46 protein-coding genes, 1 tRNA gene and 1 riboswitch (1 of these 48 only partly in view) are annotated in these 56,121 nt (G+C 74.9%); of the genes, 23 read left to right on the forward strand and 24 right to left on the reverse strand.

Annotated features, from left to right (window positions below):
* Positions 1–9 precede the first annotated feature (9 nt).
* The 3 genes from AB0P35_RS09335 to AB0P35_RS09345 all read left to right on the forward strand — a co-directional run bounded on the left by AB0P35_RS09335 (position 10) and on the right by AB0P35_RS09345 (position 2,268).
* Positions 10–97: transfer RNA gene (locus tag AB0P35_RS09335), tRNA-His, on the forward strand.
* Positions 98–337: 240 nt separating this feature from the next.
* The gene (locus tag AB0P35_RS09340) at positions 338–1,477 is read left to right on the forward strand and encodes an acyl-CoA dehydrogenase family protein (protein ID WP_095872091.1); all 1,140 of its coding nucleotides are present in this window, start codon (positions 338–340) and stop codon (positions 1,475–1,477) included.
* A gap of 29 nt (positions 1,478–1,506) precedes the next feature.
* A complete protein-coding gene (locus AB0P35_RS09345) occupies positions 1,507–2,268 on the forward strand; it encodes an SDR family NAD(P)-dependent oxidoreductase (protein ID WP_363508604.1) in 762 nt (253 codons plus the stop codon).
* Positions 2,269–2,335: 67 nt separating this feature from the next.
* Here the strand turns inward: AB0P35_RS09345 and AB0P35_RS09350 are convergent, their stop codons facing one another.
* Positions 2,336–4,021, reverse strand: a complete 1,686-nt coding sequence (locus AB0P35_RS09350) for an AMP-binding protein (protein WP_363508607.1) — start codon at positions 4,019–4,021, stop codon at positions 2,336–2,338.
* 151 nt (positions 4,022–4,172) lie between these two features.
* The gene (locus tag AB0P35_RS09355) at positions 4,173–5,051 is read right to left on the reverse strand and encodes a cysteine/serine endopeptidase inhibitor (protein ID WP_363508610.1); all 879 of its coding nucleotides are present in this window, start codon (positions 5,049–5,051) and stop codon (positions 4,173–4,175) included.
* A gap of 209 nt (positions 5,052–5,260) precedes the next feature.
* Between AB0P35_RS09355 and AB0P35_RS09360 the strand changes: the two genes are divergently transcribed.
* On the forward strand, positions 5,261–8,257 hold the full coding sequence (locus tag AB0P35_RS09360; protein ID WP_363508613.1) for a BTAD domain-containing putative transcriptional regulator: 2,997 nt from the start codon (positions 5,261–5,263) through the stop codon (positions 8,255–8,257).
* A 13-nt stretch (positions 8,258–8,270) separates the two neighbouring features.
* On the opposite strand, the gene AB0P35_RS09365 is transcribed toward AB0P35_RS09360, so the two are convergent.
* Entirely contained in the window at positions 8,271–9,050 is a 780-nt protein-coding gene (locus tag AB0P35_RS09365) for a hypothetical protein (RefSeq protein ID WP_363508616.1), read from the reverse strand.
* 246 nt (positions 9,051–9,296) lie between these two features.
* Between AB0P35_RS09365 and AB0P35_RS09370 the strand changes: the two genes are divergently transcribed.
* The 3 genes from AB0P35_RS09370 to AB0P35_RS09380 all read left to right on the forward strand — a co-directional run bounded on the left by AB0P35_RS09370 (position 9,297) and on the right by AB0P35_RS09380 (position 13,159).
* Complete coding sequence (locus AB0P35_RS09370) at positions 9,297–10,649, forward strand: DUF2252 domain-containing protein (RefSeq protein WP_095872096.1); 1,353 nt, start codon at positions 9,297–9,299, stop codon at positions 10,647–10,649.
* Positions 10,650–10,991: 342 nt separating this feature from the next.
* Positions 10,992–12,053: a right-handed parallel beta-helix repeat-containing protein gene (locus AB0P35_RS09375; RefSeq protein ID WP_257018941.1), complete on the forward strand. Its 1,062-nt coding sequence runs from the start codon at positions 10,992–10,994 to the stop codon at positions 12,051–12,053.
* 68 nt (positions 12,054–12,121) lie between these two features.
* A complete protein-coding gene (locus AB0P35_RS09380) occupies positions 12,122–13,159 on the forward strand; it encodes a methyltransferase (protein ID WP_257018942.1) in 1,038 nt (345 codons plus the stop codon).
* Positions 13,160–13,351: 192 nt separating this feature from the next.
* Here the strand turns inward: AB0P35_RS09380 and AB0P35_RS09385 are convergent, their stop codons facing one another.
* From AB0P35_RS09385 to AB0P35_RS09415, 7 genes are all read right to left on the reverse strand, one after another.
* A complete protein-coding gene (locus AB0P35_RS09385) occupies positions 13,352–13,690 on the reverse strand; it encodes a TcmI family type II polyketide cyclase (RefSeq protein WP_095872098.1) in 339 nt (112 codons plus the stop codon).
* Positions 13,687–14,142 carry an SRPBCC family protein gene (locus AB0P35_RS09390; RefSeq protein WP_095872099.1) on the reverse strand — a complete coding sequence of 152 codons (456 nt, stop codon included), beginning with the start codon at positions 14,140–14,142 and terminating at the stop codon, positions 13,687–13,689. The genes AB0P35_RS09385 and AB0P35_RS09390 overlap by 4 nt, the downstream gene beginning before the upstream one ends.
* Before the next feature lie 3 nt (positions 14,143–14,145).
* Complete coding sequence (locus tag AB0P35_RS09395) at positions 14,146–14,400, reverse strand: acyl carrier protein (RefSeq protein ID WP_363508622.1); 255 nt, start codon at positions 14,398–14,400, stop codon at positions 14,146–14,148.
* A 31-nt stretch (positions 14,401–14,431) separates the two neighbouring features.
* Positions 14,432–15,679: a beta-ketoacyl synthase N-terminal-like domain-containing protein gene (locus AB0P35_RS09400; protein ID WP_363508625.1), complete on the reverse strand. Its 1,248-nt coding sequence runs from the start codon at positions 15,677–15,679 to the stop codon at positions 14,432–14,434.
* Entirely contained in the window at positions 15,676–16,941 is a 1,266-nt protein-coding gene (locus AB0P35_RS09405) for a beta-ketoacyl-[acyl-carrier-protein] synthase family protein (protein ID WP_363508628.1), read from the reverse strand. The genes AB0P35_RS09400 and AB0P35_RS09405 overlap by 4 nt, the downstream gene beginning before the upstream one ends.
* Positions 16,938–17,357 (reverse strand): cupin domain-containing protein, encoded by a 420-nt coding sequence (locus AB0P35_RS09410; RefSeq protein ID WP_095872103.1) that lies wholly within the window; start codon positions 17,355–17,357, stop codon positions 16,938–16,940. The genes AB0P35_RS09405 and AB0P35_RS09410 overlap by 4 nt, the downstream gene beginning before the upstream one ends.
* A 72-nt stretch (positions 17,358–17,429) precedes the next feature.
* Complete coding sequence (locus tag AB0P35_RS09415) at positions 17,430–18,527, reverse strand: SchA/CurD-like domain-containing protein (RefSeq protein ID WP_095872104.1); 1,098 nt, start codon at positions 18,525–18,527, stop codon at positions 17,430–17,432.
* 326 nt (positions 18,528–18,853) lie between these two features.
* Here AB0P35_RS09415 and AB0P35_RS09420 point away from each other — a divergent pair, with 326 nt between their 5' ends.
* Positions 18,854–20,476: an FAD-dependent monooxygenase gene (locus AB0P35_RS09420; RefSeq protein WP_363508631.1), complete on the forward strand. Its 1,623-nt coding sequence runs from the start codon at positions 18,854–18,856 to the stop codon at positions 20,474–20,476.
* 111 nt (positions 20,477–20,587) lie between these two features.
* Here AB0P35_RS09420 and AB0P35_RS09425 read toward each other — a convergent pair whose 3' ends face one another.
* Positions 20,588–22,711 carry an MMPL family transporter gene (locus AB0P35_RS09425; protein WP_363508634.1) on the reverse strand — a complete coding sequence of 708 codons (2,124 nt, stop codon included), beginning with the start codon at positions 22,709–22,711 and terminating at the stop codon, positions 20,588–20,590.
* A gap of 168 nt (positions 22,712–22,879) precedes the next feature.
* Between AB0P35_RS09425 and lpdA the strand changes: the two genes are divergently transcribed.
* Positions 22,880–24,286: a dihydrolipoyl dehydrogenase gene (lpdA, locus tag AB0P35_RS09430; protein ID WP_095872107.1), complete on the forward strand. Its 1,407-nt coding sequence runs from the start codon at positions 22,880–22,882 to the stop codon at positions 24,284–24,286.
* Between the two features lie 128 nt (positions 24,287–24,414).
* On the forward strand, positions 24,415–25,899 hold the full coding sequence (locus AB0P35_RS09435; protein ID WP_363508637.1) for a carboxyl transferase domain-containing protein: 1,485 nt from the start codon (positions 24,415–24,417) through the stop codon (positions 25,897–25,899).
* Between the two features lie 122 nt (positions 25,900–26,021).
* On the opposite strand, the gene AB0P35_RS09440 is transcribed toward AB0P35_RS09435, so the two are convergent.
* The 5 genes from AB0P35_RS09440 to AB0P35_RS09460 form a co-directional block, all read right to left on the reverse strand.
* The gene (locus tag AB0P35_RS09440) at positions 26,022–26,291 is read right to left on the reverse strand and encodes a hypothetical protein (RefSeq protein WP_363508640.1); all 270 of its coding nucleotides are present in this window, start codon (positions 26,289–26,291) and stop codon (positions 26,022–26,024) included.
* Positions 26,292–26,334: 43 nt separating this feature from the next.
* Positions 26,335–26,991, reverse strand: coding sequence for an ATP-binding cassette domain-containing protein (locus tag AB0P35_RS09445; protein WP_363508643.1), 657 nt, complete (start codon positions 26,989–26,991; stop codon positions 26,335–26,337).
* The gene (locus AB0P35_RS09450) at positions 26,988–27,770 is read right to left on the reverse strand and encodes an ABC transporter ATP-binding protein (protein WP_363508646.1); all 783 of its coding nucleotides are present in this window, start codon (positions 27,768–27,770) and stop codon (positions 26,988–26,990) included. The genes AB0P35_RS09445 and AB0P35_RS09450 overlap by 4 nt, the downstream gene beginning before the upstream one ends.
* A 166-nt stretch (positions 27,771–27,936) precedes the next feature.
* Entirely contained in the window at positions 27,937–29,850 is a 1,914-nt protein-coding gene (locus AB0P35_RS09455; protein ID WP_363508648.1) for an ABC transporter permease, read from the reverse strand.
* Positions 29,847–30,365: a hypothetical protein gene (locus AB0P35_RS09460; protein WP_363508651.1), complete on the reverse strand. Its 519-nt coding sequence runs from the start codon at positions 30,363–30,365 to the stop codon at positions 29,847–29,849. Before AB0P35_RS09460 ends, AB0P35_RS09455 begins: the two co-directional genes overlap by 4 nt.
* 214 nt (positions 30,366–30,579) lie before the next feature.
* Here AB0P35_RS09460 and AB0P35_RS09465 point away from each other — a divergent pair, with 214 nt between their 5' ends.
* The 4 genes from AB0P35_RS09465 to cobM all read left to right on the forward strand — a co-directional run bounded on the left by AB0P35_RS09465 (position 30,580) and on the right by cobM (position 34,687).
* Positions 30,580–31,188, forward strand: a complete 609-nt coding sequence (locus tag AB0P35_RS09465) for a hypothetical protein (protein WP_257018945.1) — start codon at positions 30,580–30,582, stop codon at positions 31,186–31,188.
* Positions 31,179–32,549: an ABC transporter substrate-binding protein gene (locus AB0P35_RS09470; protein WP_363508654.1), complete on the forward strand. Its 1,371-nt coding sequence runs from the start codon at positions 31,179–31,181 to the stop codon at positions 32,547–32,549. The genes AB0P35_RS09465 and AB0P35_RS09470 overlap by 10 nt, the downstream gene beginning before the upstream one ends.
* Positions 32,550–32,669: 120 nt before the next feature.
* Entirely contained in the window at positions 32,670–33,929 is a 1,260-nt protein-coding gene (cbiE, locus tag AB0P35_RS09475; protein WP_363508657.1) for a precorrin-6y C5,15-methyltransferase (decarboxylating) subunit CbiE, read from the forward strand.
* Complete coding sequence (cobM, locus tag AB0P35_RS09480; RefSeq protein WP_095872113.1) at positions 33,926–34,687, forward strand: precorrin-4 C(11)-methyltransferase; 762 nt, start codon at positions 33,926–33,928, stop codon at positions 34,685–34,687. The genes cbiE and cobM overlap by 4 nt, the downstream gene beginning before the upstream one ends.
* On the opposite strand, the gene eda is transcribed toward cobM, so the two are convergent.
* Positions 34,642–35,337: a bifunctional 4-hydroxy-2-oxoglutarate aldolase/2-dehydro-3-deoxy-phosphogluconate aldolase gene (gene eda, locus AB0P35_RS09485; RefSeq protein WP_363508660.1), complete on the reverse strand. Its 696-nt coding sequence runs from the start codon at positions 35,335–35,337 to the stop codon at positions 34,642–34,644. The genes cobM and eda overlap by 46 nt on opposite strands.
* A gap of 67 nt (positions 35,338–35,404) precedes the next feature.
* Complete coding sequence (locus AB0P35_RS09490) at positions 35,405–37,015, reverse strand: D-aminoacylase (protein ID WP_363508663.1); 1,611 nt, start codon at positions 37,013–37,015, stop codon at positions 35,405–35,407.
* Positions 37,016–37,165: 150 nt separating this feature from the next.
* On the opposite strand from AB0P35_RS09490, the gene AB0P35_RS09495 reads away from it, so the two are divergent.
* Genes AB0P35_RS09495 through AB0P35_RS09505 form a run of 3 tightly spaced genes read left to right on the forward strand, consistent with a single transcriptional unit; the run spans position 37,166 to position 39,428 of the window.
* The gene (locus AB0P35_RS09495; RefSeq protein ID WP_363508665.1) at positions 37,166–38,239 is read left to right on the forward strand and encodes a sugar kinase; all 1,074 of its coding nucleotides are present in this window, start codon (positions 37,166–37,168) and stop codon (positions 38,237–38,239) included.
* A complete protein-coding gene (locus tag AB0P35_RS09500; protein WP_363508668.1) occupies positions 38,236–38,979 on the forward strand; it encodes an IclR family transcriptional regulator in 744 nt (247 codons plus the stop codon). Before AB0P35_RS09495 ends, AB0P35_RS09500 begins: the two co-directional genes overlap by 4 nt.
* Positions 38,980–39,011: 32 nt before the next feature.
* The gene (locus AB0P35_RS09505; RefSeq protein ID WP_095872118.1) at positions 39,012–39,428 is read left to right on the forward strand and encodes a RidA family protein; all 417 of its coding nucleotides are present in this window, start codon (positions 39,012–39,014) and stop codon (positions 39,426–39,428) included.
* 15 nt (positions 39,429–39,443) lie between these two features.
* Here AB0P35_RS09505 and AB0P35_RS09510 read toward each other — a convergent pair whose 3' ends face one another.
* The gene (locus tag AB0P35_RS09510) at positions 39,444–40,574 is read right to left on the reverse strand and encodes a cobalt-precorrin-5B (C(1))-methyltransferase (protein WP_363508672.1); all 1,131 of its coding nucleotides are present in this window, start codon (positions 40,572–40,574) and stop codon (positions 39,444–39,446) included.
* A 20-nt stretch (positions 40,575–40,594) separates the two neighbouring features.
* Between AB0P35_RS09510 and AB0P35_RS09515 the strand changes: the two genes are divergently transcribed.
* Complete coding sequence (locus AB0P35_RS09515; protein ID WP_363508675.1) at positions 40,595–41,347, forward strand: cobalt-precorrin-6A reductase; 753 nt, start codon at positions 40,595–40,597, stop codon at positions 41,345–41,347.
* A 203-nt stretch (positions 41,348–41,550) separates the two neighbouring features.
* Here AB0P35_RS09515 and polX read toward each other — a convergent pair whose 3' ends face one another.
* On the reverse strand, positions 41,551–43,275 hold the full coding sequence (gene polX, locus AB0P35_RS09520) for a DNA polymerase/3'-5' exonuclease PolX (RefSeq protein WP_363508678.1): 1,725 nt from the start codon (positions 43,273–43,275) through the stop codon (positions 41,551–41,553).
* Positions 43,276–43,332: 57 nt separating this feature from the next.
* Here polX and AB0P35_RS09525 point away from each other — a divergent pair, with 57 nt between their 5' ends.
* From AB0P35_RS09525 to thrS, 3 genes are all read left to right on the forward strand, one after another.
* Positions 43,333–43,926, forward strand: a complete 594-nt coding sequence (locus tag AB0P35_RS09525; RefSeq protein ID WP_363508681.1) for a TetR/AcrR family transcriptional regulator — start codon at positions 43,333–43,335, stop codon at positions 43,924–43,926.
* 44 nt (positions 43,927–43,970) lie between these two features.
* Positions 43,971–44,810: an SDR family NAD(P)-dependent oxidoreductase gene (locus AB0P35_RS09530; RefSeq protein WP_363508684.1), complete on the forward strand. Its 840-nt coding sequence runs from the start codon at positions 43,971–43,973 to the stop codon at positions 44,808–44,810.
* A 212-nt stretch (positions 44,811–45,022) separates the two neighbouring features.
* Positions 45,023–46,249, forward strand: a complete 1,227-nt coding sequence (gene thrS / locus AB0P35_RS09535; RefSeq protein ID WP_363508687.1) for a threonine--tRNA ligase — start codon at positions 45,023–45,025, stop codon at positions 46,247–46,249.
* Between the two features lie 60 nt (positions 46,250–46,309).
* Here thrS and AB0P35_RS09540 read toward each other — a convergent pair whose 3' ends face one another.
* From AB0P35_RS09540 to AB0P35_RS09550, 3 genes are read right to left on the reverse strand one after another with little or no spacing between them, the layout of a single operon-like run.
* Positions 46,310–47,815, reverse strand: coding sequence for a precorrin-2 C(20)-methyltransferase (locus AB0P35_RS09540; protein WP_363508689.1), 1,506 nt, complete (start codon positions 47,813–47,815; stop codon positions 46,310–46,312).
* Positions 47,812–48,438 carry a precorrin-8X methylmutase gene (locus tag AB0P35_RS09545; RefSeq protein ID WP_363508692.1) on the reverse strand — a complete coding sequence of 209 codons (627 nt, stop codon included), beginning with the start codon at positions 48,436–48,438 and terminating at the stop codon, positions 47,812–47,814. Before AB0P35_RS09545 ends, AB0P35_RS09540 begins: the two co-directional genes overlap by 4 nt.
* A complete protein-coding gene (locus AB0P35_RS09550) occupies positions 48,435–49,652 on the reverse strand; it encodes a cobalamin biosynthesis protein CobG (protein WP_363508695.1) in 1,218 nt (405 codons plus the stop codon). Before AB0P35_RS09550 ends, AB0P35_RS09545 begins: the two co-directional genes overlap by 4 nt.
* Before the next feature lie 84 nt (positions 49,653–49,736).
* Positions 49,737–49,885: riboswitch (cobalamin riboswitch) on the forward strand.
* A gap of 230 nt (positions 49,886–50,115) precedes the next feature.
* On the opposite strand from AB0P35_RS09550, the gene cobN reads away from it, so the two are divergent.
* Positions 50,116–53,856, forward strand: coding sequence for a cobaltochelatase subunit CobN (gene cobN, locus AB0P35_RS09555; RefSeq protein ID WP_363508698.1), 3,741 nt, complete (start codon positions 50,116–50,118; stop codon positions 53,854–53,856).
* Positions 53,857–53,951: 95 nt separating this feature from the next.
* On the forward strand, positions 53,952–55,511 hold the full coding sequence (gene lnt, locus AB0P35_RS09560; protein WP_363508700.1) for an apolipoprotein N-acyltransferase: 1,560 nt from the start codon (positions 53,952–53,954) through the stop codon (positions 55,509–55,511).
* A gap of 1 nt (position 55,512) precedes the next feature.
* Here the strand turns inward: lnt and AB0P35_RS09565 are convergent, their stop codons facing one another.
* A protein-coding gene (locus tag AB0P35_RS09565) for a VOC family protein (protein ID WP_095872131.1) crosses the window boundary here: on the reverse strand, positions 55,513–56,121 show its 3' portion. Its footprint extends 174 nt past the window's final position; 609 of the gene's 783 nt are visible here — the last part of the coding sequence; its start codon lies beyond the right edge, outside the window; it ends in the stop codon at positions 55,513–55,515.

The raw sequence follows: 56,121 nt of genomic DNA on the forward strand, positions 1-56,121 counted from the left end.
CCACACCCCGTCCGGGTGTCGTATTGGATGACGCGCTTGTTTGTGGTGCTAGTGCCCTTTATCGGGCGTGGGGGTTCAAGTCCCCCCTCGGACACCACACAGAAGGTGCCCGACCAGATCTCTGGTCGGGCACCTTCTGCTTTTCCCGCCGGCATCCGTGGGCCCGCCCCGATCGCCGTGCCGCCGCGCCACCCGCGCCGTCGCATCCCTGCCCCGTTCCCGGAACCCCGGACGTCGCCCGGCAGCCCCGCCGCGCCTGCCCGGTACCCCGTGCCGCCCTCGTGGTTTACGCTATGCGGTACTGACGTACCGCTTCGAGTACCACTTGGAGTCCGCCATGGCCGTCGACCGGCTTCTCCCCACCCAGGAGGCCGAGGACCTGATCTCGCTGACCCGCGAGATCGCCGACCGGGAACTGGCGTCGCGTGTCGACCGGCACGAGACCGACGAGACCTACCCCGAGGGCCTGTTCGCGCTGCTCGGCAAGGCCGGCCTGCTGGGCCTGGCCTACCCGGAGGAGTACGGCGGCGGCGGGCAGCCGTACGAGGTGTACCTCCAGGTGCTCGAGGAGCTCGCCGCCCGCTGGGCCGCCGTCGCGGTGGCCACCAGCGTCCACACCCTGGCCTGCCACCCGCTGTACGCCTTCGGCACCGAGGAGCAGAAGGGCCGCTGGCTGCCGGACATGCTGGCCGGCGCCGCGGTCGGCGGCTACAGCCTCTCCGAGCCCCAGGCGGGCTCCGACGCGGCCTCGCTGAACTGCAAGGCCGAGGCGGTCGAGGGCGGCTACCGGATCACCGGCACCAAGGCCTGGATCACCCACGGCGGCAAGGCGGACTTCTACGCGCTGTTCGCCCGCACCGCCCCCGGCGGCAGGGGCGTCTCCTGCTTCCTCGCGCCCGGCGCGGTCGAGGGCCTCACCTTCGGCAAGCCCGAGCGCAAGATGGGCCTGCAGGCCGTGCCCACCACCTCCGCCCACTGGGACGGCGCGGTGCTCGACGCGGACCGGCTGATCGGCGCCGAGGGCCAGGGCCTGCAGATCGCCTTCAGCGCCCTCGACAACGGCCGGCTCGGCATCGCGGCCTGCGCCACCGGCCTCGCCCAGGCCGCGCTGGACGCCGCCGTCGACTACGCCAACGAGCGGACGACCTTCGGCCGGAAGATCATCGACCACCAGGGCCTGGGCTTCCTGCTCGCCGACATGGCCGCCGCGGTCGACTCCGCCCGCGCCACCTACCTGGACGCGGCCCGCCGCCGTGACGCCGGCCGCCCGTTCAGCCGGCAGGCCAGCGTCGCCAAGCTGATCGCCACCGACGCCGCCATGAAGGTGACCACCGACGCCGTGCAGGTGCTCGGCGGGTACGGGTACACCCGCGACTTCCCGGTCGAGCGGTACATGCGCGAGGCGAAGATCATGCAGATCTTCGAGGGCACCAACCAGATCCAGCGCCTCGTCATCAGCCGCGGCCTCGCCCGCTGACCCGTCCCTACGCCACCGAGGAGACTTCCATGGACATCGCCGGTTCCGCCGCCCTGGTCACCGGCGCCGCCTCGGGCCTGGGTGCGGCCACCGCCGCCGCCCTCGCCGCGCGCGGCGCCACCGTCTACGGCCTGGACCTGGACAAGGCCGTCGCCGCCGCCGGTCCGCAGCCGGACGGGGTGACCCTGCTCGCCGCCGACGTCACCGAGGAGGCGCCGGTCCGGGAGGCGCTGGCGCGGATCGACGCCGACGGCGCCGAGCTGCGGCTGGCCGTCAACTGCGCCGGCATCGCCCCCTCCGCGCGCATCCTGGGCCGCAAGGGCCCGCACGACCTGGACCTGTTCCGCGCGGTCCTCAACGTGAACCTGCTCGGCACCTTCAACGTGATGCGCCTCGCCGCCGAGGCGATCGCCCGACACGGGGCCGACGAGCACGGCCAGCGCGGCCTGATCGTCAACACCGCCTCCATCGCGGCCTTCGAGGGCCAGGTCGGCCAGATCGCCTACGCCGCCTCCAAGGCCGGTGTGGCCGGCATGACGATCACCGCCGCCCGCGACCTCGCCCAGTTCGGCATCCGCGTGGTCACCATCGCCCCCGGCATCGTGGACACCCCGATGATGGCCGGCTTCGGCGACGACGTCCGGGCCGGGCTGGCCGCGAGCGTGACCTTCCCGCAGCGGCTCGCGCAGCCCGAGGAGTACGCCCGCCTGGTCACCATGATCACCGAGCACGACTACCTCAACGGCGAGACCGTCCGGATGGACGGCGCGCTGCGGATGACCGCCCGCTGAGCCGGACACCGTCCACGTCCGGAGGGGCCCGCCGATCACCGCGATCGGCGGGCCCCTCCGCGTGTGCTCAGCCCTTCAGGGACGGGAAGTCGGACTCCCAGTACTCGTGCGGGTTGCGAGCCTCGCCGTGCTGCTCCTCGTGCTGCCGCAGCTCCACCCGGCGGATCTTGCCGGAGATCGTCTTCGGCAGGTCGGCGAACTCCAGCCGCCGGATCCGCTTGTAGGCGCTCAGCCGCTCGCGGGTGAACCGCAGGATGTCCTGGGCGAGTTCGGGGCCGGGCTGCCGCCCCTGTGCCAGGACGACGAAGGCCTTGGGCACCGCGAGCCGCACCGGGTCCGGCGAGGGCACCACGGCCGCCTCCGCCACCGCCGGGTGCTCGATCAGCACGCTCTCCAGCTCGAACGGCGAGATCCGGTAGTCACTCGCCTTGAACACGTCGTCGGCGCGCCCGACATAGGTGATGAAGCCGTCCGCGTCCCGCGCGGCCACGTCACCGGTGCGGTAGAAACCGCCCCGCATCGCCTCGGCGGTCTTCTCCGCGTCGCCGCGGTAGCCGCGCATCAGCCCGGCCGGCCGGTGCGCCAGGTCCAGACTCAGCTCGCCCTCCTCGGCGGGCCGGCCCTCGGCGTCCAGCAGGGCGATGCGGTAGCCCGGCAGCGGGCGGCCCATCGAACCGGGCCTCACCGGCTGCCCGGGGGTGTTGCCGACCTGCGCGGTCGTCTCCGTCTGCCCGAACCCGTCCCGGACGGTGAGCCCCCAGGCCTTGCGCACCTGCTCGACGACCTCGGGGTTGAGCGGCTCACCCGCGGCGACCAGCTCGCGCAGCGCGAGCCGGTGGGCCGTCAGGTCGGCCTGGATCAGCATCCGCCACACCGTCGGCGGCGCGCACAGCGTGGTGACCCGGCAGCGCTCCAACACCTCCAGCAGCCGGTTCGCGTCGAACCGCGCGTGGTTGAGGACCAGCACGGTCGCCTCGGCGTTCCAGGGCGCGAAGATGTTGCTCCACGCGTGCTTCGCCCAGCCCGGCGAGGAGATGTTGAGGTGGACGTCCCCCGGCTGCAGCCCGATCCAGTACATGGTCGACAGGTGGCCGACCGGGTACGAGGTGTGGGTGTGCTCGACCAGCTTCGGCCTGGACGTCGTGCCGGAGGTGAAGTACAGCAGCAGCGGGTCGTCCGCCGGGGTCTGTCCGTCCGGTTCGAAGGTGTCCGGGGCGCCGCCCGCTTCGGTGAACCGGCTCCAGCCCTCGGCCTCGCCGCCCACCGCGATCCGCAGGTCGGCGCCGGGCAGGCCGGCGAAGCGGTCCGCCACCCCGGCGTCGGCGATCACACCGCGGACCCGGCCACGTTCGACGCGGTCGCGCAGGTCGTCGGGGCTCAGCAGCAGGGTCGCCGGGATCACCACCACACCGAGCTTCATCGCCCCGAGCATGGCCTCCCACAGCTCGGGCACGTTGCCCACCATCACCAGCACCCGGTCACCGCGCCGCAGCCCCAGCTCCCGCAGGTGGTTGGCGACCTGGTTGGAGCGCCGGGACATCTCGCGGAACGTGCGAGTGTGCTCGGCGCCGTCCTCGTCGACCACCCGGAGCGCGCACCGGTCGTTGTCCTCGGCGATCCGGTCGAACCAGTCGAGCGCCCAGTTGAAGGCCTCCGGCCGCGGCCATCGGAACTCCCGGCAGGCGGCGTCGTAGTCGGTGCGGTGGCGCAGCAGGACGTCGCGGGCCGCGAGAAATTCGTCGACCGAGCCCATGGCCTGTCTCCTCGGTGGTGATCGGGACCGTCTCTCGCCCTCATCCTGCCGCCGGGCCGCCGACCGCCGCCGGAGATTCGCCGGGTGTCCGGTGTCCCGGGCACATCGCCCCCGGCCGCCCGAGGGGCGGGCGGCCGGGGGCGGTCGTCCGTCAGCAGGCGCCGTCGTCCCGCCAGACGGCCCAGGAGCCGGGGTCGTTCGGCACCGCGCCGGTGGAGTAGTACGTGGCGGTGTAGGCATGGCCGTTGTACGCGGCGCGGTCGCCGGGCACGTAGGACTTCGAGGCGGTCCACGCCACCGGGCAGGTGGTTCCGCCGCCCCCGCCGCCGGCCGTGGTCACGGTGAGGGCGCCGGACGGGGTGCCCGCCCTGCCGGCGGAGTCCACGGCGGCCACCGTGTAGCCGTATGCGGTGGCGGCGGCGAGCCCGGTGTCGGTGAAGGAGGCACCGGAGGGCGAGCCGACCTTGGTGCCACCGCGGTACACCGCGTACGAGGCGGCGCCGCCGACGCCGTTCCAGGAGAGCGAGACGGTGCTGCCGGTGGTGCCGGTGGCCTTCAGGCCGGTGGGAGCGGGCAGTGTCCCGGTGCCCCCGCCTCCGCCGCCGGAGTTCACGAATTTCCAGGTGATGCCGCTGACCGTGCCGAGGTCGAGGTCGGCCAGCCGCTGGAAGGCGGGCTTGCTGAGGTCGATGTGGTCGGCCGGGCAGGTCGGGCACTTGTCCTTGACCGGGACGGTGACGGTGCGGCCGTTGTAGCTGACCTCGACCGAAATGCCCTTGCAGAGGTCGTCGTTGTTCGGATTGGCGGCGGTCCACCACGAGGTGGAGACGGCGACCAGGTCCTCGGTCGCGGCGTTGATCGACGTGCCGCAGGCGCCGTAGCCCGCGTCGTCGTACCAGGTCATCTTGCCCGTCCGGGTCTGTCCGATCGGGATCGCGGCCATGGCGGCCCCGACCCCGAGGACGGTGAGGACCACGGCGCCGATCAGGGCGGCGACCCATCGACGTATGCGCTTGGGAGCGGCGTGCACTCGACCTCCTGGAAGAGATGGGGGTGCTGTTCTCGTCGCGTCAGTCCGTCCGCACAGCCGCGACTGACAGTTCATCATCAAAAGCGACGAGTCGTGCCGGGGTCAACGGCTCTGTGGTGCAGACCACTTGGGTCGACCGGCCCAGGCCGCCCCTTCCCTCCCGCACCCGCACGCCCTAGGCTGCGCTGAAAACCGGGGGATTCGAAGGGGTGAGCCGGCCGGCCGTGGCGCTGACCTACCAACTGCTGGGCCCTGTCCGCGTGTTCGGCGACGGCGCGGAGCTGGACGCCGGCCCGGCCAAGCAGCGGGCGGTGCTGGCCATGCTGCTCGCCGCCGAGGGCCGCCCCCTCTCCCGCCGCGAGATCGTGGACGGCGTGTGGGGCTGCGCCGCTCCCGCCACCGCGCCGCACCTGGTCGCCACCTACGTGGCCCGGCTGCGCAAGGCCGTCGACCCCGGCCGGGCGCACGGCACCGGCCCGTCCGTCCTGCTCTCGCACGGTGACGGCTATGCGCTGCCGACACCGCCCGAACACCTGGACATCGCCCTGTTCCAGCGGGCCCGGCAGGCCGCCCGGAGCCGCCACGGGGCCGGCGATCTCGCAGGCTGCACGGCCGAGTTGGAGCGAGCGCTGGGGTTCTGGCGGGGCGGCGCGCTGGAGGGCGTCCCCGGCCCGCACGCCGAGCGGCTGCGGCGCCGGCTGGAGGAGGCCCGTCTGTCCACCCGGGAGCAGCGGTTCGCCGTCCTGCTGGAGCGCGGGCGGCACCACGAGACCTTGCCCGAGCTGTCCGCCCTCGCCGCGGCCCACCCGTGCCGCGAGCGGCTCCGCGCCCTGCTGATGCTCGCGCTGTACCGCGCCGACCGCCGGGCGGAGGCCCTCGCCGTCTTCCAGGACACCTGGCGGACCCTGGTGGAGGAGGACGGGATCGAGCCCGGCGTCGAGCTGCGCAGCCTGCGGCGGCGCATCCTGGACGACGACCCGGCGCTCCGCCCGGCCGCAGCCGCCGCCCCGCCCCGGCAGCTCCCGGCCGTCTCCCGACTCCCGCCGGACACACCGGACTTCACCGGCCGGCGACACGAACTCGCCGCCCTGTCGCGGCTCGCCGCCCGACCGGGTGCCAAGGTGGCGGGCGGCCGCATCGCGGCTGCCGTCGCCGCACCTGCCGTCGCCGTGCTCACCGGCCCGAGCGGCATCGGCAAGACCGCGCTCGCGGTGCACGCCGCCCACCGGCTCGCCCACCGTTACCCCGACGGCCGGCTCCACGTGCATCTGCGCGGCAGTGGCGACCGCCCCGCCGCACCCGGCGACGTCCTGGCCGGCCTGCTGGAGGACCTGGGTGTCCCCCGCGGCCGGATCCCCGCCGACACCGAACGCCGCACCGCGCTCTACCGCACCACCACCGCCGGCCGCCGACTGCTGCTCCTGCTCGACGACGCCGCGGACGCCCGCCAGGTGGAGCCGCTTCTCCCGGCCTCCGCCGACTGCCTCGTCCTGGTCACCGGCCGCTCCCGGCCGGACGGTGCGGACGCCCGGACGGTGCTGCGCCTCGACGCCCTCGACCGTGGTGAGGCACGGGAGTTGCTGCGGCAGGTGGTCGGCGCGGAGCGGGTCGACGGCGAGACCGCGAGCGTCGACGGGATCCTCGACCGGTGCGCCGGCCATCCGCTCGCACTCCGGGTGGCGGCGGCCGTGGCATGGCCCGTCGCCACCACCCCGCCGACGGCCGGACGACTGCGCGACGCGGCATGCCGATCCGGTGAACTCCTGGCGGACGGGCCGACGGCGGCCGTCCTCCGAGCCGGCTACGAGGGCCTCGCCGACGCCGGGGCGGCCGCCGCGTTCCGGCTGCTCAGCGAACTGGCCGTCCCCGACTTCGGTGCCGCCGCGGCGGCCGCCGCCCTGGACCTCCCCGAGAATGTCGTCGAGGCGCGGCTGGAGGCGCTCGCCGACGCCCACCTCCTGGAGGTCTCCCGACCGCCGGACGGCGCACGCCGCCGCTTCCGCCACCACGACCTGTTACGAGTGTTCGGCCGTAGCCTCACCAGCCCGGACGAGCGGCAGGCCGAGCTCACCGCCATGCTCGGTCGGCTCACCCGGGCCCATCTCGCCGACGTCCGCGCCGCCGGTCCGCTGCTCCGGCCCGCCGACGGTGCAGGCGACGACCAGGGGCCGAACACCGGCCTGGGCGTGGGCTTCGACCGCGCCCAGGAGGCCGTGCACCGGCTGGCGGCCGAGCGCGAGACGGTGGTGGGTGCCGCCCTCCAGGCCGCGGCGGTCGGCGCGGTCCCGGCGGCCGCGCTCGCCGAACTCACGGGCCGGCTCGGGGTGTTACTGCGGCGGCGCGGGCACTGGCAGGACTGGGAGGAGCTCGCCCTCGCCGGCGTCCGGCTGGCCCGTGACGGCACGGCGCCGGACCTCGCGGCCGAGGCGGCCGGCCGGCTGGAGCTCGGCGTGCTGGCGGCGGCCCGGCGCCGGCACGACGAGGCGACACGCGAACTCCTCGCATCGATCAGCCTGTTCGGGCTCTGCGGCGACACCGCGGGGCAGGCCCGCGCCTACAGCGGCCTCGGTCTGGTCTACCTCGAACGCGGTCTGCACGGCCCGGCGACCGCCTGCCTGGCCCGGGCCCTGGCCGTTTACCGGGCCGCCGGCCGGCCGGTGGACGCAGCGACCGCGCTGGACAGGCTCGCCGTACTGCACGTGCGGCGCGGCGACCTGGAGTCGGCCGAGCGGTGCTGCACGGAGAGCATGGCGATCCATGCGGCCAACGGAACGACGGAGTTGGGATCCGCCGCGGTCAACTTCCTCGGCCTGATCCGCGGCCGGCAGCGGCGGCACGCCGAGGCGGTGGCGTGCCAGCGGCGCAGCCGCGAACTCGCCCGCGCCCGGGGCGACCTGCACCGCGAGGCGCGGGCCCTGCTCGACCTCGGCGCCGAGCACCGTGCGGCCGGCGAGCACGGCGAGGCCGTCGCGTGCGCGGAGGAAGGCCTCGCGCTGCGCCGACGCCTCGGCGATCCCCAGGGCGCCGCGGCCGCCTGGACCGAGCTCGCCGCAGCCCTGGAGGCCGCCGGCAACCCGGACCGCGCCACCGCCTGCCGCAGGAACGCCGCCGCCGAACTCGCCGGGCACGAACCCGCGGAGCACGACCTTGCGGGGCACGAACCCGCCGGGTCCGCACCACCCGACGAGCCCCGCGCCGGCCGCTGAGCGCCCGCTCCCCTCAGACCTGGGCCGCCGCGGCCGCCTGGCTCGCCCCCGCGCCCTCGACCAGCACCTGCAGCGCCTTGTCGGCGGCCGCGCGGTACACCTCGTCCGCCAACTGGGCGGAGGCGCCGCCCGCCTGGAAGTACCAGAAGGTGAGGACGGCCGGGCCGATCCGCTCGACGGCCAGGTAGCCGTTGAACAGGATTCCGTCGAGGATGCCGTCCAGCCGCGCTGCCGTGGTCGCCAGCCCGCCGAAGTGGATCGGGGTCAGCGTGAAGGTGACGGCGGTGGAGTCACCGGTGAAGGTGAGCGCCTCGCAGGAGCGCAGTGCCTCGGCCACCTTGGCGTGGTCGGCCGTCAACGCCTCCTGCTCCTCGGTGAGCAGCGACTCCCCGAGGTACGGGCTCGACTCGACGGTGGTGAACTCGGTCTGTTCGCGCACCGCTCCGGGCTTCGCCTCGCCCTGCCCGTTGAGGATGGCGGAGAGCAGCGGGCAGCCGGTGGTACCGGTGTCCTCGGCGCCGTCGGCCGGCAGGGTCTCGGCGAAGGCCGGGCCGAGGTCCTCCACCGTCAGCAGTGCGTTCCGCAGGTCCTCGGAGCTGGGCAGCGGCGCGGCGGGGGCGGAGCTGCCCGACGAGGCCGGCGCGGGCGCCGAGGGCGGGGTGCCGCTGGCGGAGCCGCCGCACGCGGCGGTGCCCGCGAGGGCCAGGGCGAGCAGCGGGGCGGTGAGGAGCCTCGCCCGTACGGGCCTGCTCCGGGAGCGGTACTGCCGGGCGGTCGCCCGCGAGGCATGCATCAGCGGCACCTTCCGAAGGTCGCGCCCCCGCTCCCGATGGTCGCACCGGCGGCCCGCCGCTGCCCTTCGGCCATCGGATCCACGCACGCGGCGCGAGCTCCCGGCCCAGCAGTCGCACGGCCGACGGCCGGTCGGCGGCCGGTGCGTACGGGTGTCCCCCGGTCGGACCTCCGCCGCTGCGCCGCGCCCCGCAGCGGCCGAGGCTGGGGTGATCGCCGATGCACGGCGGACCCACCGGAGGAAGCCATGACCGAGTCCGCCACCGCCGCCGAGCGCACCGAGCTGGGGCGGGCGGTGCGCAGCGTGGTGCCCCGTTCCTCGCACGGCGGGCTGTCTGCGCCCGAGGGCCGGGCCGACCCGGTCACGTTGCTGCAGCGGCAGGCGGTGACCCGGCTGCCCGACCTGGTGCCGATCCGGTACGGGCGGATGGCGGTGTCACCGTTCGCCTTCCTGCGCGGCGCGGCGGCGGTGATGGCGGCCGATCTCGCCGTGCAGCCGCACACCGGGCTGACCGTGCAGCTCTGCGGTGACGCGCATCTGCTGAACTTCGGGGTGTACGGCTCGCCGGAGCGTGCGCTGCTGTTCGACCTCAACGACTTCGACGAGACGCTGCCCGGCCCGTTCGAGTGGGACGTGAAGCGGCTGGCGGCGAGCCTGGCGGTCGCGGCGGGGTCGATCGGCGCCGGGAGGTCACAGGCCCGCGAGACCGCGCGGGCCGCCGTACAGGCGTACCGGGAGTCGATGCGCCGGCTCGCAGCGCTCGGCGAGCTCGCGGTCTGGTACGAGCGGATCGACACCACCGAGCTGCCGTCGCTGCTCCGCGGCGGGGACCGCCGCCGGGCGGAGGGCCGGCTGGCCGCGGCGCGCCGCCGGGACAGCCTGCACGCGGTGGCGAAGCTGACCGAGGTCCGCGGCGGCCGGCGGCGCATCGTGGCGCGGCCGCCGCTGATCACCCGCATTCCCATGCCGGACACCGAGACCGTCCACGCCATCCTGGACGGCTACCGGGAGACCCTCCCGGAGGAGCGCCGCGAGCTGCTGGACCGCTTCCGCTTCGTGGACGCCGCCGCCAAGGTGGTCGGCGTGGGCAGCGTCGGCACCCGGTGCTTCGTGGTGCTGCTGCAGGGCCGGGACGCCGACGACCTGCTGGTGCTCCAGCTGAAGGAGGCCGAGCGGTCCGTACTGGAGGAGCACCTCCCGTCGGGCCCGCACGACCACCACGGGCACCGCGTGGTGGCCGGGCAGAAGCTGATGCAGGCGGCGAGCGACATCTTCCTCGGCTGGACGAGCGGGCCCGCGGCGGAGGCCCGGCACTTCTACTGGCGGCAGCTGCGCGACATGAAGGGCTCGGCGGAGGTCGAGTCGATGACGCCGCGCATGCTGCAGCGCTACGGCACGCTGTGCGGCACCGCGCTGGCCCGGGCGCACGCCCGCTCGGGCGACCGGCTGGCGATCGCGGGCTACCTCGGCGGCGGCGCGGTCTTCGACGAGGCGGTGGCCGATTTCGCGCTGCGGTACGCGACCCGCACCGCCGCCGACCACGCGCGGCTGCGTGAGGCGATCGCGGCCGGACTGGTCGACGCCCGCTCCGGAATATGACGGGTCGCCACATACGCCACTCCGTCAGGTGAGTGATCGTCACCGAACCGACCACCCGAGTGGCGGGCGGTCAGGGGCGACCCTAGCTTCGGGTGGGGCGGAGGCTCCCTGCGTCTCCCACGCCCCGCGCCCGCCGCACCCGCGCCTCGCGCATCCAGCGCCCCGCGCTCCGTCACCGTGCCCCCGTTCCCTGTACCCCCGCTCCCTCCCCCTCCCCTTCCACCCCCACTCCCCCACTCCCCTTCCACCCCCACTCCCCCACTCCCCCACTCCCCCACACCGAGCGCGCCGATCCCGGTGCCCGCCCGACCCCCGTACAACCGGAAAGCAGGACCCAGTTCCATGCCCATGCGACGGACCCACTATCTCGCCGGCGGCCTCGCCGCCCTGGTCGCGAGCCTGGGGGCGGTCCCGCCCGCCCAGGCCGCAGGCTCGATGCGCACCGTCTTCCCCGGCGAGTCCATCCAGCAGGCGGTCGACGCGGCCGCCCCCGGCAGCACCGTCCAGCTGATGGCCGGCACCTACCACGAGAGCGTGCTGATCAACCGCTCGGACATCACCCTGCGCGGGGTCGGTCCGTCGACCGTCCTCGTGCCGGACCCGGCGCAGACCGGCAACGCCTGCGCCACGGCGGGCCACGGCATCTGCGTGACCGGCACGAACGAGCAGAAGGTGGACAACGTCCGCATCGGCTCGCTCACCGTGTCCGGCTACCGGATGAACGGCATCGACGCCTCCAACACCGACCACCTGCGGATCGTCGCCGTCGGCGCCTTCCACAACGGCTACCAGGGCATCAGCCAGGAGAAGTCGATCCGGGCCACGCTGCTCGGCAACGAGGCCGCCGACAACGCGCAGGCGGGCATCTTCCTGGCCAACTCGGTCGCCCACGAGGGCGGTGCCATCGACACCCAGGGCACCGTGATCCGCAGCAACCGGCTGTCCGGCAACCGGATCGGCGTGGTCGTCCGGCGCGCCCGGTCGCTGACGGTGGACGCCAACGACATCAGCGGCAACTGCGGCGGTGTCTTCGTGGTCGGCGACGAGGGCTCGCCCAAGCCGGGCGCGCTCACCGTCAGCCGCAACCACGTCCACGAGAACAACAAGTACTGCCCGCCGAACCCGCGGCTGGCCTTCATCCAGGGCACCGGCATCCTCTTCACCGGAGCGGAGGACTCCGTGGTGACGGGCAACCAGGTGGAGGGCAACCGCGGCGACTCGCCGATGTCCGGCGGCGTCGTGCTGTTCCCCAGCATGACCGGCACCCCGAACAACCGGATCACCGTCAGCGGCAACGTCCTGGCCGACAACGGCCCCTCGGACCTCGCCGACCGCGACAAGGGCACCGGCAACACCTTCACCCGCAACACCTGCGGCGTCTCCGAGCCGGCCGGCCGCTGCTGAGCCGTCGCCCGCACCGACCGCACACCCCACTCCCCCAGGGCCCCGGCCCCCGTACGAAAGGCGGTTCCATGTCCGCCAGCACCCAGTCCCCGTCCCCGCCCGCGGCGATGCGCCTGCGCGAGCTCGTCTTCGGCGCGGCCTGTGCCGCGGCGATCCGGGCCGCGGCCTCGCTCGGTGTCGCCGACGCGCTCGGCGACAGCCCGACCCCCGTCCGCGACCTGGCCGCGCAGCTGAAGGTGGAGCCGAAGCCGCTGCGCCGACTGATGCGCGCGCTCGCCAGCTACGGGATCTTCACCGAGACGGACAACGACCGCTTCGCGCACACCGACATGTCCCGGATGCTGCGCGAGGACGCCCCCAACAGCCTGCGCTACATCTCCCTCTGGTGCACCGAGCCGTGGACGTGGCAGGCCTGGCCCCGCCTGGACGAGGCCGTCCGCTCCGGCCGGAACATCTTCCCCGAGATGTTCGGCAAGGAGTTCTTCCAGTACCTGCACGACGACGCCGGCGAGTCGGCGAAGGTCTTCGACAAGGCGATGAGCAGCTCCAGCCGGCAGTCCGCGGCCGACCTGGTGGCCTTCATGGACGACCTCGGCGACGTCTCCACCGTGGTCGACATCGGCGGCGGCCAGGGCCTCGCGCTGGCCGGCCTGCTGGAGAAGCACCCGCACCTGCACGGCACGCTGCTCGACCTGCCGCAGGTGGTCGCGGACGCCGATCCGCGGCTGCGGCCGGGCGGCTCGCTGGCCGACCGGGCCCGTCTGGTGCCCGGTGACTGCCGGGTGGACATCCCGGTGAAGGCCGATCTCTACCTGATCAAGAACATCCTGGAGTGGGACGACGAGTCCACCCGCCGCACCCTGGCCAACGTGGTGCGCGCGGCCCACCCGGGCGCCCGGGTGGTGGTGGTCGAGAACCTGGTCGACGACAGCCCCTCGATGCGCTTCACCACGGCGATGGACCTGCTGCTGCTGCTCAACGTCGGCGGCGCCAAGCACACGCAGGAGAGCATGCTGTCGCTGATGTCGGAGGCCGGCCTGCGGGTCGACGAGGTCCGCCCGGTCAACCCCTACCTGCACGCCTTCGAGAGCGTCGTCGAGGGCTGACCGCTCCCCGTCCCCCGAGGCCCGCCGGCTCCCCGCCGGCGGGCCTCGGCGCGTCCGCCGGCCCGCACCCGCGTACCGTCCCGGGTCGTCCGCGTGCCGCACGGCCGCGGCCCGCCGAAGCCCGGTGCACGGCAACGCCAGGGCGCCGGCCCGATGGTGATCGGCCGGCGCCCTGGCGTTCGTGGTGACGGATCAGCCCGAGGGCCGCTCCCAGCGGTAGAACTCGCGCGCCATCGCGTCCTTCGGCTCCCGCCAGGTGGCCGGGTCGTAGGCCTGGACGTGCGCGGTGAGCCGCTCGCTGACGAGGCGGAAATCGGGGTGCTTCACGTGCTGGGCGACCGACGGGCCGGGCGGCCGGTCCGCCTCGATGAGGTGCATGTACAGGTCGCCGAACTGGAAGAGGCTGCGGCCGGTGACCCCGATCAGGTGCGGCAGATCGCCGCGGTCGGAGTCCGCGAAGATGCCCGCGATGTCGTCGCTGGAGCCGGGGCGCATCCGGGCGACGATGAGCGAGCGGTAGGTGTCGGTCATGCCACGCCCGCCCGCAGCTCGACCTTCTGCTTGATGAGCTCCATCTGGATCCGCGAGTTGCGGTTGATGTGGTTGGTCATGCCGTGGTCGTCGACGGGCGCGGTGGGCTTCATCGCGAAGTCCTGGATCCAGCGCATCAGGGTGCCGCCGGGGTGCTCGGTGTACTCCCACCGGATGTTCATGAACTCGAACGGGCCGGGCTCCACGCGGCGGGCCCGCACGGTCAGCCCCTGCCGGTCGGTCTCCCGCTCGGAGATCCAGCTCCAGACGGTGCCGTTCTCGTCGGGGTGCATGGTCAGCCGGAAGGTGGTCTTCGGGCCCTCGCGGTCGAGCACCTCGACGGAGGCGTACTCGCTGAACAGCTGGGGCCAGCCCTCCAGGTCGTTGGTGACGTCCCAGACCAGGTCGAGGGGGGCGTTGATGAGGATCTCGTTGTCGGTGTGGCCGGGCATGGGTCAGGCTCCCGTCTTGGCAGAGGCGTTGACGGCGTCGAGGAAGTCCTGCGGGGTCTTGGACATCTCCGCGCCGGGGGTGATCGGGCTGGCGTGCCGGTTCTCGAGCTCGCCGACGATGCCGAGCAGGGCCAGCGAGTCGACGCCGAACTCCTCGAAGGTGGCGCCGGGGCGCTCCAGCTCGACCGGGTCGACGCTGATGCCCGCCCGGCCCTTGATCAGGGCGGCGAGTTCGTCGTACGTGAGCACGTGGGTCATCGGGTTCTCCTGTGATTCGGGGGGCGGCCGGTCAGGACGGCCGGCCGGCACCGGCGCGCAGCACCAGGGCGGCGTTGGACCCCATCAGCCCGCGACTGAGCACCAGCGCGGTGCGCAGCTCCGCCGTCCGGCCGTAGCCGCAGACCAGGTCGAGGTCGTGGGCCGTGTCGGTGACGTTGGGCGTGGGCGGGACGAAGCCCTGCTCCATGGCGAGGACGGCCGCGGCGGTGTCCAGCAGCGGGGCGCCGCAGTAGGCGCGTCCGGTGCCGGTCTTGGGTGCCGTGACGGGCACCCGCGCGGCGTGGGCGCCGAGGGCGTCGGCGAGGGCCAGCGCCTCGGCGCGGTCGGCCTCCGGGACGCCGAGGGCGTCGGCGAAGACCACGTCGACCTCGTCGGGGGCGCAGCGGGCCTGTTCCAGGGCGGCGCGGATCGCGTGCGCGAGGCCCTCCCGGGACTCGGCCCAGCGCGACGCCCCGGTGAACGTGGCGGCGTGCCCGGCGAGTTCGGCCCGGATGCGGGCGCCGCGGTGGCGCGCGGACCGTTCGTCCTCGAGGACGAACATGGCGCCGCCCTCGGCCGGGACGAAACCGCTCGCCCGGTCGGTGAACGGCAGGTAGGCGGTGGCGGGGTCGTCGCCGAGGCTGAGCTCGGGGTAGCCGAGCTGGCAGACCATCGAGTACGGCGCCAGTGGCGCCTCCGCACCGCCGACCACGACCGCGTCCGCGCCCCTGGCTATGGTGCGCGCCGCGTGCGCCAGCGCGTCGAGGCCGCCGGCCTCGTCGCTGGCCACCACGGCGCAGGGCCCCTTGAAGCCGCCGCGGATGGAGATCTGGCCGGTGCTGGCGGCGTAGAACCAGGCGATCGACTGGTACGGGCCGACGAACCGGGGGCCCTGGCCCCACAGGTTCTGCAGCTCGCGCTGGCCGAACTCGCCGCCGCCGGAGCCGGCCGCGGTGACGACGCCGGTGGCGAACGGCGAGTTCTCGTCGGGCCGCAGCCGCGCGTCCTCCAGGGCGAGGTCGGCGGCGGCCATCGCGTAGTGGGTGAACCGGTCGGTCTGGACGAGGTAGCGGCCCTCGACGGCGGCCTCGGCGTCGAAGCCGCCGACCTGGCCGGCGACGCGCAGCGGCATCTGCCCGCAGCCCTCGCGGGTGATCGGGCCGATCACGCTGGCGCCCTCACGGGTGGCCTTCCAGAAGTCGTCGACGCCGACACCGTTGGGTGCGATCACCCCGATGCCGGTCACCACCGTTCGCCGCTCGGTCGGTCCGGACGTCATGTCCGTGCCCCCTCTCTGCTGAGCACGACCGCGGACTGGAAGCCGCCGAATCCGCTGCCGACCGAGAGCACGTGCCGCAGCGGCAGCTCCCGGGCCGTCTTCGGGACGTAGTCCAGGTCGCACTCCGGGTCCGGGGTCTCGTAGTTGGCGGTGGGCGGGACGACGCCGTGCTTCAACGCCAGGGCGCAGGCGACCAGTTCGATCGCGCCGATGGCGCCGAGCGAGTGCCCGACCATCGACTTGATGGAGCTCATCGGCGTCTCGTAGGCGTGGGCGCCGAGCGATCGCTTCACGGCGGCGGTCTCGTGCCGGTCGTTCTGCTTGGTGCCGGAGCCGTGCGCGTTGACGTAGTCGAGGTCGGCGGCGTTGACCCGGGCGTGGTCGAGTGCCCGGTCGATCGCCTCCGACATCTCCCGACCCTCCTGGGTGAGACCGGTCATGTGGTACGCGTTGCCGTAGGTGGCGAAACCGCCGATCTCGCAGATGATCCGGGCGCCGCGCCGTCTGGCGTGCTCGTACTCCTCCAGCAGGAGCACGGCGCCGCCCTCGCCGAGGACGAAGCCGTCGCGCGTGGCGTCGAACGGCCGGGAGGCGTGCTCCGGGTCGTCGTTGCGCGCCGAGGTGGCCTTGATCGCGTCGAAGCAGGCGACGGTGATCGGGGAGATCGGCGAGTCGGAGGCGCCGGCGACGCAGACGTCGACCCGCCCGTCCTCGACGGCCTGCAGGGCGTAGCCGACGGCGTCCAGCCCGGAGGTGCAGCCCGTGGAGACGGTCTGGACCGGGCCGTGCGCGCCGGTGCGCTCGGCGACCGCGGAGGCCAGGGTGGCCGGGGTGAACGCCCTCTGCAGGTGCGGCCCGGCGCCGCGGTGGTCGACGTCCCACCGGGCGCCGTGCGTGCTCACGCCGACGTAGTCGTGCTCCAGCCGGGTGGTGCCTCCGACGGCGGTACCGAGGGAGACGCCGATCCGCCAGGGGTCCTCGGCGCCGAGGTCGAGCCCGGCGTCGCGGACGGCCTCCGCGGCGGCGGCCAGCGCGAACTGGATGTACCGGTCCGAGCGGGCCGCCTCCTCGGCGTCCAGGCCGGCCGCGTACGGGTCGAAGTCGCACTCGCCGGCGATCCGGGAGCGGAATCCGGTCGGGTCGAAGAAGGTGATGCCGCGGGTCGCGGTCCGTCCGGCGGTGAGGAGGTCCCAGAACGCGGGGACCCCCACGCCGCCGGGCGCGACGACGCCGAGCCCGGTGACCACCACCCGCCGGGTCATGAGACGGCCTCGACCGGTTCCGGCGGCGCCGGGGTCTCCTCCGTGTCGACGTGGCCGAGCTCGGGCCGCGGTGCGAGCGGGCCGAGGTGGAAGACCATCCGGGCCTCGGTGGCTCCGACGTTGCGGAACCGGTGGCGCATGTTGAGCGGGATCAGCAGGCCGTGGTCCGGGCTGAGCTTGAAGGCCTCCCCGTCGAGGTCGACCTCCAGCTCGCCCTGGACGACGAGGACGAACTCCTCCGAGTACGGGTGGTAGTGCTCGGCGATCCGGTCACCGGGCTGCACGATCGCCATTCCCATGAAGCCGCTGGTGGCTCCCACCGTCGTCGGGGTGAGCATGGCGCGCAGGTCACCGCCGCGGCGGGTGTTCGGCGGCGCGTCGTCGACGTGCACGATGCGTGGGAACTTGGTGCTCATGGTTGCTGCCTCCAGATGGCTTTGCTGGGACGGGGGTCGAGGGGCGTTCGCCGCCTCGGGGCTGGACGGTGCTCAGGCGTCCTGGGAGGAGCGGTCGGTGACCGGCTGCATGGTGCAGTCGGTGAGGAAGCGGCCGATGCCCGAGGCGGTGCGCAGGTCGTGGTGCTCGTCGAGCTCCAGGAGGCGGGCGAGCACGCCGGCGGCGCGCGGGCCGGCGATGCCGAGGGCGGTCGTGGGGTCGGCGTCGGCCGGCCCGGCGAAGTCGATGACGCGGACGACGACGTCGTCACGGTGGAAGAGCGTGCTCGCGACGAGCGGCGAGCCCTCCTCGACGACCTGACGGTCCTGACGGGCCAACAGACCGACGACCGAGCTGCCGCAGCCGGTCTTCACCGGGTAGCGCAGCGCGTAGCGGCGGACGGGCGCGGCCGGCGCGTCGGGGGCGGCGACGCGGTGCACGGCGGGCAGCGCGGCACGCATGAAGAAGGCGCGGGCGGACTCCGGGTTGCCGAGGTCGCGGGCCTCCTCGAGGAAGGGGTTGATGGCCTCCTCGACGGCCCGGACCTCGGGCTGCTGGGCGACGTGCCGCAGTGCGGCGCCGAGGTCGCCGGCCACCTCGACCGCGCGGACGACCCGGTTGCCCTGCATGAAGAGCGAGGTGCGCAGCAGCCGGGTGCGCTCGTCCACCTGTGCCTTGGGCGAGGTGTAGCCGGCCAGGATCCCGGCGACCTTCTGCTCGGTGCCGGGCTTCACCGTGAAGGTGAGGGCGTGTCGGACGATGCCGTCGGAGACGGGCGCGGCGAAGTCGTAGGTGTGGTCGCCGGCGGTCTCCCGCATGATGCTGAAGCGCAGCGAGCGGGTGTCGCGGACGCAGCCGTGCAGCGGCTTGACCATCTCGCGGTGGGCCTCGCTGTCGACCCAGGAGAGGAAGGGCTGGGCGCTCTCCCACTCGCTGGTGATGAGCCACTGGGACGGGTCCTCGATGGACTGGCAGAGCTGGTCGCTGACGTGGCCGGGCACGGCGGCGACCTGGTGGCGCAGCTGCTCATAGGCCGTCAGGAAGCGGTCCTGGGCACCGTCCATGACGTCGCACATGAGGACGACGCGCAGGCGGGGGACGGCGAGGGCGGCAGGGTGGGTGTCGGTCATGGGTTCGGTGAGAGTCGTCATCATCACTCGTCTGCTCGAAGGAAACGGGTCGTCGCGCGGCCGCGGTGCAGCGGCGGCCGGGGCGGCGGGTGTGGGGGATCGTCCGACGGCCCCGGGGGTGCGGGCTTCGGCCGGTGGTCGCTCGCCCGGCCCGGTGTCGGCGACAGCGGGCCGGGCATGGTCCGGTCACGTGGACTGAGCTCGATCGTGGCGGTCCGTCACCGATCGTGCGAGGGCAGGAACCCATCCGAGCGAAAAGGCGCGGCCTTGGGCGCAACCGGCCGCGCGGGCACGGAGCAATGACAGGGACATTGGAGGTCGGGCCCTTCGAACGACTGGAGTCACAGATGAACCCAACCGCCGACGGCCGGCTGCCCGTCCTGATCGTGGGCGGCTCCCTGGTGGGGCTGTCCACCTCGCTGTTCCTGGGAAGGCTGGGGGTGCCGCACCTACTGGTGGAGAAGCACGCGGCCACCTCGCACCACCCGCGCGGGCGCGGCAACAACGTGCGGACGATGGAGCTGTTCCGGGTGGCGGGCGTGGAGTCCGCCGTCAAGGAGGCCGCCTCGGTGCTGGCCGAGAACCACGGCATCCTGCAGGCCGACACCCTCTCCGGGGACGACCAGGAGTGGCTGTTCAAGGAGATCGACCCGGGCGGCGCGCTGAAGAAGTTCAGCCCGACCGGGTGGTGCCTGTGCAGCCAGAACGACCTGGAGCCGGTGCTGCTGGAGTACGCGCGGCGGCTGACCGGTGACATCCGGTTCGGGACGCAGCTGGTCTCCTTCGAGCAGGACGCCGACGGGGTGACGGCGCTGATCCGCAACCGGGAGACGGGAGCGGAGGAGACCGTCCGGGCGCAGTACCTGGTGGCGGCGGACGGCCCGCGCAGCCCGATCCGCGAGAAGCTGGGGATCGGTCAGACCGGTCCGGGCGACCTGTTCCACAACGTGAGCATCACCTTCCGCTCGAAGGGGATGGCCGACGTGGTGGGCGAACGGCGCTTCATCGCCTGCTATCTGACCGACCCTCGGGGCGCCGGTGCGCTGCTGCCGGTGGACAACCGGGAGCACTGGGTGTTCCACGCGCCGTGGCACCCGGAGAACGGCGAGGCGCTGGAGGAGTTCACCGACGCGCGGTGCGCCGCCGCGATCCGCGCGGCGGCCGGTGTGCCGGACCTGGACGTGGAGGTCACCGGCCGGGCGCCGTGGCACGCGGCGCAGCGGGTGGCGGAGCGGTACTCGGTGGGCCGGGTGTTCCTGGCCGGCGACTCGGCGCACGAGATGTCGCCGACCGGCGCGTTCGGCTCCAACACGGGCATCCAGGACGCGCACAACCTGGCGTGGAAGCTCGCGGCGGTGCTCGGCGGCTGGGCCGGGCCGCGGCTGCTGGAGTCGTACGGGCGGGAGCGCCGGCCGGTCGCGGAGGCGACCAGCGCCCGGGCGACGGCCCGTTCCGCCGAGCACAAGCACCCGGGGTACGACGTGACGCCGGGCTCCGGGCGGCAGAGCAACGTGCTGTCGGTGGTGCTGGGCTACCAGTACCCGCTGGGCGCGGTGGTCGGCGCGGACGCGGACGGCCCGGCGGTGCCGGACAGGCTCGCAGCGGACGGCACCCCGGGCAGCCGCGCGCCGCACGTCTGGGTGCGCCGGGCCGGGGTACGGGTCTCCACGCTGGACCTGTTCGAGACGGTGCCGGTGCTGCTGGCCGGGCCGGCCGCGGACGCCTGGCACGAGGCGGGCGAGCTGGCAGCGAAGCGGCTCGGTGTCCCGCTCACGGGCTACCGGGTCGGCGCCGAGCAGGAGTTGGAGCCCGAGGAGGGCGCCGACTGGGCCGCGACGTACGGCGTCGGGGCGGACGGTGCGGTGCTGGTGCGCCCCGACGGGTTCGTGGCGTGGCGCTCGACCGGGCCGGCCCGCGACCCGGAGGCCGTGTTGACGGCGGTGCTGCGCGAGGTCCTCTGCCTGGAGTAACGGTCGTACGAGGGGCGCGTGGGGGCACCTCCCGGCCGAAGGCTGGGGGACAACTGCGCAGTCCGGGAGCGGGCCACCGTTCAGAATTGGGGCGAGCCCTGGTTCGTGAGGTCAGCCGCTTCCGGGTTGCGCAGTTCCCCGCGCTCCCACCGGTGTCCCGTCCGCCTCGGGTGTCGGTCTGCGGCTGAGGGCGCTGGGCCACCACATGTGGCGGTCGAGGTCCATGGTGAGGGCGGTGACGAGGACGGAGCGGACGACGAGGGTGTCCAGCAGGACGCCGAGGGCGACCGCGAAGCCGATCTCGGCGAAGCCCACGACCGGCAGGGTGCCGAGCACCCCGAAGGTGGCGGCGAGGATCAGGCCGGCCGAGGTGATGACGCCGCCGGTGGCGGCCAGGCCGACGACCGCGCCGGCCCGGGTGCCGCGGTGCAGCGACTCCTCCCGGACGCGGGTCATCAGGAAGATGTTGTAGTCGATGCCGAGCGCCACCAGGAAGACGAAGACGAACAGCGGGAAGGCGTTGTCCTCGCCCTCGAAGTGGAAGCCGTGCGTGAAGACGAAGGCGCTGATGCCGAGCGCGGCGGTGTAGGAGAGCACCACGGTGGCGATCAACACCAGCGGGGCGACGACGGCGCGCAGCAGCAGCGCGAGGACGGCCAGGACGACGACCAGCACGATCGGGATGATCATGCGGTTGTCGTTCCCGGCGGCGCGGCCGGCGTCGAGGATGACCGCGGTGTTGCCGCCGACCTGGGCGTCGGCCTCCGGCAGCGCATGCACGTTGGCCCGGACCCGGTCGACGGTGTCCTTGGCGGCCTGGCTGTCCGGCGGGTCGGTGAGGGTGGCCTGGAACAGCGCCTGCCCGTTCCTGTCGACCACCGGGGTGGCGCCGGAGACGCCCTCGGTGGAGGTGGCGACGACCCGGACGCGCTCGCCGGAGGCGGCGGTGCTCACGATGGTGAGCGGTGCTCCGGTACCGCCGGGGAAGTGCTCGGCGAGGACCTGCTGGCCGACCACCGAGTCCGGCTTGCCGGTGAAGGTGCCGGCGGTGGAGAGCCCGGTGGCGTTCAGGGAGACCAGGCCGATGCTGCAGATGGCGAGGACCAGTGCGGTGCCCGTCCAGACCTCCCGGGGGCGGCGGCCGATCCAGGCGCCGATGTGCGCCCAGCGGCCCGTCCGGGTGGGTTCCGGGGTGCCGTACGCCGGGCGGACCGGCCAGAACACCCAGCGGCCGACGATCACCAGGGCGGCCGGCAGCAGGGTGAGCATGGCGGCCAGGGCGACCAGCACGCCGATCGCGCAGACCGGGCCGAGGCCGCGGGTGGAGTTCATCTCGGCGACCAGCAGGCACAGCATGGAGGCGACCACCGTCACCGAGCTGGCCAGGATGGCGGGGCCGGCCCGGTGCAGGGCGAAGGCCATCGCCTCGTGCCGGTCCTCGTGTCTGCGCAGCTCCTCCCGGTAACGGGCGGTGAGCAGCAGGGCGTAGTCGGTGCCGGCGCCGAGCACCAGGACGATCAGGATGCCGGCGCTCTGCGCGTTGACGGTCAGGCCGGCGTGCGCGGCCAGCACGTAGATCACGGCCTCGGCGACGATCAGCGCGGCGGCCGCCGAGAGCAGCGGCAGCAGCCACAGGACCGGGCTGCGGTAGGTGAGCAGCAGCAGCACGATCACCACGGTGACGGTGGCGAACAGCAGGGTGCTGTCGATGCCGGCGAAGGCCTCGGACTGGTCGGCGCCGACGCCGGCCGGGCCGGTGACGTGGGTGGCCATGCCGTCGCTGTTCGCGGCGGCGGTGGCACGCATGCTGTCGACGGCGGGCTGCAGGTCCTTCCAGCCGTTGGTGCCGATGTCGACGGGCACCACGGTCTGCATGGCCTTGCCGTCGGCGGAGACCTGGGGGCCGACCACGAGACCGGCCACGTGCGGGGCGTCGGCGAAGGCGGCGGCGTCCCTGACCGCCGCGGCCTTGTCGGCCGGGGTGATGCCGCTGTCGCGTTCGTACACGACCACGGCCTGGGCGGTCTCGACGGGGAAGAAGGCGCGCTGGGCGTTCAGCACCTGCGTGGACTCGGCGTTGCCCGGCAGCCAGCTGCTGGCCTGGTTGTCCTCCGCGTCGGTGAGCTTGCCGGCCAGCGGCACGGCGACGACCAGCAGTGCCAGCCAGAACACCAGCACGACCCACTTGGTGCGCCGGCCGCACGGCAGTGCGGCAAGCCTCGCGGACGGGCTCATCGGGTACCCCCTTGCGGGCCCTCGGCTGCTCCCTACGGCCGCTCCGGTGCCGCCGTCCGGCGGGGCGCACGGCCTCTCCCAGCATGCCACCGGAGGGCGGTCGGTGACGGATCGGGCGGCCGCCACCGGCCCGCCCGCCGAGCGTCGGCGGGGTCTATCGTGTGGCTCATGAGCTCACACTTCGACGTCGTGGTCCTGGGTGCCGGCCCGGGCGGCTACACCGCCGCGGTCCGGTCCGCGCAGCTCGGACTTCGCACGGCGGTCATCGAGACCAAGTACTGGGGCGGCGTCTGCCTGAACGTCGGCTGCATCCCCTCGAAGGCGCTGCTGCGCAACGCCGAGCTGGCGCACATCTTCACCAAGGAGGCCAAGACCTTCGGCATCAAGGTCGAGGGCAGCGTCAGCTTCGACTACCGCGAGGCGTTCCTGCGCAGCCGCAAGGTCGCGGAGGGCCGGGTGGCGGGCATCCACTACCTGACGAAGAAGAACGGCATCACCGAGTTCGACGGCTGGGGCACCTTCGTCGACGACCACACCCTGCAGGTCTCGCTGAGCGCGGGCGGCGTCGAGACGGTGACGTTCGACCACTGCATCATCGCGGCGGGCGCCACCACGCGGCTGCTGCCGGGCACCTCGCTGAGCGACCGGGTGGTGACCTACGAGGAGCAGATCCTCAGCGACACCCTGCCGGAGAGCGTCATCATCGCGGGCGCCGGCGCGATCGGCGTCGAGTTCGCGTACGTGCTGCACAACTACGGCGTGAAGGTGACGATCGTCGAGTTCCTGGACCGGATGGTGCCGCTGGAGGACGCGGACGTCTCGGCGGAGCTGGCGAAGCGGTACAAGCGGCTCGGCGTCGAGGTGCTGACCTCCACCCGGGTCGACGCGATCGACGACTCCGACCCGAACGCCAAGGTGCGGGTGACCGTCACCCAGAACGGCGCGCAGAAGGTCCTGGAGGCCGACAAGGTGCTCCAGGCGATCGGCTTCGCGCCACGCACCCAGGGCTACGGCCTGGAGGTCACCGGGGTGAAGCTCACCGAGCGTGGCGCGATCGCGGTGGACGGCCGCAGCCGCACCAACGTCCCGCACATCTACGCGATCGGTGATGTCACGGCGAAGCTGATGCTGGCGCACGCGGCCGAGTCGATGGGTGTCATCGCGGCGGAGACCATCGCCGGTGCGGAGACCATGGAGCTCGACTTCGTGATGATCCCGCGCGCCACCTACTGCCAGCCGCAGATCGCCAGCTTCGGCTGGACGGAGGCGCAGGCCCGCGAGCAGGGCTACGACGTCAAGGTGGTGAAGTTCCCCTTCACCGCGAACGGCAAGGCGCACGGCCTCGGCGACGCGGCCGGCTTCGTCAAGCTGATCAGCGACCAGAAGCACGGCGAGCTGCTCGGCGCGCACCTGATCGGCCCCGAGGTCACCGAGCTGCTGCCGGAGCTGACGCTGGCCCAGCAGTGGGACCTGACGGTGCACGAGGTCGCCCGCAACGTGCACGCCCACCCGACGCTGGGCGAGGCCGTCAAGGAGGCCGTGCACGGCCTCGCCGGGCACATGATCAACTTCTGATCGCCCGCCGCGGCACTCTCCGCGGCCGGCGGTGACGGCCCCACGGGCCGCCACCGCCGGCCGCTGCCGCAGCCCGTACCCTGGGCCCCGACGGGTGCCGGCGGCGCCCGCGGGACACGGGGGTGCGCGTGGGCGAGGAACGGGGTCTGAGCGCCGGCGAGCTGATCGGGCTGCTGGCCGACCCGGGCGGCTTCCACTGCTGGGACGAGCCGGTGACGCACCCGGGGGCCGACGACGGCTACGCGGCGTCCCTGGCGAAGGCCGCGGCGCGCACCGGCCTGGACGAGGCCGTCACCACCGGCCGGGCGCTGGTGGACGGTGTCCCGGTGGTGCTGATCGCCTCCGAGTTCGGCTTCCTCGGCGGCTCGATCGGCGTGGCCACCGCCGAGCGGATCACCCGCGCGCTGGAGCGCGCCACCGTCGAACGCCTCCCGGTGCTCGCCCTGCCGGTCTCCGGCGGCACCCGGATGCAGGAGGGCTCGGCCGCCTTCCTGTGCATGGTCCGGGTCACCGCGGCCGTCCAGGCCCACCAGGCCGCCGGTCTGCCCTACCTCACCTATCTGCGCAATCCCACCATGGGCGGGGTGTTCGCCTCCTGGGGCACGCTCGGCCACGTCGTCGCCGCCGAACCCGGCGCCCGGCTCGGCTTCCTCGGCCCGCGGGTCTACGAGGAGCTGCGCGGCGTCCGGCTGCCGCCCGGGGTGCAGCGGTCCGAGACGCTGGCCGCCCGCGGCCTGGTCGACGCCGTACTGCCGCCGGAGGAGCTGCGCGGACACCTGCTCCGGGTGCTGTCGGTGCTCGGCGCGGCGCCCGTCCGCCAGCCCCGCCCGGCCGGCGGGCCGCCGGTCGGCACCACCGCCGACGCCTGGGACTCCGTCCGGCGCACCCGCCGCCCGGACCGGCCCGGCACCCGCGAGCTGCTGGACGCCGCGGCCGACGAGTACGTGCTGCTGGGCGCGCCCGGCGGCGAGGGCGGCGCGCTGCTGCGGGCGCTGGCCGTGTTCGGCGGCAGCCCGGCCGTCGTGGTCGGGCAGCAGCGCGGCGGCGACCGCCCGTTCACCGCGGCCGACCTGCGGGCCGTCCGGCGCACCGCGCGCACCGCCCAGCAGCTCGGGCTGCCGCTGGTCACGGTCGTCGACACGGCCGGCGCCGAACTCTCCGTGCAGGCCGAACTCGACGGCATCGCCGTCGAGATCGCGCACTGCCTCAGCACGCTGACCGCGCTGAGCACGCCGGTCCTCGCGGTGCTGCTCGGCCAGGGCTCCGGCGGCGGGGCACTGGCGCTGCTGCCCGCGGACCGGGTGATCGCCGCCGAGCACGCCTGGCTGGCCCCGCTGCCGCCGGAGGGCGCCTCGGCGATCGTCCACCGGGACGGCGGGCACGCCGCCGAACTGGCCCGCGCCCAGGGGATCGGCGCCTACGACCTGGCCGCGGTCGGCCTGGTCGACGAAGTCGTCGCCGAGCATCCGGACGCGGCCGACGAGCCCGCGCCCTTCGGCGCCCGGGTGGGGCGGGCGATCGCCCTGGCGCTTGGGGCACTGGTCGCCGTCCCGGTCGAGCGGCGGCTGACGGCGCGGGCGGCCCGCAACCGGCGGCTGGGCGACCGGCGGTAAGGCGGCCGGCGGCTGGGCGGCCGGCGGTAAGGCGGCCGGCGGCTGGGCGGCCGGCGGCTGGCCGATCGGTGGGAGGGCTGAGGACCGCTGTGGTCAGCGGGTCGGATCGGGCCGGGTACGGATCAGAGCAGGCCGCCGAGGGAGGCGACCGCCTTGGAGGCGGAGGCAGCTCCCTCGAGCTCGCCGACGACGCCGTGCAGGTCCTTGATCCGCTTCTCGGCGTGCGTCTGGAAGGCCTCCCCGGCGGCGCCCGTCCAGTGCACCGAGTGCCGGGCCCGCTCCAGGTCCTGAGCGATCTTGTTGACCTCGTTGGCCAGCGCCTCCAGCTCACTCGCCAGATCGGCGAGTTCCGCGTCGGCCAGCAGCCGCCCGATGCCGTCCAGGATTCCCATCGTCAACCCCCGTCGTCGAGACCTGTGCTGTCTCCTGGTCAGCTTATCCGCCGATCGGACCGGACAGGAGCTCGCCCGGCTCCCCGCTGAACACCACCCGTCCGCGCCGCAGCACATGCACCACCCCCGCACCCGCCAGCGTGACGGGCAGCGACTGCGCCGCCAGCACCACCGTGCCCCCCGCCGCCGCCGACTCCAGCAGCAGCCGGTGCAGGCGGGCGACCACCGCCGGGGCCAGCCCGCGGTCCGGCTCGTCCAGCAGCAGCAGCCGCGGACGGGCCAGCAGCGCCCGGCCCAGCGCCACCATCTGCTGCTGGCCGCCCGACAGGGTGCCCGCCCGCCGGGCCATCAGCGGCCGCAACTCGGGGAAGAACGCGTCGATACCGGGAGCGTCCGCACCGAGGTTCTCCGCCACGGTGAGCGACGGGAACACCGCCTGCTCGGCCGGTACCAGAGCCAGGCCCAGCCGGGCCCGCCGGAACGCCGAAAGGCCGGTGACGTCCCGGCCCGCCCAGAGCACCCTGCCCGCCGCCGGACGCACCACGCCGGCCAGGGCGTTCAGGGCGGTCGTCCGCCCGGCGCCGTTACGGCCGAGCAGGACGGTCACCCGGCCGGCCGGACACGCCAGGTCCACGCCGTGCAGCGCCTCCAGCAGCCCGTGGCGGACCCGGACCGCACGCAGCTCCGCCTCGACGGTCACGACCCCGCCTCCCCCACGGCCTCGCCCCAGGCGCCGGCCACCCGCGGGTCGGCCAGCACGGCCGCCGTCGGGCCGCTCAGCAGCACCCGCCCCTGGGCCATCACGCAGACCGTGTCGGCGAGCCGCGCCACCAGCTCGACGTCGTGCTCCACCAGCAGCAGCGCGACCCCCTCGGCCGCGAGCGCCCGCAGCACCGAGCCCAGACGGGCGGTCTGTGCCAGGTCCAGACCGGCGGCCGGCTCGTCCAGCAACAGCACGTGGGGGGACGAGGCGAACGCCCGGGCCAGCTCCAGCAGCCGCAGCGCACCGGTCGGCAACCGGTCGGCGGGCCAGTCCCGGACGGCGTCCAGGCCGAACAGCCGCAGCGCCCGGTCGGTGGCCTCCCGGACCGCCGGGGCACCGGGGGCCGGCAGACCCAGCAGACCGCGGACGGTACCGCCGCGGCCCTGCTCGGCCCCCAGGCGGGCGTTCTCGCCGACCGTCAGACCGGGGAAGACGGCGATCTGCTGGAAGGTACGGGCGAGGCCGAGACGGGCCCGGGCATGGTCCGGCAGGCGGGTGACGTCACGACCCGCGAGGAGGACGCGGCCTGCGTCGGGACGGGCCACGCCGCTCAGACAGTCGAAGAGGGTGCTCTTGCCGGCGCCGTTGGGGCCCACCAGTGCGGTGATCCGCCCCGGGAGCACCGTGAGGTCGACTCCGTCGACGGCGGCGATACCGCCGAAACGGCGGACGAGGCCGTGGGCGGTGAGGCCGGGGGCTTCGGGGGTGGCCGTCATCGCGGTGCCCGGGGGTGCGGGTGAGCGCGGGAGGCGCGATGCGGGTGGCGCCCTGCCGGAGCGCGCAGTTCCCCACGCCCCTGTTCGGGGTCGGCCCTCAGCGCACGGCGGACCCGACCCGGATTGCGCAGTTCCCCCCGTCCCTGGGGGTGCAGGTGGTCGGGGGTCATCTCGGGTGGTCCGTGAGGTGGTGGCGGAGGGATTCGCCGAGGGGGGTGAGGCGGGGTGGGGTGGGGGCGGGGCGGGCGGTGAGGCGGCGGGCGAGGCCGGCCAGGCCGCCGGGCATGCGGCCGAGGGCGGTGGCGAGGCCGCCGACCACGACGGCGGAGATGCCGGGGACGGTGCCGGTGTCGAGGCCGATCAGCAGGGCGGCGGCGAAGACGGCGCCGACCGCGCTGTCCGCCCCGGCCACCACGACGGTGGCGAACCAGAGCAGGCCCTGGATCGGGTCGAAGGCGGTGGCGGAGAAGGCGCGTCCGGCGAGGGTCATCAGGCCGCCGCCGAGGGCGGCGAGTCCGGCGCCGGCCATGAAGACCAGGAGTTTGAGCCGGGGCACGTCCACCCCGGCGGCCGAGGCGCCGGCCTGGTGGTCGCGCATCGCGGTGAGGGCCCGGCCGAGCCGGCCGCGGTGCAGGTTGCGGACCAGCAGCAGGCCGAGTCCGAGCAGGACGAGTTCGGCGGTGTAGAAGGCGCCGTCGCCGGCGAGGAACTGCGGGCGGTCGACGGTCAGGCCGGTGGTCGCGTACGGCTGGTTGAAGACGAGGCGGCTGAGCGCGGTGCCGACCGCGAAGGTGACCAGGGCGAGTGCGAGGCCGCGGCGGCGGATGGCGGGCCATCCGGTGAGCACGCCGAGCGGGACGGTGACGGCGACGGCCAGCAGCAGGGCGGGGACGGCCGGCAGTGGTGGCACTCCCGGTACCCGGCCGGACATGAGCAGGGCCGTGCCGAGTGCGCCGAGGCCCGCGTACCCGGCCTGGCCGAGCGAGATCTGCCCGCCGTAGCCGGTGACCACGACGACGGAGAGCAGGACCAGGGCGAGCGCGGGCACGGCGAGGGCGTGCCGCAGGTCGTCGTTGCGGAAGCCGAGCGGCAGCAGCAGGAGCACCGTGCAGACCGCTTTCACGGCGGCCGCGCCGCGTTCGATCCGGGGTGCGCCGGCCGGGGCGAGTCCGGTGTCGTCCACGGCGCCGCGCCAGGGCAGCAGGGCGGCGACGAGCAGCGCGACGGTGAACAGGTTGGCCTGGACGGCCTGGGCGAGCGGCAGGAGTTGGCCGGCCGGGCGCAGCCTGGTGAGTTCGCTCTGCGCGACGCCCAGCGCCAGGCCGGTGACGACGGCCACCGGCAGGCTGCGCAGCCGGGCGGCGACCGCCACGGCCATGGTCTCCATGACGAGCAGCGGCAGGCCGTACGGGTCGAGCAGCAGGGAGGGGGCGAGCAGGATGCCGACGAGTCCGGCGGTGAAGGAGCCGAAGGCCCAGCCGGTGGCGGAGATCCGGTCGGCGTCGATGGCGGCGAGTTCGGCGAGGCCGCGGTTGTCGACGACGGCGCGCAGCCGCGTGCCGAAGGCCGTGTAGCGGGTGACGAGTCCGACGCCGCCGGCGACGGCGAGCAGTACGGCCAGTTGGACGGCGGTGTCCAGGCGCAGGACGTGGCCGCCGAGGTCGGCGAGGTGCTCCGGCCGGACGAGCGCGGGGGCGTCGGCGAACGGGGCGGTGCCCCAGAGCAGGATGACGGTGCCGATGAGCAGGACGAAGACGCCGATGCCGGCGACCATCGTCTCGCCTGCCCCGGCGCCGCGGCGCTGCAGCGGGCGGAAGACGGCGGCGTCGAGCAGGACGCCGAAGGCCGGGGCGGCGACCAGCAGGCAGAAGGCGGCGGCGGGGAAGAGCGGCCAGCCGCGGACGACGACGAGTTCGCGCAGCAGGTAGGCGGTGGCGACGGCCTGTGCGCCCTGGGCGAGGTTGAGGACGCCGGTGGCGCGGTGGGTGACCACCAGGCCGACGCCGCTGAGCGCGGCGGCGCTGCCGACCGAGAGGCCGGCGAGGGCGAGGTCGGCGGTGAGGCCGAGGCTGTCGCTCACCCGGCCGGGGCCCCTGGGTCCGGGGCGGGGCCCGGGGTGGCGGGCGGCTCGGGGTCGCAGACCGGGCAGGGGCTGAGGCCGCGTTCCCGGACGGCCCGGGCGTCCAGTGGTTCGGCGCCGGTCTTGCCGGCCACCAGGGGGCAGTCCCGCCGGTGGTAGAGGGTGCCGTCGGGCAGGCCGACGGGCGGTCCGGACTCGCCCTCGTCGGCTGCGGCGGCGGGGGCCTCGGTCACCAGCAGCGCGTAGAGCTGGTCGAGTCGGCGGTCGGCCGGGTCGCCGAGGCCGGCGCCGGGGCGGCGGACGGCGATGAGCACGGCGCCCGCGACCATCAGGGCCGCGCCGGGGGCGGTGGCCGAGGCGATGTAGGGCAGCTGACGGGCCGCGATCTCCTCCCCGGACACGCCGTACCAGCCGAGGACGCAGAGCACGGCGCCGGCCGCGAGCGTGAACCAGCCGGGCCACTCGCGCAGCGCCCGCAGCAGCCCGGCGGCACTCGGCCGGGGAATCCGGTTCATCCAGATTTCTCCGTACTGTCCAGATTTCTCGGTATTCTACTGTTCTGTCAGCTCCTCTTGCGGTTCGTCCGCCGATCGGCCTTCATAGTGTCACTTGCGGCACTTCGCGCCGCAGCACGGACCGAAGACCGACCCAGAGCAGCCACGACACGAGCGACCGGGGCCACCGGCGGGAGGGCGGCCCGGAGGTCGGGAAGAACGCGGTGAGCAACCCATGCGCAACAACCCTGGCGAGTCGATTCACGAGGCCGCCCCCGGCCCCGCCGCCCACCCGGACGGCCGTACCCGCACAGCCGGTCCGGCCCGAGCGGCCGGCCGGCTGGCGGCGGCGGTCCTGGCCGTTCTGGCCCTGCTGTTCGCGGCGGCCTGCAGCAGCAGCAGTTCCTCCGGATCCTCCTCGCCCTCGCCCTCGGCACCGGCCTCGACCGCGAGCGCGTCCGCGTCGGGCGGCGGCACGGCACCGGCCGACGCCGAGGCCGCCAAGACGGCGATCAAGACCAACTGGGAGAAGTTCTTCGACCCGGCGACGCCGATCGCCGACAAGGCGGCCCTGCTGCAGAACGGCGAGGCGCTCGCCCCCGCCCTGCAGGGCTTCGCCAACGACCCGCGGGTCGGCCAGGTCAAGGCCACGGTGACCGACGTCCAGTTCACCTCCGACTCGGCCGCGACGGTGACGTACACGCTGACGCTGCAGGGCCAGACGGTCGAACCGGCCGCGAGCGGACAGGCCGTGCTGGACAACGGCACCTGGAAGGTGTCGACCAGCACCCTGTGCGGCCTGGTGACCCAGGCCGGCGGCACGACGATTCCGGGATGCAGCTGATCGGGCTCCGGCGGGCGGCCCGGCACGCCGCGGCCGCCCGCACCGCCGCGCTCGCGGCCTCCGCAGCGCTGCTGCTGACCGTCGCGGGCTGCGGCAGCCGGCTCCCGGAGAGCGCCTTCGGCGCACCGCCGACCGGCAGCACCGGGCGCACCACCGACACCGGCGCGGACGCCCGCAGCGTCAAGATCGGAATCATCACCTCCCTCACCAGCCCGGTCGGCTCGGAGACCTTCGCCGGCCCGCGGTACGGCGCACTCGCCTTCTTCAAGGCGCTGAACGACGCCGGCGGAGTGCACGGCCGGACCGTCCAGGTCGTCACCTGCGACGACGGCGGAAGCGGCATCGGCAACCAGGACTGCGTGCACAAGCTGATCGACAAGGAACAGGTCTTCGCCCTGGTCTCCGGCAGCGTCCTCGGCTACTCCGGTGCGCCGTACGTGAGCTCCAAGGACGTGCCCGACGTCGGCGGCCAGCCGATCAACACCGCCTACGACCGGTGGCCGCACCTGTACGGCATCTACGGCAGCAGCGCCCCGCGGGACGGCCGGTCCGTCGGCTGGGACGGCACCCTCTACCAGAGCACCGAGGTCTACCGCTTCTTCAAGGAGAAGCTCGGCGCCCGCAGCGCCGCCGTCGTCGCCTACGACCAGGCGGACTCGGCCCGCTACGCCCGGCAGTTGACCGAAGGGCTGAAGGCCGAGGGGTACCGGGTGCTCAACCAGACCGTCGACCTGGCACTGCCCGGCTTCCAGGCGGTCGCGGCGGCCATGAAGGCCGACGGCACCGAGCTGCTCTTCGACGCCATGGACACCCGCGGCAACGCCGCGCTCTGCCAGGCCCTGGACGCCGCCGGGGTGCGGCTCAAGGCCAAGGTGACGAACGTACAGAACTGGACGGCGACCGTCGGCACCGACTACAAGGACTCCCCGGGCTGCCGGTCGGTGCTGTGGGCGACCTCCTCCAGCCTCAACTACGAGGACACCCGCTACCCCGCCGTCCAGGCCTTCCGGACGGCGATGGCCAAGTACTACCCGGGCCGCGAAGGGCTGCTCTCCGCGTGGGAGTTGGAGGGCTGGGCCGGAGCCCAGTGGCTCACCGACGCGATGGACTCCTGCGGCGCCGACCTCACCCGCCAGTGCGTCGAGGACTACATGAACCGCGAGACCCCCTACGACGCCCACGGCCTGCTGCTGCCGGCCTCCTTCGTCCCGACCCCCCGGCCCACCGGGCTGCTCCGCGCCTGCCTCAACGCGGCCCAGTGGGAGGACTCCGCGAACTCCGGCCACGGCGGCTGGGTCACCCGGGTGCCCGACATGGACACCAACTGCTACGACGTCCCGCAGCTGCCGTACCGGCCGTGAACGGCCCCGGTGTGGCGAACGTCGCAGGTGATCGGGGCCGGGCTTCGGCCTGCGGCCGGCGACGGGGCGGGAAGCGGCCGGTAGGCTGCCGCTGCCCCGTCCGAGCTGCAAGGAGTCGCCTTGGCCACCGCCGTGCCCGCGCCCGTGATCACCGTTGTCGGGGTCGGTGCGGACGGCTGGGACGGGCTCGTGCCCACCGCGCGGGAGGCCCTGCGCGCCGCGGCGACCGTCCTCGGCGGGCCGCGCCAGTTGGAGCTGCTGCCGCCGGAGGTCACCGCCGCCCGGGTGGCCTGGCCCTCGCCGCTGCGCCCCGCCGTCCCGCGGCTGCTCGCAGAGCACGGCGGGCGGAGCCTGTGCGTCCTCGCCAGCGGCGACCCGATGTTCTACGGCATCGGCCGCGCCCTCGCCGAGACGGTCGGCGCCGAACGGCTCCGGGTGCTGCCGCACCCCTCGTCCGTGTCGTACGCCTGCGCCCGGCTCGGCTGGCCGCTGGAGGACACCGAGGTGGTCAGCCTGGTCGGCCGGCCGCTCGCGAACCTCAACGCTGCGCTGTCGAACGGGCGGCGGCTGCTGGTGCTCGGCCCCGGCGCCGGCACGCCCGCCGAGGTCGCCGCGCTGCTGGCCGAGCGCGGCTTCGGCGCCAGCCGGCTGCGGGTGCTCGAACAGCTCGGCGGGGCGGCCGAGCGGGTGCTGGACGGCACCGCCGGGGACTGGCCGCACCCGGCGGGCGATCCGCTGAACATCCTGGCCGTGGAGTGCGCCGGCCCGCGGGCGCAGCTCGTCCCCGGTCTGCCGGACGACGCCTTCGAGCACGACGGGCAGCTGACCAAGCGCCATGTCAGGGCGGCGACGCTCGCCGCCCTCGCGCCCGCCGCCGGCGAGCTGCTCTGGGACATCGGCGGCGGCTCCGGCTCGATCGCCGTGGAGTGGCTGCGGGCGCACCGCAGCTGCCGGGCCGTCAGTGTGGAGCGCGACGCCGTCCGGGCCGAGCGGATCCGGCGGAACGCCGCCGCGCTCGGCGTGCCGCGGCTGGAGGTCGTCACCGGGCGGGCCCCGGAGGCGCTGGGCGGGCTGCCGGTGCCGGACGCCGTGTTCATCGGCGGCGGGCTCACCGCACCGGGCCTCCTGCAGGCCTGCTGGGACGCGCTGCCCGCCGGTGGCCGGCTGGTCGCGAACACCGTCACGCTGGAGTCCGAGGCGCTGCTGACGCAGTGGTACCGCCGCTGCGGCGGGGACCTGGTGAAGCTGGCCGTCGCGCACGCCGTACCGGTCGGCGGGTTCACCGGCTGGCGGCAGGCCATGCCGGTCACCCAGTGGTCGGCCGTCAAACCGTCCGAGACCGCCGCGGCCGTCGAGGCCGACGGGGAGGAGCAGCAGTGACCGTCCACTTCATCGGGGCCGGCCCCGGCGCCGCCGACCTGATCACCGTCCGCGGGCAGCGCACGCTCGCCGCGTGCGGGGTCTGCCTGTACGCGGGCAGCCTGGTGCCGCGCGAGCTGCTCGCCGAATGCCCGCCGGACGCCCGGCTGGTGGACACCGCCAACCTGGACCTGGACCGGATCGTCGCCGAGATCGTCCGCGCCCACGAGGAGGGCCACGACGTGGCCCGGCTGCACTCCGGCGACCCGTCGGTGTTCAGCGCCGTCGCCGAGCAGATGCGGCGACTCGACGCCCTCGGCATCCCGTACGAGGTGGTGCCCGGTGTGCCCGCCTTCGCCGCGGCGGCGGCCGCGCTCAAGCGCGAACTGACCGTGCCGACGGTCGGTCAGACCGTGATCCTCACCCGGGTCGCCCGCCAGGCCACCCCGATGCCCGAGGGCGAGGACCTCGCCACCCTGGGCCGCAGCGGCGCCCTGCTGGTGCTGCACCTCGCCGCCCGCTACGTGGACAGCGTCGTCGAGGAGCTCCTGCCGCACTACGGCGCCGACTGCCCGGCCGCCGTCGTCGCGATGGCCAGCCGCCCCGACGAGCTCGTCCTGCGCGGCACCCTCGGCGACATCGCCGGGCAGGTGAAGGCCGCCGGCGTCCTGCGGACCGCCGTCATCCTCGTCGGCCGGACGCTGGGCGCCGAGCAGTTCCGCGACAGCCACCTCTACTCGCCCGAACGCGACCGGCCCCACGAGCCCTGCGGCGCCTGAGCGGGAAGGGCCGCCATGAAGGCGCGGGCGCGGCGGGTGATGTCGGGCCAGTCGGCCGCGGCGACGGCGGACGGCGGGACCACCTCGGAGCCGGCGCAGACGGCGAGGGCGCCGTGGCCGAGGAAGGCGGCGGCGTTGGCGGCGCTGACGCCGCCGGAGGCGACCAGGGGGACGTCGGGGTAGGGGCCGCGCAGGTCGGCGAAGTAGCCGGGGCCGAAGGCGCGGGCCGGGAAGATCTTCACGGCGGCGGCGCCCAGGTCGACGGCCCGGGCGACCTCGGTCGGGGTGAGGGCGCCGAGCACGACCGGGACGGCCGCCCGCTCGGCCGCGGCGGCGACCTCGGGGCGGCAGCCGGGCGTGACCAGGAATCCGGCGCCGGCGTCCACCGCGCGGTCGGCCTGATCGGCGGTGAGCACGGTGCCGACGCCGATCCGGTGCCCGGCGTCCGCCGCACGCCGCAGATGGACGGTCACCTCCGGCGTCGTGAAGGTGAGTTCGACGCGATCGATGCCGCCGGCGGCGAGCGCCGCGCACAGCTCGGCCGCGTCCGGGATCCGCGGTGCGCGGACGACGGCGATCACCCGCCCGGCGGCGAGCGCGGCCCGCAGCGCGGTGGCCGCGGAGTCGGCGGGGTCGGCGGGAGTGGTCACGGGTGCGGGGCTCCTCGGTCGGCCGGGCGGGGCGGAACACAAGTGGGCGGGGCGGGTACGGGCGGGGTCAGCGGGCCCGGGCTCCGTGCGGGCCGCGGCGCAGGGCGCGGCCGGGGAGGGCGCCGGTGGGGCGGCCGTCCCGGAGGACGGCGGTGCCGTTGACGCAGACGTGCTCGATGCCGGTGGCCGGGCGGCGGGGGTGGTCGAAGGTCGCGGTGTCGCGGACGGTCGCCGGGTCGAGGAGCACCAGGTCGGCGTGGTGGCCGGGGCGGACCAGGCCCCGCCGGTGGAGGCGGAGGCGGCGGGCCGGGCGGCCGGTCATCCGGGCGATCGTCTCCTCCAGGGTGAGGACGCCCTCGTCCCGGGTGTAGTGGCCGAGGTAGCGGGCGAAGGTGCCCCAGGCGCGGGGGTGCGGGCGGTCGCCGACGAGCAGGCCGTCGCTGCCGACGGTGTGCGCGGGGTGGCGCATCACGGTGCGGACGTTGGCCTCGTCGCCGACGTGCTGGAGGATCGTGGTGGCGAGGCGGTCGGTGCGCAGCAGGTCGAGGCAGGCCTCGGTGCCGGTGGTACCGCGGTCGGCGGCGATCTCGGCGACGGTGCGGCCGACCAGGGCGCCGAGGGACGGGTCGCCGACGCCGGAGATCTGGACGGTCGTCCAGTCGGCGGTGACACCGTGGCAGCCGTCGCTGCCGGTCTCCTCCAGGGCGGTGCGGATGCGCTCGCGGGTGTCCGGGTCGCCGAGCCGGGCGAGGGTCGCGTCCGGTCCCCCGGCGGCGGCCCAGCCGGGCAGCAGGGCGGCGAGGGTGGTGGAGCCGGGGAGGTAGGGGTAGCTGTCGAGGGTGATGTCGAGGCCCTCGGCGAGCGCCCGGTCGACCAGGGCGAGGAGTTCGCCGGCCCGGCCGCGGTTGACCTCGAAGTTCATGGTCGCGTGGGTGAGGTGGAGCGGGCAGCCGGACGCCCGGGAGACGGCGATCATCTCGGCGTAGCCCTCCAGGGCGCCGGCGCCGTAGGAGCGCTGGTGCGGGGCGTGGAAGCCGCCCGCGGCCGCGACCACCTCGCAGAGGGCGGTGAGTTCGGCGGTGCCGGCGTACATGCCGGGCGGGTAGCTGAGCCCGCTGGAGAGGCCGACCGCGCCCTCGTCCAGGCCCTGGGCGACGAGGGCGCGCATCCGGTCGAGTTCGGCCGGGGTCGGCGGGCGGTCGTCCCAGCCCATGGCGAGCATCCGGACGGAGCCGTGCGGCACCAGGTAGCAGGTGTTGACGGCGGTGCCGGTGTCGAGCCGGTCGAGGTACTGGCCGACGGTGCGCCAGTTCCAGTCGAAGCCCTCGGGGTCTCCGTTCCAGCCGGCGAGCTGGCGGCGCAGCGCGGGGAGGGTGGTGTCGTCGACGGGTGCGTAGGAGAGGCCGTCCTGGCCGAGGACCTCGCAGGTGACGCCCTGGGTGACCCGGGAGGGGTGCCCGGGCTCGACGAGCAGCCGCAGGTCGGAGTGGGTGTGCATGTCGACGAAGCCGGGGGCGAGGACGAGGCCGTCCGCGTCGACGGTGCGGCGGGCGGTCAGGCGTCGGCCGGCGGTGCCGACGGTGTCGATCAGGCCGCCGGTGACGGTGACGTCCGCGCGTCGGCGCGGTGCGCCGGTGCCGTCGACGACGGTGGCGCCGCGGAACACCAGATCGGCCACCCGAACCACCTTCCATCTGCGATGTTGCGTTATCTGCAACATGCGTTGCGCATAGTGCCACGACGGTTCTAACATTCACGCCGAAGCGCGGTCAACGAGACGGGCGCAGCGCCCGGTCGAGTGGGCCGAGGACACCGAGGAGTGCGGCGGATGGCGGAGCAGCCGACCACGGGCCCCGACGCCGTGTGCCTGGGCGAGTCGATGGCGGTGCTGCTGCCGGACACCGCGGGCCCGCTGGACGCAGTCGGCGGCTTCCGCCCGGCGGTGGGCGGCGCGGAGGCGAACACGGCCTGCGCGCTGGCCTCGTTCGGCGTGCCGACGGCCTGGATCGGCCGGGTCGGCGACGACGGCTTCGGGCGCATGGTCACCGCCGATCTGGCCGCCTGCGGGGTGGACGTGTCGGCCGTCGCGGTGGACCCGCACCGCCGCACCGGCCTGTACGTCAAGGAGACCGGCGGTTCGGGCCTGCCGTACGACCTGGGGCCGGGCCGCAGCCGGCTGCACTACTACCGGACGGGCTCCGCCGCCTCGGCGCTCTCCCCCGCGCTGACCGCCGATCCGGCCGCCGCCCGGCTGCTGGACGGCGCCCGGCTGCTGCACCTGACCGGCATCACCGCGGCGCTCTCCGACGACTGCCTGGCCCTGGTGCGCGCGCTGCTGGCCGACCGGCGGCCGGGCCGGCTGGTCTCCTTCGACCTGAACTGGCGCCCGGCGCTGTGGCACGGCCGCGACCGCGCCGTGCTGCCCGGGCTGCTGGACGCCGCCGACGTCCTGCTGCTGGGCGCGGACGAGGCCGAGGAGGCGCTCGGCACCGGCGACCCGGGCGCGCTGCGGGCCGCCTTCCCCTCCCCCGCGACCGTCGTGGTGAAGGACGCCGGGCACCGGGTGACCGCGCTGGACCGCTCGGGCGCCGCGGTCACCGAGCGGGCACTCGCCGTGGAGGTGGTGGAGCCGACCGGCGCGGGCGACGCCTTCGCCGCCGGGTACCTGGCCGGCCTGCTCCGCGGCCTGGACACCCGCCGCGGGCTGCGGCTCGGCCACCTGGCCGCGGCCTGCGCCCTGACCGCCCGCGGCGACCGCGGCCTGCCGCCCGCGCCGCGGGCCGTCGCGGCGCTGCTGGACGCCTCGGACGGGGACTGGGCGGCCACCCGGGTGACCGCGGATGGCATCGTGTCCCCGGTACTCACCCGGCCGGCCGCGCACCTCGGAGCACTCACCCCATGAGCCAGACCGTCACCCGCGCCCTGCGCCTGCTCGCCGAGCTCGGCGAGGGCGAACGCTCCCTCGACCAGCTGGCGGCGGTCCTCGGCGTGCACAAGACGACCGTGCTGCGCCTGCTGCAGAGCCTGGAGGAGGGCCGGTTCGTCCACCGAGACGCCGCGTACCGCTACCACCTGGGGGCGGGCCTGTTCGCGCTGTCCAGCCTGGCCCTGGAGCAGCGCGGCATCCGCCGGACGGCGGCTCCGCACCTCGCCGAGCTCAACGCCGCGACCGGGCAGACGGTGCACCTGGCCGCGTACGAGGGCGGGGAGGTGGTCTACATCGACAAGTACGACTCCCGGCAGCCGGTGCGGATGTACTCGCGGATCGGGCTGCGGGCCGCGCTGCACTGCACGGCGGTGGCGAAGGTACTGCTGGCCGACCTGCCGCCGGCCGCGCGCCGCAAGGTGGCCGCGTCGATCGAGTACACCCCGTACACCGCGCACACGATCACCGGCCCGAAGCAGCTGCTGGCCGAGCTGGAGCAGGTGGCGGCACAGGGCTGGGCGCAGGACCACGCCGAGCACGAGCCGTTCATCAACTGCGTGGCCGCGCCCGTCCGGGACGCGACCGGCCGGGTCGTCGCCGCGGCGTCGATCTCGGTGCCGGACGTGGTGCTGCCGTACGAGCGGGTGCTGGAGCTGCTGCCGCAGCTGCTGGCCACCGCCCGGGCGGTCTCCGCCGACGCGGGCGCCGCGACCTGACGCCGTACACCCCCGAGAGGAAGCACGCCGCCATGACCGCCACGAGCGAGAAGACCGAGATCCGCACCGCCGGTGCCCCCGCCCCCGCCTGGACGTTCTCCCAGGGGGTGCGCAAGGGCCCGATCCTGCAGGTCTCCGGCCAGGGCCCGCAGGACCCGGCGACCGGCGAGTACCTGTACCCCGGCGACGTGCGGGCGCAGACCCGGCGGACGCTGGAGAACGTCAAGGCGATCGTCGAGGCGGGCGGCGGCACGGTCGAGGACGTGGTGATGTTCCGCGTCTACCTGACGAAGCGTGCGGACTTCGCGGCGATGAACGAGGCCTACGCGGCCTTCATCGAGGAGAACATCGCCCCGGGCGGCGTGAAGCCGTGCCGGACGACGGTCATGGTCGAACTGCCGCAGGAGCCGATGCTGGTGGAGATCGACGCGCAGGCCGTCGTCGGCTGAGCGGGGCCCGGGCCGTCAGCGGCCGGTCGCCGGGCCCAGCGGCTCGGCCCGGCCGACGACGGTGCCGGCCCGGTCGATGCAGATCACGTCCACCGCGACCGGTGCCGGGGTGAGCACCCCGAGCGCGGTCGCCCGGGCCGCCTCGGCCACCAGGTCGCCGAGCGGTACGCCGGCGGCCGTGCACAGCTGCACCGCCTCCAGGCCGGTGTTGGCGGCGGCCACCGCCCCGGCGAGCTCCGGGCCGGCGCCGCCGCGCCTGGCCAGCTCCGCCAGGTAGCCCTTGTCGACCTGCGAGCGGGCCGAGTGCAGGTCGAGGTGGCCGGCCGCCAGCTTGGACAGCTTGGCGAAGCCGCCGGCGATGGTCAGCCGCGGCACCGGGTGGCGCTTGAGGTACTTGAGCACCGCGCCGGCGAAGTCGCCCATGTCGAGCAGGGCGTCCTCGGGCAGGCCGTGCACCGCGACCGCGACCTTCTCCGAGGTCGAGCCGGTGCACCCGGCGACATGGGTGCGGCCGGCGGCCCGGGCCACGTCCACGCCGCGCCGGATGGAGTCGATCCAGGCCGAGCAGGAGTAGGGCACCACGATGCCGGTGGTGCCGAGGATGGACAGGCCGCCGAGGATGCCGAGGCGGGGGTTCCAGGTGGAGCGGGCGATCTCCTCGCCGTGGTCGACGGAGATCTCCACCACGACGTCCCCGCGGCCGCCGTGCCGGGCGGCGACCTCGGCGACGGCGTCCCGCATCATCTGCCGCGGCACGGGGTTGATCGCCGGCTCGCCGACCGGCAGCGGCAGCCCGGCCTTGGTGACGGTGCCGACGCCGGGGCCGGCCCGGAAGACGACGCCGCTGCCCGGCTCGCCCTCCGTCACGGTGGCCCGGATCAGCGCGCCGTGGGTGACGTCCGGGTCGTCCCCGGCGTCCTTCACGATGCCGGCCGTCGCCCGTCCGGCCGCGAGCTCTTCCGCCGCCAGGGCGAACGCGGGCCGCTGCCCCTTCGGCAGGGTGATCTCCACCGGGTCGGGGAACTCTCCGGTGAGCAGGGCGGTGTACGCGGCGGTGGTGGCAGCCGTGGCGCAGGCACCCGTCGTCCAGCCGTGCCGCAGGCCGCTACTCTTCAGCTGCGCCGCCCGGCCGCCCGCCTCAGCCACGTCCGCCTCCTGGAGTTCCGATGCACGTCCTGATCCTCGGCGGCACCACCGAGGCCCGCCGCCTGGCCGCCGTCCTCGCCGAGCAGCGCCCCGGGCTCCGGGTGACCAGCTCGCTGGCGGGCCGGGTCGCCGAGCCGCGGATGCCGGCGGGCGAGGTGCGGATCGGCGGCTTCGGCGGCTCCGCCGGACTGGCCGACTGGCTGCGGGCCGAGCAGGCGGACGCGGTCATCGACGCCACCCATCCCTTCGCCGAGAAGATCAGCCGGAGCGCGGCCACCGCGGCCGCCGAGGTCCATGTTCCCCTGCTCGTCCTGCGGCGTCCCAGCTGGGTACCGGTCGACGGCGACGACTGGCACCGGGTGGACTCGCTGCCCGAGGCCGCCGACGCGCTGCCGGGGCTCGGCCGCCGGGTCTTCCTGACCACCGGTCGGCAGGGCATGGCCGCGTTCGCGCACCTGAAGGAGACGTTCTTCCTGGCCCGGTCCGTGGAGCCGCCGGACCGGCCGCTGCCGCCCCGGCTGGAGGTCCTGCTCGACCGCGGCCCGTTCACCCTGGACGGCGAGCGCGAAGTGCTCCGCACGTACACGATCGACGTGCTGGTCACCAAGGACAGCGGCGGCGCCGCCACCGCTCCCAAGCTGGCCGCCGCGCGCGAACTCGGCCTGCCCGTGGTGATCGTCCGCCGCCCCGAGCTCCCGGCCGGCGTCACCGTCGCCGAGGACGTCCCCGGCGCGGTCGGCTGGCTGGACGCCCTGGCGGCGGATCAGTCCTGAGCCGTCGCCGGTTCGAGCCCCGTGCGGAAGGCGCGCACCGCGGCGATCCCCGGGTGCTCCGGCTCCGGCAGGCACAGCAGGTGCGCGAGCAGGGTCTCGGCCTCCCGCCGGGCCCGGGCCGGATCACCGGCCGCGGCCGGCGCACGGGCCGGGTTCAGGCGGGTCGAGGCGGTGTGCGGGTGACCGGGCCCGAGGACCCGGAGTCACTGCCCACTCTTCTTCAGGAAGCGGCGGAGCTTCTGCAGCGGCCAGGTGTTGACCACCTCGTCCGGGGTGAGCCGGCCGCGCTGGGCGGTGGCGACGCCGAAGCGCAGGTTGTCCAGGTGGACGGTGGCGTGGGCGTCGGTGTTCACGGCGAAGCGGACGCCGTGGCGGCGGGCGGCGATGATCAGTTCGTCGCCGAGGTCGAGGCGTTCCGGTGAGGCGTTGATCTCCAGGGCGGTGCCGGTGCGGGCCGCGGCGGCGAAGACGGCGTCCAGGTCGGCGTCGACCGGGCGGCGGCGGCCGAGCAGCCGGGTGGTGGGGTGGCCGATGACGTGCACGTGCGGGTTCTCGCAGGCGCGGATCAGGCGGCGGGTCTGGGCGTCGCGGTCGAGCGCGAAGGCGGAGTGGATCGAGGCGACGCACAGGTCGAAGCCGGCCAGGAACTCGGGCGGCCAGTCCACGCCGCCGTCCGGGTCGATGTTGAGCTCGGTGCCGTGCAGCAGCCGCATCCGCCCGTACGAGCCCTGCAGGGCGCGCAGCCGCTCGCGCTGGGCGAGCATCTTCTCGTCGGTCATCCGCTGCATGGCGAGGTTCGGCGCGTGGTCGGTGACGGCGACGTAGGACCAGCGGCGGCGGTGGGCGGCCGCGAGCATCTCCTCCAGCGGGGCCAGGCCGTCGGTCAGGTCGGTGTGGGTGTGCAGGTCGCCGCGGATGTCCTGTTCGGTGACGGGGTCGGCGAGTTCGCCGTTCAGCGCGTCCTCGATCTCGCCGCGGTCCTCGCGCAGGGTGGGCGGGATCCATGGCAGGCCGAGCGCCGCGTAGACCTCCTCCTCGGTGCGGGAGGCGAGCGTGCGGCCGCCGTCGACCTCGAAGAGGCCGTACTCGGAGAGCTTGAGCCCGGCCTTGACGGCGCGGGCTCGCAGTTTGATGTTGTGCGCCTTGGAGCCGGTGAAGTAGACGAGCGCGGCACCCCAGTCCTCGGCCGGGACGACCCGCAGGTCGACCTGCAGGCCGCGGGTGGTGCGGACGGAGGTCTTGGTGGTGCCGCTGCCGAGCACCTCGGCGGTGAGCGGGTGGCCGGTGAGCGCGGCCATGAGCGGCGCGGAGTCGGCCGCGGCGGCGAGGACGTCGACGTCGCCGATGGTCTCGCGCATCCGGCGCAGCGAGCCGGCCCAGGTGCAGCGCTCGCAGCCGGGTGCCGCACGGACGGCGGCGGCGATCTCCTCGGCGAGTGCCAGGGCGGTGGAGATCAGGACGCGGCCGCCGCCCTGCCGGAGCACCTCGATGCCGTGGACGATGTTCTCGGCGGTGCGGGCGCCGAGGCCGGGGAGGTCGTCGAGGCGCCCGGTGCGGGCGGCGTCGAGGAGTTCGTCGACGGTGGAGACGCCGAGTTCGCGGTGGACGAGGGCGGCCTTCTTGGGGCCGACGGTGGGGATCGCCATGATCTCGCGGACCCCTGGCGGCACCTTGGCGCGCAGGATGTCGACGGCGGTGACCCGGCCGGTGCCGAGGTACTCGGCGATCTTCTCGGCGGTGGACTTCCCTACCCCGGGGATGGCCTGCAGGCCCTTGGCGTCGAGTCCGGCGAGGTCCTCGGGGTGGCCGCCGACGGACCGGGCGGCCTTCTCGTAGGCCCGGGCCCGGTAGGCGTCGCCGCCGGTGAGCAGGAGCAGGTCGGCGTACTCCTGCAGCAGCGCGCCGACCTCGTCGTTGAGCCGCGGCATGGCTTCAGTCTAGGTCGGCCTTGACATCCGCACCCCTGCGGAATGAATATTCATTCCGTGACCCCGCGCAAGCCCGACCTCGCCCGACAGCTCATCGACGCCGCCATCGCCCTCTTCGCCGAACGCACCTACGAGGGCACCCAGATGCCCGCCGTCGCGCAGCGCGCCGGGGTGGGCGTGGGCAGCATCTACCGGTACTTCCCGAGCAAGGAGGCACTCGGCAACGCCGCCTTCCAGCACGCCAAGCGGGCGCTGCTGGACGAGCTGGCCGCGGCGATGGCCGAGGGCGGCCCGGCCGGCACCATCCGCGAGGAGTTCGGCCGCTTCTGGCGGGGCTTCACCCGGTACGCGGGCGCCCGCCCCGACGCGTTCGTGTTCCTGGAGCACCAGCAGCACGACACCTTCCTCGCCCCGGAGAGCCTGGAGCTGGCCGCCGAGATCGACCGGATCGCCGCCGACTTCATCGAGCGCGGCCAGCGGGCCGGCGCGATCCGCGACGGGGACGCCGCCCAGCTGGTGGCGCTCGCCGTCGGCGCCTTCACCGGGCTGGTCAAGCTGCACCGCGCCGACGGCCTCGGCGCGACGGCCCCGGCCGACCTCGATGCCGCCGAGGACGCCGTCTGGGCGCTGCTGCACCGCCCGGCCCCCTGAAGCCCACTCCCCACCCTCACCTCCCCCGGAAAGGCAGGTCCCCGATGACCGCCCCGCAGACCGTCCTGATCACCGGCTGCTCCACCGGCATGGGCCGCGAGGCCGCCCTCGCCCTGCACCGGCTCGGCCACCGGGTGGTGGCCACCGCGCGCCGCCCGGAGACCCTCGCCGACCTGGCAGACCTCGGCATCGAGACGCTCGCCCTGGACGTCACCGACGAGCAGTCGATGACGGCCGCCGTCGCCCGCGTCGAGGAGCTGCACGGCCAGGTCGACGTCCTCGTCAACAACGCCGCCTACGGGCTGCACCAGCCGGTCGAGCTGGCCACGCCGGACGACGTCCGCACCCAGTTCGACACCAATGTCTTCGGCCTCGTCCGGATGGCGCAGCTGGTCCTGCCGGGCATGCGCCGGGCCGGCCGCGGACGGATCGTCAACATCTCCTCCATGGGCGGCCGGTTCTCGCCGCCCGGCGGCGCGTTCTACCACGCGACCAAGCACGCGGTGGAGGCGATCAGCGACTCGCTGCGGCTGGAGGTCGCGCCGTTCGGCGTCGAGGTCGTCGTCGTCCAGCCGGGCCCGACCATCACCGGCTTCGGCGGCACCGCGGTCGCGACCATGCCCGACGGCTCCGGCCCGTACGGGTCGTTCACCGCGGCGCTCGCCGACATGTACGCCAACAAGGCCTTCACCCGGCGCAGCGGCGCGGTGACGGCGGAGGCGGCGACCAAGGTGATCGTCCGGGCGGCGACCGTCCGCCGGCCGCGGGCCCGGTACGCGATCGGGGCGATGGCCCGCGGCACGATGATCGCCAAGCGGCTGCTGCCGGACGCGGCCTTCGACGCGGTCATGCGGGTCTCCTTCCCGCTGCCGAAGGCCGCCTGACGGCGGATCGGCCGCCCGGGCCGAAAAGGAGTGCACCGGACGGGCCGGACGCGCTAGCCTCGGTCGTATGAAGCACCAGCGCGCTGCCGCGACCACGACGCCGGAGAGAGTCCCGGCGCGCTGACACCTGCTGTCCGAAGCCCCGGGGCGAGTGCCCCGGGGCTTCGTGCTGTGCCCGGTCACCCGCTCCGGCATCCCCGAGGGAGACCGCGATGCACGACCACCTCGATCCGAAGGACCACCGCCGGCTCGGCCGCGAGCTGGACCTGTTCGACACCGACCGGCTGATCGGAGCCGGCCTGCCGTACTGGCTGCCGGACGGCGCCGCGGTGCGGCACGCCCTGGAGGAGTACGTCCGGGAGGTGGAGCGGCGGGCCGGCTACCGGCACGTCCACTCGCCGGTGCTCGGCAAACGCGAGCTGTACGAGATCTCCGGGCACTGGGCGCACTACGGCGAGGACATGTTCCCGCCGATGCGGCTCGGCGGCGAGGAGGTGGTGCTGCGGCCCAGCCTCTGCCCGCACCACGCGGTGATCTTCCGCTCCCGGCCGCGCAGCCACCACGAGCTGCCGCTGCGGATGGCGGAGCTCGGCGGCATGTTCCGCTCCGAACTGTCGGGCGTGCTCGGCGGGCTGACCAGGGTCCGGGCGATCCAGCTGAACGACGCGCACATCTTCTGCCGGCCCGAGCAGGTCGCCGAGGAGGTACGGTCGGCACTGGCGCTGATCCACCGGGCCTACCGGGCACTCGGCATCGAACCGGCCCGGCACCGGCTCTCGCTGCCCGCCGAGGGCGGCAAGTACGTGGCCGACCCGGAGATGTGGCGGCGCGCCGGCCGGCTGCTCGCCGAGGCACTGGACGAGGCCGGCGTGGCGTACGAGGCGGAGGTCGGCGAGGCCGCCTTCTACGGGCCGAAGATCGACGTCCAGGTGGTGGACCGGGCCGGGCGCGAGGCCACCCTCTCCACCGTCCAGGTCGACTTCCACCAGCCGGCCCGGTTCGACCTCGGCTACATCGGGGCGGACGGCGCCCGGCACCGGCCGGTGATGGTGCACCGGGCGGTGATCGGCAGTGTGGAGCGCGCGGTGGCACACCTGCTGGAGGTGCACCAAGGGGCGTTCCCGGCCTGGCTGGCGCCCGTCCAGCTGCTGGTGCTGCCCGTCTCCGAGGAGCAGCTGCCGCAGGCCGGAGCCCTGGTCCGGGAGGCCGTCGAGCAGGGCCTGCGGGCCGAACTCGCCGACCCGCGGGCGGGCACCCTCGCGGCCCGGGTGCGGGGCGGCCGGCTGGTGCCGTACCAGGCGGTGCTCGGTGCGGCGGAGGCCGCCGAGAGGCTGGTGTCGCTGCGCCTGCGGGACGGCCTGCGGCTGGGGCCGGTGCCCGTCGCCGAGGCGTTGGGACTGATCAACGACCAGGTCGAGGCCGGACGCTCGGGCGGGTAGCGGGAAACCCGGGGGCGCGCGGGAGGTGCCCCGCGCGCCCCCGGGGGTGGCCGTCGCCGGTCAGTCCTCCGGGTAGCGGCGGGGGGTCCACACCACGTCGGTGTCGTTGCCGCGGCGGACGAGACGGGTCTGGGAGGAGCCGATGAGCAGCAGGGTACGCATGTCGACCTCGGCCGGGTCGAGGTCGGCGAGCCGGACGGCGCGGACCCGTTCGGTGGGGCCGCCGACGTCGCGGGCCATCACCACCGGGGTGTCGGCGGCGCGGTACTCCAGCATCAGGTCGCGGGCCAGCCCGACCTGGGTGGTGCGGGACTTCGAGCCGGGGTTGTACAGCGCCAGCACCAGGTCGGCCTCGGCGGCGGAGCGCAGCCGCCGGGCGATGACCTCCCACGGCTTGAGCCGGTCGGAGAGCGAGACCACGGCGTAGTCGTGGCCGAGCGGGGCGCCGGCCCGGGAGGCGGCGGCGTGCGCGGCGGTCATGCCGGGCAGCACCCGGACGGGCACCTCGCGGTAGGGGTCCTCGCCCGCGGCCTCCAGGACGGCGGTGGCCATCGCGAAGACGCCCGGGTCGCCGGAGGAGACGACCGCGACCCTGCGGCCGCGGCGGGCCAGGTCGAGGGCGAACTCGGCGCGCACCGACTCGACCTTGTTGTCGGAGCCGTGCCGGACCTGGCCGGGGCGGACGGGCACCCGGTCCAGGTAGGTGGTGTAGCCGACCAGGTCGGTGGCGGCGGCGAGGGCGCCGCGGGCCTCCGGGGTGAGCCAGAGCGGTCCGGCCGGACCGGTGCCGACGACCACGACCTCGCCGGGCCCGGTCGGTTCGGGCAGGTCCAGCGGCGCGACCTTGCTGGGCAGCACGGCCACCGAGAAGTACGGGACGGTGTCGGCCTCGACGTCGGCCAGTGGCACCGTGCGCTCGCCCTCCATGAAGGCCCGTTCGACGTACTGCGCGTCGTGGAGCCGGCCGGCCCGTTCCAGGGCGCGGCGGACGGCCGGGAAGGTCCGGCCGAGCTTCATGATCACGGCCGAGTCGGCGGCGGCGATCCGGGCGGTGAGTTCCTCCTCCGGCAGGGTGCCGGGGATGATCGTCAGGGTCTCCTCCGCCTCCACCAGGGCGGTGCCGAGCCGGGCCGCGGCGGCGCTGACGGAGGTCACGCCGGGCACCACCTCGGTCGGGTAGCGGTGCGCGAGACGCTTGTGCATGTGCTGGTACGAGCCGTAGAACAGCGGGTCGCCCTCGGCGAGGACGACGACGTCGCGGCCCGCGTCCAGGTGGGCGGCGAGCCGGGCGGAGGCCTCCTCGTAGAAGTCGTCCAGTGCGCCGCGGTAGCCGCCCGGGTGGTCGGTGGTCTCCACGGTGATCGGGTAGACCAGCTTCTCCTCGATCTGGCCGCCGGTCAGGTACCGGTCGGCGATCGAGCGGGCGATGGAGCGGCCGTGCCGGGCGCTGTGGTAGGCCACCACGTCGGCCTTGCCGATGAGTTCGGCGGCACGGACGGTGATCAGCGAGGGGTCGCCGGGGCCGAGGCCGACGCCGTACAGCCGGCCGGTCTGCTGCTCGGTCACTCTTCTTCACTCGCAATCGCGTTGATGGCGGCGGCGGCGATCGCGCTGCCGCCGCGCCGGCCGCGCACCACCAGGTGCTCCAGGCCGGACGGGTGCTCGGCCAGGGCCTGCTTGGACTCGGCGGCGCCGATGAAGCCGACCGGCACGCCGATCACCGCGGCCGGGCGGGGCGCGCCCGCCTCGATCATCTCCAGCAGCCGGAACAGCGAGGTCGGCGCGTTGCCGACGGCGACCACGGCGCCCTCCAGCCGGGGCAGCCACAGCTCCATGGCGGCGGCGCTGCGGGTGTTGCCCATCTTCTTGGCGAGGTCGGGCACCGAGGGGTCGGTGAGGGTGCAGACCACCTCGTTGTCGGCGGGCAGCCGCTTTCGGGTGACGCCGCTGGCGACCATGTTGACGTCGCAGAGGATCGGCGCGCCGGCGTGCAGCGCCTTGCGGGCCGAGGCGACCACGCCGGGCGAGTACACCAGGTCCTCGACCAGGTCGGTCATGCCGCAGGCGTGGATCATCCGCACCGTGACCTGGGCGACGTCGGCGGGCAGGGCGGCCAGGTCGGCCTCGGCCCGGATGGTGGCAAAGGACTGCCGGTAGATGGCGGCGCCGTCCTTCTCGTACTCGATCACGTGATCCTCCGGGCCTCGGCGACCGCCTCGGCCATCTCTTCCGTCGTCACTTCCACCGGCGTCACATCCGCCGACGGTGCCGGTGTCCCGACCGGCGTCACCCGGTAGCCCTGCCCGGTGGCGAGCACGTCCACCCATCGCCCGGCGGGGTGGCCGCAGCGCCGTTCGCAGCCCGACCAGTGCACCGGCAGGCCCGCGGCCGGGGCCGCCTCCAGTGCCCGGGTGGCGTCCGCCCGGACGTCGGCCCGGGAGGATCCGCAGCCGGGCAGGCCGGTGCAGGCGGTGGCACGTTCCCAGGCGGCACCCGGCGCGGTCCGGAATCCCGCCGCCGCCAGGTCGGCGAGCCGGTCGGCGGGCGCCCCGGGCAGCACGACCCCGCGCCAGGGGGTGAGCCGCAGCTCCCCCGCGGCCGCATCGACCAGCACCCGCCACCGGGCGGAACCGGCCGTGCCGAAGCGCAGCCCGACCGACAGGCCGCCGGGCAGCGCGCCGAGCGCGGGCGGCGCACCGGCGAACTCCGGGAGCCCGACCGGGCCGGGCGGCAGCAGGTCGGACACCTCCCGCAGGTGCCAGGCGCTGCGGCCGGCGGCGCGCACCGCGTCCAGGAAGTCCCGGGCGGCGGCGAGCGCGGCGGTCACGGCCTCCGCGGCCGGGACGGGCCGCGCGGTGGCCGCCCGGCCGAGGCGCAGCAGGGCGGTGCCGTCCGGCGCTGCGATCAATGTCACATCGGCGTTCAGCGCGGCCACGTCGCCGCGGCCGTCATCGAGGGCGAAGAGGAACTTGCCGGAGAGGCCGACCGCCCACGGGCTCGCGCAGAGCCTCGCGTCCAGCTCCCGTGCCCAGGCCTGCACATCGGCGTGGCCCGCGCCGGGGCCGGGCGAGGCGACGATGTTGCGGACCCGCTCGTGGGTGTCGGAGGGCAGCAGGCCGGAGGCCCGCAGCCGCCCGGCGAGCTCGGCGCCGCAGTCCGAAGCGAGGCCCCGCAGTTGGACGTTGCCGCGCGAGGTGATCTCCAGGTCGCCGTCACCCAGCGCCTCCGCGGCCTCGGCCAGCGCCAGTGCCTGACGCCCGGTCAGCATCCCGCCGGGCAGGCGGACCCGGGCCAGCGCGCCGTCGGCGGCGGTGTGCAGGCGAAGGGCCCCCGGGCAGGCGTCCGACCGGTCCCGGTCGGGCACGGCGGAGCCCGCCCCGGTGGGGTCGGGTGTGGGTGGCATGGCGGCGAGCATACAGATTGTCCGACCGACCGCCCCGTCGCCTGGATCACAGTCCGCATGCTGTCCCGCGGCAGGGCGGCACCCCGTACGATGCTGCCGGACGGTCCGCGCGGATCGTCCGACGCCAGCGACGGCAAGCGGAGGAAACCGGTGCAAATCCGGTGCGGTCCCGCCACTGTAACCACGGCTCAGCCGTGGAGCCAGGAACTCCCGCCGTCCTCCACCAGCCCGGGGCGCGGACCCCGAGGAAGGCCCGACCTGTGCGCTGCCGCATGCCCGGCTCCGCCGTCCCGCCCGGACGCGCCGAGCCGCCGCCCGCCGTCGCCGTGACTCCGGCGAACCCGGCGGCCGGCCGCACCTCGTGCCCCGCACCCCGCTCCGCCCCGCCCACCGGGCTGCCGTCCGGCGCCCCGGTGCGCCGCCGCACGCCCCGGAACACCGACCAGGCCGGGAGGCCCTCCGCATGATCCTGCTGCTGTCGACCTCCGACACCGACCTGCTGAGCGCCCGCGCCTCGCAGGGCCCCGTCCGCTACCGCCTCGGCAACCCGGCCCGGCTCACCGCCGAGGACCTGCCCGCCCTCGTCGAGGGCACCGACCTGGTCGTCGTCCGCCTGCTGGGCGGCCGCCGCGCCTGGGAGGACGGCCTGGACGCGCTGCTCGCCGGCCCCCGCCCGGTCGTCGTGCTGACGGGCGAGCAGGCCCCGGACGCCCAGCTGATGGAGCTCTCCACCGTCCCGGCCGGCATCGCCGCCGAGGCCCACGCCTACCTGGCGCACGGCGGCCCGGCCAACCTCGCCGAGCTCGGCGCGTTCCTCTCCGACACCGTGCTGCTCACCGGCCACGGCTTCGCGCCGCCCGCCTCGGCCCCCGCCTGGGGCCCGCTGGAGCGTCAGGCCCGCACCTCGGACGGCCCGCTGGTCGCCGTGCTGTACTACCGGGCCCACCACATGAGCGGGAACACCGCCTTCGTCGAGGCGCTGTGCGGCGCGATCGAGGACCAGGGCGGCCGCGCCCTGCCGCTGTACTGCTCCTCACTGCGCGGCGCCGAGCCCGAGCTGCTCGCCGAACTGGGCACGGCGGACGCGATCGTCACCACCGTGCTCGCCGCGGGCGGCACCCGCCCGGCCGACGCCCAGGCCGGCGGCGACGAGGAGGCCTGGGACGCGGGCGCCCTCGCCGCCCTCGACCGGCCGATCCTGCAGGCGCTCTGCCTGACCTGGTCGCGCGCCCAGTGGGAGGCGAGCGACGACGGCCTCTCCCCGCTGGACACCGCCACCCAGGTCGCCGTCCCCGAGTTCGACGGCCGGCTGATCACCGTGCCGTTCTCCTTCAAGGAGCTCGACGAGGACGGCCTCACCGTCTACCGCGCCGACGCCGAGCGCGCGGCCCGGGTCGCCGGCATCGCCGTCCGGCACGCCCGGCTGCGCCACACCCCGGCCGCGGAGCGCCGTCTCGCCCTCGTCCTCTCCGCCTACCCGACGAAGCACGCCCGGGTCGGCAACGCGGTCGGCCTGGACACCCCGGCCAGCGCGATGCGCCTGCTGCACCGCCTCCGCGCGGAGGGCATGGACCTGGGCACCGATCTGCCCGGCCTGGACACGGCCTCCACCTCCCACGAGTCACCCCGAGCCGAAGGGCCCGCCGGTGCCGAAAGGGAGGCGGGAGGGAGCGACGAAGGAGCGAGGGAGCAACGACCGTCGGTGCCGGGTCAGGAGGGCCCGGAGGCGAGCGGGCGAGCAATGAAGCACGAGGGTGACGAACTCATTCATGCTCTGATCGCGGCCGGCGGCTACGACCAGGACTGGCTGACGGAGGACCAGCTCGCCCGCAACCCGGTCCGTATCCCGGCCGCCGACTACCGGCGCTGGTACGCGACGCTGCCGCAGGGGCTGCGCGAGCAGGTCGAGGAGCACTGGGGCCCGGCCCCCGGCGAGCTCTACGTCGACCGCTCGCAGAACCCGGACGGCGACATCGTGCTCGCCGCGATCCGCTCCGGGAACCTGCTCGTCCTCATCCAGCCGCCGCGCGGCTTCGGCGAGAACCCGGTCGCGATCTACCACGACCCGGACCTGCCGCCGAGCCACCACTACCTGGCCGCCTACCGCTGGATCCAGGCCGCGCAGGAGGACGGCGGCTTCGGCGCCCACGCCGTGATCCACCTCGGCAAGCACGGCAACCTGGAGTGGCTGCCCGGCAAGACCGCCGCGCTCTCCGCCGAGTGCGGCCCGGACGCCGTCCTGGGCGACCTGCCGCTGATCTACCCCTTCCTGGTCAACGACCCGGGCGAGGGCACCCAGGCCAAGCGCCGCGCCCACGCCACCCTGGTCGACCACCTCGTCCCGCCGATGGCCCGCGCCGACAGCTACGGCGACATCGCGCGCCTGGAGCAGCTGCTCGACGAGTACTCGACGATCGCCGCGATGGACCCGGCCAAGCTGCCCGCGATCCGCGCCCAGATCTGGACGCTCATCCAGGCCGCCCGGCTCGACCACGACCTCGGCCTCGACGAGCGGCCCGAGGACGACGGCTTCGACGACTTCCTGCTGCACGTCGACGGCTGGCTGTGCGAGGTGAAGGACGCCCAGATCCGGGACGGCCTGCACGTCCTCGGCCAGGCGCCGGCCGGCACCGACCGGGTCAACATCGTGCTCGCCATCCTGCGCGCCCGGCAGATCTGGGGCGGCGTCAGCGCGCTGCCGGGCCTGCGCGAGGCGCTCGGCCTGGACGAGGCCGCGCTCACCCTCGGCGCCACCGACGCGGCCGAGGCGCAGGCCCGCGCCCTGGTCGAGGCGATGGAGGCCGAGGACTGGGCGCCCGAGGCGGTGGAGAAGGTCGCCGCCGGCCACCCGGACGCGGTCCGCGAGGTGCTGTCGTTCGCGGCGACCCAGGTGGTGCCGCGGCTCACCGCGACCACCGACGAGCTGGACGCCGTGCTGCACGCCCTGAACGGCGGTTTCGTCCCGGCGGGGCCGTCCGGCTCGCCGCTGCGCGGCCTGGTCAACGTGCTGCCGACCGGCCGCAACTTCTACTCCGTCGACCCGAAGGCCATCCCCAGCCGGCTCGCCTGGGAGACCGGCCAGGCGCTCGCCGCCTCGCTGGTCGAGCGGTACCGTGCCGACAACGACGGCGCCTGCCCGCCCTCGGTGGGCCTGTCGCTCTGGGGCACCAGCGCGATGCGCACCGCCGGCGACGACATCGCGGAGGCCTTCGCCCTGCTCGGCGTCCGCCCGGTCTGGGACGAGGCCTCGCGCCGGGTCACCGGCCTGGAGGCGATCCCGCTCGAGGAGCTCGGCCGCCCCAGGATCGACGTCACCCTGCGGATCTCCGGCTTCTTCCGGGACGCCTTCCCGCACGTGGTCGCCCTGCTCGACGACGCGGTGCGGCTCGCCGCGCGGCAGGAGGAGGCCGAGGCGGACAACTTCGTCCGCGCCCACGTGCAGGCGGACCTCGCCGAGCACGGCGACGAGCGGCGCGCCACCGTCCGGGTGTTCGGCTCCCGCCCCGGCACGTACGGCGCCGGCCTGCTCCAGCTGATCGACAGCCGGGACTGGCGGACCGACGCCGACCTCGCCGAGGTCTACTCGGTGTGGGGCGGGTACGCCTACGGCCGCGACCTGAACGGCCGCCCGGCGCGGGAGGAGATGGAGAGCGCCTACCGGCGGATCACCGTCGCCGCCAAGAACACCGACACCCGCGAGCACGACATCGCCGACTCGGACGACTACTTCCAGTACCACGGCGGCATGGTGGCCACCGTCCGCGCCCTCACCGGCAAGAACCCGGCCGCCTACATCGGCGACTCCACCCGCCCGGAGACCGTCCGCACCCGCACCCTCACCGAGGAGGCCGCCCGGGTCTTCCGCGCCCGGGTGGTCAACCCGCGGTGGATGGAGGCGATGCGGCGGCACGGCTACAAGGGCGCCTTCGAGATGGCCGCGACGGTCGACTACCTGTTCGGCTACGACGCCACCACCGGGGTGGTCGCGGACTGGATGTACGAGAAGCTGACCGAGGAGTACGTGCTCGACCCGGTCAACCGCGAGTTCCTCTCCGAGGCCAACCCGTGGGCGCTGCACGGCATCAGCGAGCGCCTGCTGGAGGCCGCCGACCGCGGCATGTGGGCCGAGCCCGACCAGCGACTCCTCGACGAGCTCCGCGCCGCCTACCTGGAGACCGAGGGCGACCTGGAGGCCGACAGCTAGACCGCACCCCCGGGGCGCGGGGCGACTTCCCCGCGCCTCCGTTCGGGTGACCCGGATTGCGCCGGATCTGCCCTTCCGGTGCATACGATCTCCGCATGACGTTGCGCACGGCGTTGTCGCAGCCCGCCCGTTGGGCCGCCCTGGCGGCCGGGGGGCTGCCGGTCCTGGCCTTCCCGGGTGCGGGGCAGGCGTGGTTGGCGTGGGTGGCCCTGGTGCCCGGGATGCTGCTGATGCGGGCGGCACCGGGCGGGCGCGAGGCGGCGGTGCGGGGCTGGTGGTTCGGGGCCGGGTTCATCCTGGTCGCGATGTACTGGCTGGTGCCGTCGATCGGGCCCGCGCTGCTGCCGCTGGCGGTGGTGGTCGGGGCGCTGCAGGCGGCGTTCGGCTTCGCGGTGTGGCGGCTGCTGCACGGCCGGGTGGGGCCGCGGCGGGCGGCCGCCGCGCTGGTGGTCCTGCCGTCGGTCTGGGTGGCCTGCGAGTTCGCCCGGTCCTGGCATGCGCTGGGCGGCCCGTGGGCGCTGCTCGGGGCGAGCCAGTGGGAGCATCCGTCGGTGCTGGCGCTGGCCTCGGTGGGCGGGGTGTGGCTGGTCGGCGCGGTGCTGGTGGCCTGCAACACGGCGGTCGTGCTGCTCTGCACGGGACGGCTGCGGGTGCTGCCGGCCGCCGCGGTGGCGGCGTGTCTGGCGGTGGGCCCGGTGCTGTTCGCGGTGCTTGCGCCGCCCCCGCGGGACGGTTCGGCGACGGTGGCGCTGGTGCAGCCCGGCCAGACGCCCGACGACGCGTCGCGGCTGGCGGCGAGCACCCGGATCACCCGGGGCCTGGCAGGCCGGCCGGTGGACCTTGTGGTGTGGGGCGAGAGCAGCACCACCGCCGACCTGGACCGGGACACCGCCGTGCTGGCCGGCCTGCGGGCGCTGTCCGCGTCGAGCGGTGCGCAGCTCCTGGTCGGTGAGGACGCCCGCAAGGCGGACGGCCGGATCTCCAAGGACGCGGTGCTGGTCACCCCGGACGGCGTGGCGGCCCGCTACCGCAAGATCCGGCTGGTGCCGTTCGGCGAGTACATCCCGTTCCGTTCGGCGCTCGGCTGGATCTCGGGGGTGAGCAGGGCCGCGGGCGAGAACCGGGCGCCGGGTGCCGCCTTCCACCTGCTGCCGACGACCGACCGGGCGGGTGCGCCGATGCCGGTGGGTGCGCTGATCTGCTTCGAGTCGGCCTTCCCGGACATGGCGCGGGCCGCGGCGCGGGACGGTGCGCCGCTGATCGTGTACCAGTCGGCGACGTCGACGTTCCAGCACACCTGGGCGCCGGCGCAGCACGCCTCGCTGGGCGCGATCCGGGCGGCGGAGACGGGCCGCCCGGTGGTGCAGGCGGCGCTGACGGGCGAGTCGGTGGCGTACGACCCGCAGGGGCGGCGGCTGGCCCGGCTGGGTACCGACGAGTCGGGGGCGCTGGTGGTGCGGGTGCCGCTGGCCGATCCGTCGGCGCTGACCTGGTACGACCGGCTCGGCGACTGGGTGCCGCTGGGCGCGGTGGCGGTGACGGTGCTGTCCGGGGCCGTGGTGCTGGCCCGCCGCCGTGCTGCGGGTTCCGCGGCCGGCGGGTCGGTGGCCGGGGAGCCGCAGGAGGCGGAGCCGACGGCCCGCGGCCGCACCTGAGTCAGGATCCGCCGGGCTCCCCCGAGCCGCCGCCGGCGACGTGGATGCCGAAGATCGCGCCCTGCGGGTCGTGCAGGACGGCGAGCCGGGGGCCGTCCGGGACGTCGGTGGGCGGGAGGACGATGGTGGCGCCGAGGACGGCGGCGCGTTCGGTGGTGGTGTCGACGTCGGCGACGGCGAAGTACGGCATCCAGTAGGGGCCGGCGTCGGCGGGGAACTGGTCGGCCATGTCGGCCATGCCGCCGAACTCCCGGCCGGGCAGGCCCCACTGGGTGTACATCTCGCCGACGGTGACGCTCCAGCCGAAGACCCTCGGGTAGAACTCCTTGGCGCCATGGGTGTCGCGGGTGGCGAGTTCGACCCAGCCGAGCGCGCCGGGTTCGTCGATCAGCGGGGTGCCGGTGAAGGCGCGGGCCTGCCAGAGCGAGAAGACGGCGCCGGCCGGGTCGGCGGCGACCGCGAAGCGGCCGAGGTCGAGGACGTCGGCGGGCTCCATGAGCACCCGTCCCCCGGCGCCGCGCACGGCCGTCGCGGCGGCGTCCGCGTCGGCGACCGTGAAGGAGATCGTCCAGGTGGTGGGCTGGCCGGAGCGCTGGACGGGGCTGAGGCC

The organism is Kitasatospora sp. NPDC085879 (assembly GCF_040686255.1).
In the GTDB taxonomy this organism is placed as follows: domain Bacteria; phylum Actinomycetota; class Actinomycetes; order Streptomycetales; family Streptomycetaceae; genus Kitasatospora.

Excerpts from the sequence above, each read along its gene's own strand:
- AB0P35_RS09340 (WP_095872091.1), top strand. The coding sequence starts at position 338 with ATGGCCGTCGACCGGCTTCTCCCCACCCAGGAGGCCGAGGACCTGATC.
- AB0P35_RS09380 (WP_257018942.1), top strand. The coding sequence starts at position 12,122 with ATGTCCGCCAGCACCCAGTCCCCGTCCCCGCCCGCGGCGATGCGCCTG.
- AB0P35_RS09350 (WP_363508607.1), bottom strand. The coding sequence starts at position 4,021 with ATGGGCTCGGTCGACGAATTTCTCGCGGCCCGCGACGTCCTGCTGCGC.
- cobN (WP_363508698.1), top strand. The coding sequence starts at position 50,116 with ATGATCCTGCTGCTGTCGACCTCCGACACCGACCTGCTGAGCGCCCGC.
- AB0P35_RS09385 (WP_095872098.1), bottom strand. The coding sequence starts at position 13,690 with ATGACCGACACCTACCGCTCGCTCATCGTCGCCCGGATGCGCCCCGGC.
- AB0P35_RS09390 (WP_095872099.1), bottom strand. The coding sequence starts at position 14,142 with ATGCCCGGCCACACCGACAACGAGATCCTCATCAACGCCCCCCTCGAC.
- AB0P35_RS09410 (WP_095872103.1), bottom strand. The coding sequence starts at position 17,357 with ATGAGCACCAAGTTCCCACGCATCGTGCACGTCGACGACGCGCCGCCG.
- AB0P35_RS09495 (WP_363508665.1), top strand. The coding sequence starts at position 37,166 with ATGGCGGAGCAGCCGACCACGGGCCCCGACGCCGTGTGCCTGGGCGAG.
- AB0P35_RS09550 (WP_363508695.1), bottom strand. The coding sequence starts at position 49,652 with ATGCCACCCACACCCGACCCCACCGGGGCGGGCTCCGCCGTGCCCGAC.
- lnt (WP_363508700.1), top strand. The coding sequence starts at position 53,952 with ATGACGTTGCGCACGGCGTTGTCGCAGCCCGCCCGTTGGGCCGCCCTG.
- AB0P35_RS09400 (WP_363508625.1), bottom strand. The coding sequence starts at position 15,679 with ATGACGTCCGGACCGACCGAGCGGCGAACGGTGGTGACCGGCATCGGG.
- AB0P35_RS09505 (WP_095872118.1), top strand. The coding sequence starts at position 39,012 with ATGACCGCCACGAGCGAGAAGACCGAGATCCGCACCGCCGGTGCCCCC.
- AB0P35_RS09415 (WP_095872104.1), bottom strand. The coding sequence starts at position 18,527 with ATGACGACTCTCACCGAACCCATGACCGACACCCACCCTGCCGCCCTC.
- AB0P35_RS09515 (WP_363508675.1), top strand. The coding sequence starts at position 40,595 with ATGCACGTCCTGATCCTCGGCGGCACCACCGAGGCCCGCCGCCTGGCC.
- AB0P35_RS09530 (WP_363508684.1), top strand. The coding sequence starts at position 43,971 with ATGACCGCCCCGCAGACCGTCCTGATCACCGGCTGCTCCACCGGCATG.
- AB0P35_RS09425 (WP_363508634.1), bottom strand. The coding sequence starts at position 22,711 with ATGAGCCCGTCCGCGAGGCTTGCCGCACTGCCGTGCGGCCGGCGCACC.
- AB0P35_RS09465 (WP_257018945.1), top strand. The coding sequence starts at position 30,580 with ATGCGCAACAACCCTGGCGAGTCGATTCACGAGGCCGCCCCCGGCCCC.
- thrS (WP_363508687.1), top strand. The coding sequence starts at position 45,023 with ATGCACGACCACCTCGATCCGAAGGACCACCGCCGGCTCGGCCGCGAG.
- AB0P35_RS09345 (WP_363508604.1), top strand. The coding sequence starts at position 1,507 with ATGGACATCGCCGGTTCCGCCGCCCTGGTCACCGGCGCCGCCTCGGGC.
- AB0P35_RS09365 (WP_363508616.1), bottom strand. The coding sequence starts at position 9,050 with ATGCATGCCTCGCGGGCGACCGCCCGGCAGTACCGCTCCCGGAGCAGG.
- AB0P35_RS09500 (WP_363508668.1), top strand. The coding sequence starts at position 38,236 with ATGAGCCAGACCGTCACCCGCGCCCTGCGCCTGCTCGCCGAGCTCGGC.
- AB0P35_RS09440 (WP_363508640.1), bottom strand. The coding sequence starts at position 26,291 with ATGGGAATCCTGGACGGCATCGGGCGGCTGCTGGCCGACGCGGAACTC.
- lpdA (WP_095872107.1), top strand. The coding sequence starts at position 22,880 with ATGAGCTCACACTTCGACGTCGTGGTCCTGGGTGCCGGCCCGGGCGGC.
- AB0P35_RS09375 (WP_257018941.1), top strand. The coding sequence starts at position 10,992 with ATGCCCATGCGACGGACCCACTATCTCGCCGGCGGCCTCGCCGCCCTG.
- AB0P35_RS09420 (WP_363508631.1), top strand. The coding sequence starts at position 18,854 with ATGAACCCAACCGCCGACGGCCGGCTGCCCGTCCTGATCGTGGGCGGC.
- AB0P35_RS09450 (WP_363508646.1), bottom strand. The coding sequence starts at position 27,770 with ATGACGGCCACCCCCGAAGCCCCCGGCCTCACCGCCCACGGCCTCGTC.
- AB0P35_RS09460 (WP_363508651.1), bottom strand. The coding sequence starts at position 30,365 with ATGAACCGGATTCCCCGGCCGAGTGCCGCCGGGCTGCTGCGGGCGCTG.
- AB0P35_RS09370 (WP_095872096.1), top strand. The coding sequence starts at position 9,297 with ATGACCGAGTCCGCCACCGCCGCCGAGCGCACCGAGCTGGGGCGGGCG.
- AB0P35_RS09395 (WP_363508622.1), bottom strand. The coding sequence starts at position 14,400 with ATGACCCACGTGCTCACGTACGACGAACTCGCCGCCCTGATCAAGGGC.
- AB0P35_RS09405 (WP_363508628.1), bottom strand. The coding sequence starts at position 16,941 with ATGACCCGGCGGGTGGTGGTCACCGGGCTCGGCGTCGTCGCGCCCGGC.
- polX (WP_363508678.1), bottom strand. The coding sequence starts at position 43,275 with ATGCCGCGGCTCAACGACGAGGTCGGCGCGCTGCTGCAGGAGTACGCC.
- AB0P35_RS09470 (WP_363508654.1), top strand. The coding sequence starts at position 31,179 with ATGCAGCTGATCGGGCTCCGGCGGGCGGCCCGGCACGCCGCGGCCGCC.